General features: G+C 69.4%; 52 protein-coding genes (1 of these 52 cut by a window edge). 26 read left to right on the plus strand and 26 right to left on the minus strand.

The genetic code is table 11. The features are described from left to right. Nucleotides 1-934 (minus strand): hypothetical protein (locus FL344_RS04505; RefSeq protein ID WP_141617648.1); only part of this gene is annotated, 934 nt, incomplete at its 3' end. Nucleotides 935-1,219: 285 nt separating this feature from the next. Here FL344_RS04505 and FL344_RS04510 point away from each other — a divergent pair. Next, entirely contained in the window at nt 1,220-1,831 is a 612-nt protein-coding gene (locus FL344_RS04510) for a hypothetical protein (RefSeq protein WP_141617649.1), read from the plus strand. A 44-nt stretch (nt 1,832-1,875) separates the two neighbouring features. On the opposite strand, the gene FL344_RS04515 is transcribed toward FL344_RS04510, so the two are convergent. The 5 genes from FL344_RS04515 to FL344_RS04535 are packed head-to-tail and all read right to left on the minus strand — an operon-like array spanning nt 1,876 to nt 7,636. Then, nucleotides 1,876-3,234: a phosphoenolpyruvate kinase gene (locus FL344_RS04515; protein WP_194862988.1), complete on the minus strand. Its 1,359-nt coding sequence runs from the start codon at nt 3,232-3,234 to the stop codon at nt 1,876-1,878. Beyond that, nucleotides 3,231-5,783, minus strand: a complete 2,553-nt coding sequence (locus tag FL344_RS04520; protein ID WP_141617651.1) for a M1 family metallopeptidase — start codon at nt 5,781-5,783, stop codon at nt 3,231-3,233. The genes FL344_RS04515 and FL344_RS04520 overlap by 4 nt, the downstream gene beginning before the upstream one ends. Nucleotides 5,784-5,796: 13 nt before the next feature. After that, complete coding sequence (locus tag FL344_RS04525) at nt 5,797-6,375, minus strand: Wss1p-related putative metallopeptidase (protein ID WP_141588102.1); 579 nt, start codon at nt 6,373-6,375, stop codon at nt 5,797-5,799. Between the two features lie 47 nt (nt 6,376-6,422). Next, complete coding sequence (locus FL344_RS04530) at nt 6,423-7,013, minus strand: hypothetical protein (RefSeq protein ID WP_228564779.1); 591 nt, start codon at nt 7,011-7,013, stop codon at nt 6,423-6,425. Next, nucleotides 7,010-7,636: a hypothetical protein gene (locus tag FL344_RS04535; protein WP_228557525.1), complete on the minus strand. Its 627-nt coding sequence runs from the start codon at nt 7,634-7,636 to the stop codon at nt 7,010-7,012. Before FL344_RS04535 ends, FL344_RS04530 begins: the two co-directional genes overlap by 4 nt. Nucleotides 7,637-7,799: 163 nt before the next feature. On the opposite strand from FL344_RS04535, the gene FL344_RS04540 reads away from it, so the two are divergent. Further along, nucleotides 7,800-9,347, plus strand: coding sequence for a DUF2156 domain-containing protein (locus FL344_RS04540; RefSeq protein ID WP_141617652.1), 1,548 nt, complete (start codon nt 7,800-7,802; stop codon nt 9,345-9,347). A gap of 3 nt (nt 9,348-9,350) precedes the next feature. On the opposite strand, the gene FL344_RS04545 is transcribed toward FL344_RS04540, so the two are convergent. Then, nucleotides 9,351-9,599 carry a hypothetical protein gene (locus FL344_RS04545; RefSeq protein WP_020477966.1) on the minus strand — a complete coding sequence of 83 codons (249 nt, stop codon included), beginning with the start codon at nt 9,597-9,599 and terminating at the stop codon, nt 9,351-9,353. 207 nt (nt 9,600-9,806) lie between these two features. On the opposite strand from FL344_RS04545, the gene FL344_RS04550 reads away from it, so the two are divergent. From FL344_RS04550 to FL344_RS38410, 3 genes are read left to right on the plus strand one after another with little or no spacing between them, the layout of a single operon-like run. Then, the gene (locus tag FL344_RS04550) at nt 9,807-11,120 is read left to right on the plus strand and encodes a cytochrome-c peroxidase (protein WP_141617653.1); all 1,314 of its coding nucleotides are present in this window, start codon (nt 9,807-9,809) and stop codon (nt 11,118-11,120) included. Nucleotides 11,121-11,131: 11 nt separating this feature from the next. Further along, entirely contained in the window at nt 11,132-12,250 is a 1,119-nt protein-coding gene (locus tag FL344_RS04555; protein WP_141617654.1) for a metallophosphoesterase, read from the plus strand. A gap of 26 nt (nt 12,251-12,276) precedes the next feature. Beyond that, nucleotides 12,277-13,095: a c-type cytochrome gene (locus FL344_RS38410; protein ID WP_368667416.1), complete on the plus strand. Its 819-nt coding sequence runs from the start codon at nt 12,277-12,279 to the stop codon at nt 13,093-13,095. Between the two features lie 6 nt (nt 13,096-13,101). On the opposite strand, the gene FL344_RS04565 is transcribed toward FL344_RS38410, so the two are convergent. The 3 genes from FL344_RS04565 to FL344_RS04575 form a co-directional block, all read right to left on the minus strand. Then, nucleotides 13,102-14,157: an acyltransferase family protein gene (locus FL344_RS04565; RefSeq protein WP_228564780.1), complete on the minus strand. Its 1,056-nt coding sequence runs from the start codon at nt 14,155-14,157 to the stop codon at nt 13,102-13,104. 129 nt (nt 14,158-14,286) lie between these two features. Further along, nucleotides 14,287-15,018, minus strand: coding sequence for a 2OG-Fe dioxygenase family protein (locus FL344_RS04570; RefSeq protein WP_141617655.1), 732 nt, complete (start codon nt 15,016-15,018; stop codon nt 14,287-14,289). 11 nt (nt 15,019-15,029) lie between these two features. After that, nucleotides 15,030-15,290, minus strand: coding sequence for a hypothetical protein (locus tag FL344_RS04575; protein WP_141617656.1), 261 nt, complete (start codon nt 15,288-15,290; stop codon nt 15,030-15,032). Between the two features lie 236 nt (nt 15,291-15,526). Here FL344_RS04575 and FL344_RS04580 point away from each other — a divergent pair, with 236 nt between their 5' ends. The 5 genes from FL344_RS04580 to FL344_RS04600 all read left to right on the plus strand — a co-directional run bounded on the left by FL344_RS04580 (nt 15,527) and on the right by FL344_RS04600 (nt 22,439). Further along, the gene (locus tag FL344_RS04580; RefSeq protein WP_141617657.1) at nt 15,527-17,614 is read left to right on the plus strand and encodes a prolyl oligopeptidase family protein; all 2,088 of its coding nucleotides are present in this window, start codon (nt 15,527-15,529) and stop codon (nt 17,612-17,614) included. Nucleotides 17,615-17,743: 129 nt separating this feature from the next. Beyond that, nucleotides 17,744-19,144, plus strand: a complete 1,401-nt coding sequence (locus FL344_RS04585; protein WP_141617658.1) for a 3' terminal RNA ribose 2'-O-methyltransferase Hen1 — start codon at nt 17,744-17,746, stop codon at nt 19,142-19,144. Next, on the plus strand, nt 19,141-21,705 hold the full coding sequence (locus FL344_RS04590) for a polynucleotide kinase-phosphatase (protein ID WP_141617659.1): 2,565 nt from the start codon (nt 19,141-19,143) through the stop codon (nt 21,703-21,705). The genes FL344_RS04585 and FL344_RS04590 overlap by 4 nt, the downstream gene beginning before the upstream one ends. A gap of 45 nt (nt 21,706-21,750) precedes the next feature. Further along, complete coding sequence (locus FL344_RS04595) at nt 21,751-22,206, plus strand: hypothetical protein (RefSeq protein WP_228564781.1); 456 nt, start codon at nt 21,751-21,753, stop codon at nt 22,204-22,206. A gap of 44 nt (nt 22,207-22,250) precedes the next feature. Next, on the plus strand, nt 22,251-22,439 hold the full coding sequence (locus tag FL344_RS04600; protein ID WP_228564782.1) for a hypothetical protein: 189 nt from the start codon (nt 22,251-22,253) through the stop codon (nt 22,437-22,439). A gap of 20 nt (nt 22,440-22,459) precedes the next feature. Here FL344_RS04600 and FL344_RS04605 read toward each other — a convergent pair whose 3' ends face one another. Then, nucleotides 22,460-24,130, minus strand: a complete 1,671-nt coding sequence (locus FL344_RS04605) for an alpha/beta hydrolase-fold protein (protein WP_141617661.1) — start codon at nt 24,128-24,130, stop codon at nt 22,460-22,462. 249 nt (nt 24,131-24,379) lie between these two features. Between FL344_RS04605 and FL344_RS04610 the strand changes: the two genes are divergently transcribed. Next, the gene (locus FL344_RS04610; RefSeq protein ID WP_194862990.1) at nt 24,380-25,381 is read left to right on the plus strand and encodes an alpha/beta fold hydrolase; all 1,002 of its coding nucleotides are present in this window, start codon (nt 24,380-24,382) and stop codon (nt 25,379-25,381) included. Between the two features lie 62 nt (nt 25,382-25,443). Here the strand turns inward: FL344_RS04610 and rpsD are convergent, their stop codons facing one another. The 4 genes from rpsD to FL344_RS04630 form a co-directional block, all read right to left on the minus strand. Next, entirely contained in the window at nt 25,444-26,076 is a 633-nt protein-coding gene (gene rpsD, locus FL344_RS04615) for a 30S ribosomal protein S4 (RefSeq protein ID WP_141588088.1), read from the minus strand. A 139-nt stretch (nt 26,077-26,215) separates the two neighbouring features. Further along, complete coding sequence (locus tag FL344_RS04620; RefSeq protein WP_228564783.1) at nt 26,216-27,556, minus strand: MATE family efflux transporter; 1,341 nt, start codon at nt 27,554-27,556, stop codon at nt 26,216-26,218. A gap of 110 nt (nt 27,557-27,666) precedes the next feature. Beyond that, nucleotides 27,667-27,789 (minus strand): short-chain dehydrogenase, encoded by a 123-nt coding sequence (locus tag FL344_RS04625; protein ID WP_228564784.1) that lies wholly within the window; start codon nt 27,787-27,789, stop codon nt 27,667-27,669. A gap of 49 nt (nt 27,790-27,838) precedes the next feature. After that, nucleotides 27,839-28,894, minus strand: a complete 1,056-nt coding sequence (locus FL344_RS04630; protein ID WP_141617664.1) for an NAD(P)-dependent alcohol dehydrogenase — start codon at nt 28,892-28,894, stop codon at nt 27,839-27,841. Between the two features lie 301 nt (nt 28,895-29,195). On the opposite strand from FL344_RS04630, the gene ppsA reads away from it, so the two are divergent. Continuing rightward, nucleotides 29,196-31,535 carry a phosphoenolpyruvate synthase gene (gene ppsA / locus FL344_RS04635; protein WP_141617665.1) on the plus strand — a complete coding sequence of 780 codons (2,340 nt, stop codon included), beginning with the start codon at nt 29,196-29,198 and terminating at the stop codon, nt 31,533-31,535. Here ppsA and FL344_RS04640 read toward each other — a convergent pair. Then, on the minus strand, nt 31,532-32,425 hold the full coding sequence (locus FL344_RS04640; RefSeq protein WP_228564785.1) for a symporter: 894 nt from the start codon (nt 32,423-32,425) through the stop codon (nt 31,532-31,534). The two genes, ppsA and FL344_RS04640, sit on opposite strands and share 4 nt — an antisense overlap. Before the next feature lie 189 nt (nt 32,426-32,614). Here FL344_RS04640 and FL344_RS04645 point away from each other — a divergent pair, with 189 nt between their 5' ends. Continuing rightward, complete coding sequence (locus FL344_RS04645; RefSeq protein ID WP_141617667.1) at nt 32,615-33,907, plus strand: type I restriction enzyme HsdR N-terminal domain-containing protein; 1,293 nt, start codon at nt 32,615-32,617, stop codon at nt 33,905-33,907. Between the two features lie 16 nt (nt 33,908-33,923). Here the strand turns inward: FL344_RS04645 and FL344_RS04650 are convergent, their stop codons facing one another. After that, nucleotides 33,924-34,322 carry a hypothetical protein gene (locus FL344_RS04650; protein ID WP_141617668.1) on the minus strand — a complete coding sequence of 133 codons (399 nt, stop codon included), beginning with the start codon at nt 34,320-34,322 and terminating at the stop codon, nt 33,924-33,926. Between the two features lie 126 nt (nt 34,323-34,448). Here FL344_RS04650 and FL344_RS04655 point away from each other — a divergent pair, with 126 nt between their 5' ends. After that, complete coding sequence (locus FL344_RS04655) at nt 34,449-35,180, plus strand: helix-turn-helix domain-containing protein (protein WP_141617669.1); 732 nt, start codon at nt 34,449-34,451, stop codon at nt 35,178-35,180. Between the two features lie 100 nt (nt 35,181-35,280). Then, a complete protein-coding gene (locus tag FL344_RS04660; RefSeq protein WP_141588079.1) occupies nt 35,281-35,658 on the plus strand; it encodes a VOC family protein in 378 nt (125 codons plus the stop codon). A gap of 96 nt (nt 35,659-35,754) precedes the next feature. Here the strand turns inward: FL344_RS04660 and FL344_RS04665 are convergent, their stop codons facing one another. The 3 genes from FL344_RS04665 to FL344_RS04680 form a co-directional block, all read right to left on the minus strand. Next, on the minus strand, nt 35,755-36,678 hold the full coding sequence (locus tag FL344_RS04665; RefSeq protein ID WP_141617670.1) for a bestrophin family protein: 924 nt from the start codon (nt 36,676-36,678) through the stop codon (nt 35,755-35,757). 459 nt (nt 36,679-37,137) lie between these two features. Then, complete coding sequence (locus FL344_RS04675; RefSeq protein WP_141617671.1) at nt 37,138-37,437, minus strand: DUF378 domain-containing protein; 300 nt, start codon at nt 37,435-37,437, stop codon at nt 37,138-37,140. 134 nt (nt 37,438-37,571) lie between these two features. After that, a complete protein-coding gene (locus FL344_RS04680) occupies nt 37,572-38,489 on the minus strand; it encodes a LysR family transcriptional regulator (RefSeq protein WP_141617672.1) in 918 nt (305 codons plus the stop codon). A 97-nt stretch (nt 38,490-38,586) separates the two neighbouring features. Between FL344_RS04680 and FL344_RS04685 the strand changes: the two genes are divergently transcribed. Then, a complete protein-coding gene (locus FL344_RS04685) occupies nt 38,587-39,621 on the plus strand; it encodes an NAD(P)-dependent alcohol dehydrogenase (RefSeq protein WP_228564786.1) in 1,035 nt (344 codons plus the stop codon). A 208-nt stretch (nt 39,622-39,829) separates the two neighbouring features. Beyond that, complete coding sequence (locus tag FL344_RS04690; RefSeq protein ID WP_194862991.1) at nt 39,830-40,564, plus strand: glutathione S-transferase family protein; 735 nt, start codon at nt 39,830-39,832, stop codon at nt 40,562-40,564. A 94-nt stretch (nt 40,565-40,658) separates the two neighbouring features. Here the strand turns inward: FL344_RS04690 and FL344_RS04695 are convergent, their stop codons facing one another. The 3 genes from FL344_RS04695 to FL344_RS04705 form a co-directional block, all read right to left on the minus strand. Beyond that, a complete protein-coding gene (locus tag FL344_RS04695; RefSeq protein ID WP_011556714.1) occupies nt 40,659-41,693 on the minus strand; it encodes a rod shape-determining protein in 1,035 nt (344 codons plus the stop codon). A gap of 169 nt (nt 41,694-41,862) precedes the next feature. Further along, nucleotides 41,863-42,414, minus strand: a complete 552-nt coding sequence (locus FL344_RS04700; RefSeq protein ID WP_141588073.1) for a hypothetical protein — start codon at nt 42,412-42,414, stop codon at nt 41,863-41,865. Nucleotides 42,415-42,598: 184 nt separating this feature from the next. Then, entirely contained in the window at nt 42,599-44,575 is a 1,977-nt protein-coding gene (locus tag FL344_RS04705) for a hypothetical protein (RefSeq protein WP_141617675.1), read from the minus strand. A gap of 388 nt (nt 44,576-44,963) precedes the next feature. Between FL344_RS04705 and FL344_RS04710 the strand changes: the two genes are divergently transcribed. Further along, nucleotides 44,964-45,413 (plus strand): hypothetical protein, encoded by a 450-nt coding sequence (locus tag FL344_RS04710; RefSeq protein ID WP_228564787.1) that lies wholly within the window; start codon nt 44,964-44,966, stop codon nt 45,411-45,413. 139 nt (nt 45,414-45,552) lie between these two features. Next, entirely contained in the window at nt 45,553-47,652 is a 2,100-nt protein-coding gene (locus FL344_RS04715) for a cation:proton antiporter (RefSeq protein ID WP_141588070.1), read from the plus strand. Between the two features lie 41 nt (nt 47,653-47,693). On the opposite strand, the gene FL344_RS04720 is transcribed toward FL344_RS04715, so the two are convergent. Next, a complete protein-coding gene (locus tag FL344_RS04720) occupies nt 47,694-48,413 on the minus strand; it encodes a glycosyltransferase family 2 protein (RefSeq protein ID WP_141617732.1) in 720 nt (239 codons plus the stop codon). Between the two features lie 81 nt (nt 48,414-48,494). Further along, nucleotides 48,495-49,937, minus strand: coding sequence for an aminotransferase class I/II-fold pyridoxal phosphate-dependent enzyme (locus FL344_RS04725; protein WP_141617677.1), 1,443 nt, complete (start codon nt 49,935-49,937; stop codon nt 48,495-48,497). Between the two features lie 188 nt (nt 49,938-50,125). Between FL344_RS04725 and FL344_RS38415 the strand changes: the two genes are divergently transcribed. The 7 genes from FL344_RS38415 (at nt 50,126) to FL344_RS04755 (ending at nt 54,790) form a co-directional block, all read left to right on the plus strand. Next, nucleotides 50,126-50,362 (plus strand): SelT/SelW/SelH family protein, encoded by a 237-nt coding sequence (locus FL344_RS38415; RefSeq protein ID WP_225888260.1) that lies wholly within the window; start codon nt 50,126-50,128, stop codon nt 50,360-50,362. A 118-nt stretch (nt 50,363-50,480) separates the two neighbouring features. Continuing rightward, on the plus strand, nt 50,481-51,017 hold the full coding sequence (locus FL344_RS04730) for a hypothetical protein (protein WP_228564788.1): 537 nt from the start codon (nt 50,481-50,483) through the stop codon (nt 51,015-51,017). Between the two features lie 203 nt (nt 51,018-51,220). Then, entirely contained in the window at nt 51,221-51,538 is a 318-nt protein-coding gene (locus FL344_RS04735; RefSeq protein ID WP_228557518.1) for a hypothetical protein, read from the plus strand. Between the two features lie 53 nt (nt 51,539-51,591). Beyond that, nucleotides 51,592-52,416: a 2,3,4,5-tetrahydropyridine-2,6-dicarboxylate N-succinyltransferase gene (locus FL344_RS04740; RefSeq protein ID WP_141617678.1), complete on the plus strand. Its 825-nt coding sequence runs from the start codon at nt 51,592-51,594 to the stop codon at nt 52,414-52,416. A gap of 40 nt (nt 52,417-52,456) precedes the next feature. Further along, a complete protein-coding gene (locus FL344_RS04745) occupies nt 52,457-53,107 on the plus strand; it encodes a dimethylsulfonioproprionate lyase family protein (protein WP_141617679.1) in 651 nt (216 codons plus the stop codon). A 25-nt stretch (nt 53,108-53,132) separates the two neighbouring features. Then, entirely contained in the window at nt 53,133-54,221 is a 1,089-nt protein-coding gene (gene dapE, locus FL344_RS04750) for a succinyl-diaminopimelate desuccinylase (RefSeq protein WP_011556702.1), read from the plus strand. Between the two features lie 167 nt (nt 54,222-54,388). After that, complete coding sequence (locus FL344_RS04755; protein WP_141617680.1) at nt 54,389-54,790, plus strand: cell envelope biogenesis protein TolA; 402 nt, start codon at nt 54,389-54,391, stop codon at nt 54,788-54,790. Nucleotides 54,791-54,863: 73 nt separating this feature from the next. Here FL344_RS04755 and FL344_RS04760 read toward each other — a convergent pair whose 3' ends face one another. Beyond that, nucleotides 54,864-56,272 carry the 3' portion of a hypothetical protein gene (locus tag FL344_RS04760; protein WP_228564789.1) on the minus strand. The gene runs 97 nt beyond the window's last position, so only the last 1,409 of its 1,506 coding nucleotides appear in the window; its start codon lies off the right edge, out of view; it ends in the stop codon at nt 54,864-54,866.

Below are 56,272 nucleotides of genomic sequence, written 5' to 3' on the forward strand. Positions count from 1 at the left end.
CTCCAGGGCGGGTTCTGGGGCGGCCGTGCTGGCCCTGGGTGAGCCGGTGGAGCACGCCCGCGCGCATCCACACGACGCCGCAGCTCGCGCAGGCGGAGACGGCCGCGCCCCGGAAGAGCATCGTGGACGCGCTTTCGCCACAGGAGGCGCACTTCACGTGCCGCCCCGTCGTCTCCATCGCCGCGGATTCTCCCGGCGGGGGCTGGAGGAGTCGCCTCTCCGTGGGAGAGAGCAGATCGCCTTCGCAGCGACCGCAGTGATGGCCGGGCTGGCCCGCGTCCCGTCGCAGCGGCGCGGGCGCGGGGCACTCTGGACAGTCGAGTCCCGTGTCGGGAGCCGGGGGCGCCTGCTGGAGTGGTGCGGCCGTGTCGTGGCCCTGCGCCACCTCCGGGGGATGGGCCGTGCGCGCAAGCAGCGCCCGAGCGACGGTGCGCAGCGTCAGCCACTGCGCCAGCAGCAGCGCGCCATCCGCGCAGAGCACCACGAGTCCCCAGTCGGGTGTGTCCCTCCGGGCTTCCACCACGAGCGCGAAGGCCACCAGGACGTGGAGCCCGACGATGCCGCGAGCGCCCGCCTTGAAGCCGGCCGCCAGCGGGCCCAGGACGGCCGCCATCAGGGCCATGAGCCGCGGCAGGCCCACGACGGCGTATCCCGGCACGAGCGCCACGGCGATGGCCTGCATCCGGGTGAACACGCGCTGGCCACTGGCTCTCCTCAACACCTCCAGCCAGAGCACGAGCACGGCGGCCCATAGGAGCCAGGGAATCAAGGCCGTGAATGGCGAAACCCGGCGCGGGTCCAGGGGGATGTCCCAGAGCGTGGGCCACAGCACCCAGGCCTGGAGGACGCGAGGAACCTGCAAAGGAAACACGATTTGCAGCAACCGCGCGCCGACGAATGCCGCCTCGACCCCGAGCAGCAACTTCAGCAGCATGGCTGTTTGCTTGAATCGAGGGGTTGAGGGATTGGAAGGTGTGTCTTGAATTGCTTGAATTGGGTCGGGCCCTGACAACATTTCCCCCTCGGGTGGAGCACGCGGACTGTAACCGAAAAGCTTGTCAGGACATGAACCACCTTCAGTCAGGGGGTGTCTCGTTGCCCTCCGAAGTCGTGACATTGACTCGGCAACGCGGGCTACGTATAGGGCTGCGCTCGTTGGACGGCCTGGGGTGGCTGGGGTCAATACGACCCGACTTCAGGGACGAGGGGGAATTCAGGTATGCCATTGCAACTCAATCCCGGTGCTCGGTTGCTCGCACTGAGTGCGCTGCTCCTGGTGAGCCCGGCAGTCAATGCTCAGTCCTATTCGAACGCCCGTCCTCGCGCGGTCGTCCCGTACAAGCAATTGCCCAATCGGGACGTGCAGGTGGGGGACTCCTCGGGTACTTCACGCTCGGCGCTCCCGGCGCGGGGGGCGTTCTGCAAGTCGGTGAAGGGCTTGTTGGGCGCTGCTTCGAACGGCTTTGTTTCCCTGCGAGGGGCCGCGGAGCGGAACTCGACGGACGAAGTCTCCATCTGGAAGTCGAAGCAGGGGCCCCAGGACTTCCGCTGCTTCGTCTACCGGACCCGGACGTTGGGTGACTACGTCTACTGCGTCCAGTCCAACCTGGAGTGTGGAACGCAGCAGGACAGCTTCCACGTCTACTCCGCGTATCTCATGGATTCGTGCAAGCCGACCTGGAGCTGGAATGACTCGCGGGTTCATTCCTACGACCCGCGCCGCATGGTGACGGGGACCAGCGAAGAGGGCATCCGAATCGTCCTGGAGATGTCTCGCTCCAAGGTTTCGTATTCCACGTGCGACCTGACGCTCTCCATCGAACTGCTCTGAGTCACCGGAGGAAGGGCGAGGCACCCTTCCTCCGGACGCTTCCGTCAGGTGGTCCGGGCGCGGCGTGACGCGACGATGTCGCGGAAGGAGCGGCTGCGCAGCTCCTCCAGCGTGAGGCCCGCGGCCAGCACCTCGTCCTGGGTGAGCGCGCCGCAGCTCAGGCCCCGCAGGAAGAAGTTGAGCAGGCCCTGCCCGGTGGCCGCGTCGTCGAAGACGTCTCCCACCAGCGTGGCCTGCGCGGCCTTCTCCATGAAGGCATTGAGCCTGCGCGAGGCCGCGTCCAGCCCCTCCAGGAAGAACGCATACACCGCCGCGTAGCGGACGGGGAGCTGGCCCGGGTGCAAGTCCCACCCCTGGTACCAGCCCCGCTCCAACGAGTGCCGGATGTGCCGGTAGGACAACTGCCAGACCCGGTGAACTGCCTCCATGTTCTCCCGGCGCTCGGTGGGTAGCAGCGGCTCGTCCTGCTTCACCCGGTGCGGTGGCACCGGCATGACGTTGGTGGCGCCATCCGCCAGCCGGATGCCCGTGCCCGCCAGCGACACCTGCACCAAATCCCGCAGGAAGTCGCAGGCCGGGTGTCGCATCGTTTGCGCATGCGCGCTGACGCCCAGCGCGGCGGTGTAGTCGTACACGCCCAGGTGGACGCTGGTGCAGCGGCCCGCGCTCGCGGCCACCAGCGTGGGCAGGTGCAGCCGGCCCTGCTGGTCGAAGAGCGCCTGGGGAGTCTCCACCATCAGCTCGATGCCCACCGTGCCCACCGGCAGCCCGTGCCGCGTCTCCAGCACCTCCAGGACGCGAGCGAGCGCCGCCACCTGCTCCGGCAGCGACACCTTGGGCAGCGTGACGACGAAGCCAGGCGGCAGCTTCCCACCCGAGCGCTCCAGCAGCGTGGTGAGGAACAAATCCAACGTGCGCGTGGCGCGGTCGAACAGCTCCTCGGTGAAGGACTTCACCCGGATGCCGATGAAGGGCGGCAGCAGCTCCTGGGCCAGCCCGCGCGCCATCTCCTCCGCGGCGGACACGGCGTGCCCGTCCTCCTCCGCGTCGGAGCGGTGCCCGTAGCCATCCTCGAAGTCGATGCGCAGGTCCTCCACCGGCTCGTGCTCCAGCTTGGCCACCACGCGCGCGTAGACGCGCTGGGCGAAGCGGCCGCGCTGGGGCAGTCCCAGCCCGTGGGCCAGCACGGGCGCATCCGGTGCGTACGACTTGAGCGTGTTCAGCGCGATGCCGCCCAGCTTCCGGGCCGTCTCCGCCCGGAAGAGGTGCGCGCCGCCGTACACCACGTGCACCGGCTGCCGTTGGGTCGAGTCCCCGGGGTAGGCGCGCTCGAACCCCGCGTTGGCCTGCCGCAGGGCCTCCCGCACCCCCGAGAGGCTCGCTTCTGTCAGCGTCGTCTTCACGGCTGGCGCTTCAACCACGCGGAGACCTCGGGCATGCAGCGCTCACGCAGCGCCACATCCTGGGACAGCCGCTCCAGCGTCTGCGCCGTGGCCTGCTGCGCCTCGGGGATGGGCTGGGCCTTGAGCAGGGCCTGCATCTGCTCCAGGTGCTCGCGCGTGCGCAGCATGCCCATGGCCTCGACGATGCGGCGCAGCAGCATGGGGGCACCGCCGGTGCGGGCCACCACGTCCTTCCATTGCGTGCGCATCTGCGCCCACCACGCGTCACGGCCGACGCGGTTGCCCAGCAGCCCCGCCACGAAGCTGGCCACGTCCTGCGTCTTCACCGTGTCCGTGTAGAGCAGTCCGCGCGCGCGCTCGGTGAGCTCCGGGGCCTCGAAGGCGGTGAGCGCCATGAGGTAGCGGCGCTGCGTGGCCGGGTCGGGCTCGGACGGAATCTTCTGGAGGAAGGTGTCGAAGAGCGCCGCGTCGCCCGCGCGCGCCACCATGCCCACCGCGGCGTCCAGCAGGTTGGGCTCCAGCGCGTCCCGCTGTCCCTGGAGCATGCGCTCCACGCGGGGCCGGGCCTCGGCGAGCGCGTCCTGGCTGCGCGCCAGGCCACCCACCGCGCGCACCAGCGACGCGCGCCGCAGTTTCACCCGGTCCGCCTCGTTCGGCGCGGACTGCCAGCCCAGCTTCTTCAGCCCCGGCCCCAGCAGCTTCTCCACCCACGCGCGGAAGCGGACCTGGTCCTCGCCGTCCGTCAGCCGGCCTTCGATGTAGGCCAGCCGGCCCACCAGCTCGTCCAGGACGGAGTCGTCCTCCTCGTCACCGAAGCGGCCCGTCAGGTCCAGCAGGTCCGCCACCGATGCCTGTCCCGCGCGCACCAGCGCCCACTGGTCCGCCAGCAGGGCGGTGCGCTCGGCGGGGGCCAGCGACTTCAGGTTCGTCGCCAGCTTCTCCAGGCCCGGCTTGTCGTAGGCGACCCGGTAGAAGCCGGTGGAGCCCGCGTTGGCCGTCAGCCACTTCACCGCGCCTTCGCCCTCCAGCTTCACCGTGGCCTGGGCGTCCCGCAGCAGCACGCGCTGCTCGCGCACGCCGGTGCTGTCCTCGTAGCGCAGCACCACCGGCACCGGCCACACCTCAGCGCTCTGCACACCGGGCTCGCTGTAGTAGCGCCGCTGCGACAGCGACAGCCCGCGCCCGTCCAGCGTCGCCGTCACCAACGGGAATCCGCTCTGGCCCACCCAGGCGGTGGCCAGCTCCTCCACCGGCTGCTTCGCGGCGTCGCCCAGCGCGTTCCACAAGTCTTCCTTCACCGCGTTGGCGCGCGCGTGCTTGCGCATGTACTGGCGGATGCCCTCGCGGAAGGGGCCTTCCCCGAGGAAGCCCTCAATCATCCGCAGCACCGCGCCGCCCTTCTCGTACGTAATCGCGTCGAAGCTCTCACCGGCCTCGCCCGCGTTGCGCACCTCGCCGTGGATGGGGTGCGTGGACTTGAGCGCGTCCAGGTGCAGCGCGCTGGCGCGGTGCGCGTCGAAGTCCAGCCACATGCGCCACTCGGGGCGCCACTGGTCCACAATCTTGAAGGCCATCCACGTGGCGAACGCCTCGTTGAGCCACAGGTCGTCCCACCACACCATGGTGACCCAGTTGCCGAACCACTGGTGCGCCAGTTCGTGCGTCACCACCTCCGCCACGCGCTTCTTCACCGACAGCGGCGCGGTGGCCGGGTCCAGCAGCAGCGCCACCTCGCGGTAGGTAATCAGGCCGGCGTTCTCCATGGCGCCGGCCTCGAAGTCGGGGATGCCCACCTGGTCCAGCTTGGTGAAGGCATACGGCAGCCCGAAGTAGTCCTGGAGCCTGGGCAGCACCGCCAGCGCCACGTCCTGGCCAAAGCGCGTCAGGTGCGCCTTCTCCGGCAGCGCCCAGGTCCGCACCGGCACGCCCTGCACGTCCTGCGCGTCCGTGCCCACCAGCGGGCCCACCACCAGGGCGATGAGGTAGCTGCTGAGCACCTCCGTCTCCTGGAACGTCACCGCGCGCAGGTTGCCCTCCTGCGTGTCCTTCACCACCGGGCCGTTGCCCAGCACGGTGAGCCCCGTCGGGACGCGGACGGTGAGGGCCCAGCGCGCCTTGAAGGCGGGCTCGTCGAAGCAGGGGAAGAGTCGGCGCGCGTCGGCGGCCTCGAACTGGGTGGCCGCCACCTTGCCCGCCTGGTACAGGCCGCGCAGCCCCTCCGTGAAGCGCCCCGTCCACGCGACGTCCAGCGACGCGGCGCCCGTGGGCAGCGCTTCATCGAAGCGGAGCACCACCGTCTCGCTCGCCTGCGCGGGCTGGATGGAGGCCGGCTTGCGCTGCTGGCCACCGGCGCGGAACGTCACGTCGCTCAGCTCCAGGGCGATGCCGTGCAGGATGATTTCGTTCGACGGCGCCGCCACGTCCAGGTCGATGGTCTGCTGGCCGGAGAAGGACTTCGCGTCCAGGTCCAGGGTCAGCGTGGCCGCGTAGCGGCGGGGACGGATGGAGGTCGGCAGGCGGAAGTTCTTGTCTTCGGTCGGATGCGCCATAGGGATGCGGAATCTAGCCTCCGCGCCGCCGCCTGCCTGGACTTATGTCAGGGGTGTCCGCAGTCACACCCTTCCTGGCCCCGGAACGCCGGGGCCGGGTTGGGCGGGGCACCAGTTGGTGGAAGAGGCTGGATTCCCGCTGGAAGAAGCCTTCCGTGTGGAAGGAAGCGGGCAGCTCCAGCAGAAGAAAGTCCAGGTGGTGACACAGCTCGTGCAGCAGGGTGCGCAAGTAGGTGCGGAAGGCCACCACCCGCGCGTGCTTCGCGGTCCGCATCCACAGTTGGATGCGAGGGCGACGGCCCCGCTCCAGGGTGTACATGCCGTGCAGCTCGCCGGTGGTGGAGGAGGGGCGGACCTCCAGCACCTCCACCCGCGGCGCGAACAGGTCCAGCCGCTCGCAGAGGGCGTCGCTCAGCCGGGCGGTGGCGTGCTCGGTCTCCGGTTGCCGGCCCGTGGCCAGGGCTTCCCGCAGCGCGGCCACCAGGGGCTCCAGCGTGCGGGGCTCGCGGAGCCGGAGCGCGCTCACCGAATCACTCATCCGGTAGACGCGCTGCTGGGCGGGCGTAAGGTTGTCGTAGTAGGCGAAGGGCACGGGCGAGTCGGTCCAGCCGGAAGCTTCCCACCCGCGCCCTCCACTGGCTACAGGCCGCCGGCCTCCAGTGCGCCGCCCAGCCCGGGGAAGGGCTTGGTGAGCAGGGCCTGGAAGACGATGTCCTCCAGGCGAATCTGCGCCGGGAGCTGGGGCAGGGTGAGGCCGGAGCGGACCACCGTGTTGCTGACGATGACCCAGACGCGCCGCCGGCCGATGGCGTTCTTGAGCGCCGGCGCGTCGATGCGCAGGGGCGTGCGCGAGTCCGGCTGGAAGGTCCGCTCCGCGAGGATTTCCGCCGCCGTGTCGTAGTAGGCCGGCCGGTTGAAGTTCGTGTAGAGCCGCGGGTTGTCCGGCGTGGCGGTCCCCGTGAGTGACAGGCGCGCGGACGTGCGCAGGGTGAGCGTGGGGGAGGGGTTGACCACCACGAGGGTGGCGGAGACTTCGTTGACGATGATGTCCAGGTCCTGCGTGTTGACGGACTCCTCCGGCAGGTCGAGCGCCACCTCCGCGTAGACGGGCTCCAGCAGCGAGGTGACGGGCACCACCTGGTCGAAGGGCTCGGTCTGGATGGCAATCTCCGCCGAGCACGCGGACAGCAGCAGCACGCAGGGAAGCAGCAAGGCGCGCATCATCATCATCGGAAGCTCCAGGACAGGTCGACGACGGGGAGGACGGGCAGGCTCTCTCCCGGCAGGGCCGGGTCGCTCATGTCCACGTAGGTGGCGCCCACGCCCAGGCCAAAGTGCTCGCCGCCGTAGCGGATGCCCGCCGCGGCGCGCAGGGTGGAGCCGCCCTTCACGCGCACGCCCGCCTCGCCCACCACGGACCAGTGGCCCGCGAAGTTGAAGGCCAGCGCGCCGGTGAAGGACAGATAGTCGGACGTGTAGAGGCCGTAGCGCGCCTCGCCCTGCACCAGCACGGGGCCCAGCGAAAGGCCGTAGACGCCATAGAAGGACGGGCCGGACAGCTCGGGCTCGAAGCGCTGGAGCGCCGGTGTGTCCGCCCCCGACGTCACGACGTCCGAATAGACGGAGGCGCCCACGAAGTGCGTGTAGCGCGCGCCCAGCACGACGCGGTGGGGACCGGCGGCCATCGCCCAGCGCAGGCCCACGTTGGGCGCCAGCAAGGCGTTGGCATACATCGACGTGTCCACGGCCAGCCCGGCGAACAGCGGCAGCGCCGTGCGCTGGAGGCCCAGCACCGGCGCGTCGATGACCTCCGCCGCGTCGGTCGTCAGCAGGCGCGCGGTGTTGGTTCGCACACCGCCGTCATCGTGTTCATTGGCGGAAGCCAGACAGGGGGACAACAGGACCGCGAGCGCACAGGCCGCGAGCGAAGGAGGTTTCAATCCACGGGCTCCGGAAGGAGGGAGTGCTCCGCACGTTAGGCTGACTTTCCTCCGGGCCGATTGCCTGCCTGGTCTGATGTGCTGCAACAGCCGTCTGGCGCGTGCTTGTGGTCGGCGAGAAGACCTCGCTCTCATCACGCCTGCTCATGCGAGCCGTGTGAGGGAGTGCGGCGCAGGTCCGGACAGACGGTGTTCTCGTTTGCGGTCCACAGGGTGGGGCACATACCCTCTGTCTCACGTGGAAGGACGTTCCCCAGAGCAGGCCCCGGCCGGCCCGGAGCCACGCGAGCAGGTGCTGGCGTTGCTGCGCCGGTATGGCTGGAACGCCACCTCGTTCCAGGTGCTCCAGCCCGGCTTCCAGTACTGGTTCGACCCGGCGGGCGACGCGTGCGTGGCGTACGTGGACACGGGCGGTGCCTGGGTGGCGGCCGGAGTGCCCATTGCCGCGCCGGAGCGGCTGGCGTCGGTGGCGGAGGGCTTCCGCGTGGCCGCGCGAGCAGTGGACCGGCGCGTGTGCTTCTTCGCCACCGAGCCGCGCTTCATGGAGCTGGCCCCCATGGCGTCGCTGCCCATCGGCGAGCAGCCCGTCTGGGACCCGGTCCACTGGGACGACGTGGTGCGGGGCAGCCGCAGCCTGCGCGAGCAGCTGCGCCGTGCCCGCGCGCGAGGCGTGAAGGTCCGCGAGGTGCCCGTCACGGAGCTGGGGGACCCGTTGCACCCCACGCGGCGAGCGGTGGAGCTGCTGAAGGCACGCTGGCTGGCGTCCCGTCGCATGGCGCCCATGGGCTTCCTGGTCCAGCTTCGTCCGCATGCCTTCGCGAGCGAGCGGTACGCCTTCGTCGCGGAGGTGGAGGGCGAGGTGGTGGGCTTCCTGTCGGTGTCGCCCGTGTATGCCCGCGAAGGCTGGTTCCTCCAGGACCTGCTCCGGGACCCGGAGGCGCCCAATGGCACCGCGGAGGCGCTGGTGGACGCGGCCATGCGCGCGGCGGCCGCCACCGGGCGGCGCTACGTGACGCTGGGACTGGCGCCGCTCGCGGGGCCGGTGCGGCCATGGCTGCGACTGGCGCGGGCGTGCGGCCGGCCGCTCTTCGATTTCGAGGGGCTGCGCACCTTCAAGGGGAAGTTCCGCCCCGACGCCTGGGTGCCCATCCATCTGTCCTATCCCGAGCCCCGGGGCGGGCTGGCGGCGGTGTACGACGCGCTGCGGGCCTTCGCGCAGGGCGGCCTGTTGCGCTTCGGCATCGCCACGCTGCTTCGGCGCCCGCGCCTGCTGGTGCACGCGCTCGCCGTGCTGCTCGTTCCGTGGACCGCGCTGCTGGCGCTGCCCTCCACGGCGCGCTGGTTCCCGTCCGTCCAGGTGCAGTGGGCGTGGGTGGTGTTCGACGTGGGCCTGACGGTGGGACTCTTCTCGTTGGTGCGGCGTTGGCGGGATGCCCTGGCCACGGTGCTGGGCGGGCTGACGGCGGCGGACGCGTGTCTGACGTTCGTCCAGGCCGTCACCTACAACGTGCCGCTCGCCCGGAGCCCGCTGGACGGGGCCCTCATCGCCCTGGCCGTGCTCGCGCCAGCGACGGCGTCCGGGTTGCTCTTCAGCTCCCGCGACCTGCGCCTGCCCGGACGCTAGCCGTCAGATGTACGCGCCGCTGTCGGGCATCTCGTCCTCCGTGGGGACGGTGGCGCCATGGCCGGGGTGGAGGAACACCTCACCATGGTCCACCCGCGCCACCAGGTGGAAGCTCACCATGAAGTCGCGGCTGGGCGGCCAGCCCTGCTCCAGCTCGAAGTGCGTGTCTCCGATATGCACCACCGTGCCGAGCCTCCGCCCGTGCTCGTCCCTCACGGCCATGCCCTCGCGCAACTCACCCGGGTCCCACATGACGCCCTCCTTGGGCGAAAGATGCGCGCGGCCGGGATGTTCGGCAGCCCACGCGAGGCGTCTGCCTTTGCTCCATTGATGGACAGTCTTGCGAACACACCCTGGACCGCGGGGCAGGGGTAATGCTGTTTCCCAGAAAGAGCTGACCCCGGCCGGACGCCGCGACTTCCTCGCGGTGTGGAACGTGGCTGGTGGGGAGGGGAGACCATGCGCCCGCCGTGTGGCGTTGCACTGTCGCTCGCCGTCCTGCTGTTCGCCCAGTCCGGGCAGGCCCAGCCAGCCGAGAGGAAAGCGGTGTCCCTGCCCGCCGACCTGCCGCCGGGCGTGTCCAAGGTCCTGTGGAAGCTGTCCGTCCCAGCCAACCTCGCGCCCACGCCGGAGCGGGTGCTGCTGGGCGAGAAGCTCTTCAACGACCAGCGCCTGTCGGTGGACAACACCGTGTCCTGCGCCACCTGCCACGATGCCCGCTTCGGCTTCACGGACGCGAAGCCGGTGTCGGAGGGCGTGAAGGGGCAGAAGGTGACGCGCAACAGCCCCACCCTCCTCAACGCGCTCTTCAGCGCCTCCCAGTTCTGGGACGGCCGCGCGTCCACGCTGGAGGACCAGGCGAAGCTGCCCATCCTCAACCCGCGGGAGATGGGCATGCCCGACGAGGCGGCGGTGGTGGCCAAGGTGAAGGCCATTCCGGAGTACGTGAGGGACTTCCAGAAGGTCTTCGGCCGCGAGGTGAACTTCGACGACCTGGCGACGGCCATCGCCGCTTTCGAGCGCACGCTGTACTCCGGCAACGCCCGGTTCGACCGCTTCATCACCGGCGACGCGAAGGCGCTCACCGCCGCGGAGCGCCGGGGCTGGGCGCTCTTCAACGGCAAGGCCCGCTGCAATGCCTGCCACGCGGGCAACGTGGTGTCGCCGCTGTTCAGCGACCAGAAGTTCCACAACATCGGCATCGCGGCGCACAAGCAGGACTTCGTGAAGCTCGCTCGCGAGGCCCTGAAGGTGGTCCGCACCGGCGACGAGCAGCAGATTGACGAGCTGGCGCTGGAGACGCGCTTCTCCGAGCTGGGGCGCTTCCTGGTGACGAAGCAGGAGAACGACGTGGGCGCCTTCAAGACGCCCACGCTGCGCAACATCGCCATCACCGGTCCGTACATGCACGACGGCTCCCTGGCGACGCTGTGGGACGTCATGGACCACTACAACAAGGGCGGTGTGCCCAACCCCTACCTGGATGGCGGCATGCAGCGGCTGGGGCTGACGGAGGGGGAGATCGACGACGTGGTGGCCTTCCTGAACACCCTCACCGACGAGCAGTTCGCGAAGTACGCCACCAGGGAGCAGGCCCGGCAGCGCGGACTGAAGAACAAGCGCCCGGAGCGAGACACCGCGGTGGCGATGGGGAAGAAGGGGAATCTGGGAGACCTGGCCCCCAACCCGGACCTGTCGGTGAAGAACCCGGCGGACATCGGTGTGTACGGCACCGAGACGCTCGTGAAGCCCGCCTCGACGTCCAGGCCCTAGGAGACGCCGCCATGGGGAACAAGTTCCGCAGCATCGAGACGAAGCACCACGCAGAGCGCGACGCCTTCTTCGACGACCTCAAGAAGCTGGACCGCCGCGCCTTCCTGCGCGTGGCGGGCATCTCCGCCGGCATCGCCGCGGGCATGGGCCTGCGCACGCCGCACAGCTTCCAGTGGGTCAACGTGGCGGAGGCGCAGGAGACGAAGCCGCGCTTCTCCTTCGCGTATATCTCCGACACGCACCTGTACGAGAAGAAGCTCAACGACCGCTTCGTGCGCGCCATCCTCAAGGCCGTGGATGATGTGAACGGGTTGGATCCGCAGCCGGACTTCGTCCTCTTCGGAGGCGACCTGGCGCAGCTGGGCAAGCCGGGCGAGCTGAAGCTGGGCGCGGAGATTCTGAAGGCCGTGAAGGCGCCCGTGCGGCTGATGGTGGGCGAACACGACTGGTTCCTCGACATGGGCGAGCTGTGGACGGACCTGTTCGGCCCGCCGAACTATTCGTTCGACCACAAGGGCGTGCACTTCGTGGTGCTCAACTCCATCCTGGAGAAGGACTTCTGGACGGAGCGCAAGCTCACGCCCGAGGAGCGGATGCAGATTGTCGCTGGCCTGGACAACGGCATCCAATCCCGTTTCGAGGTCGGCGCGCCGCAGCGCGAGTGGCTGCGTCAGGACCTGGCGAAGGTGAACAAGGCGACGCCCATCATCGTCTTCAGCCACTCGCCGCTCTACAAGTACTACCGGCCCTGGAACTTCTGGACGGACGACGCGGACGAGGTGCAGGCGCTGTTCAAGCCATTCCAGACGGTGACCGTCATTCACGGCCACACGCACCAGCTCCTCAGCAACCGCATTGGCAACATGAGCTTCCACGGCATGTTGTCCACCGCGTGGCCCTGGCCCTACGCGCCGGAGGGCCTGCCGCGGCTGACGGTGCAGATGAACCGCTCCGACCCCTTCAGCCAGTTCGACGGCTGCGGTGACGGGCGGATGGATGTGCTGGAGGCGGGGATGGTGGACAAGCTGTACAACCTCTGGGAGCGCAACCCCATCACCGTGCGCGCGAGCTATCTCGCGTCGGGTGGGAAGCAGGATGTGCCGCCCCGGACCAAGCTGCCGAGCTACTGAGCGCGAGGGACACCATGACCTTCCGGATGAAGCTGCTTGTGGGAACGGGCGCCGTGCTGTCGTTCGTGGGAGGCGCGGCGCTGGCCACCGGCCCCGTGCCGCCGCCGCCGCCGAAAGCGGCCGCCCAGGGCTCCGAGGTGAAGAAGCACGAGTTGCCGGTGCCGAAGGATGGCAACCTCGTGGTGGGCTTGTGTGACGGCGAGACGTCCATGGAGGTGAAGGGCGTCAAGGCCGGCCAGTCCCTGACGCGCGCGCAGGCGCAGCATGTATCGGGCGCGCTGATGGAGGAGTGGCTGCGCAAGAACCCGAACGCCAACTGGGACCCGGCGCCCATGATGGCGCAGGCGCCCGCGCCGGGCTCCACCACGCCGCGCACGCAGCAGCCGCGCACGCCCGCGCCTTCGGCCGGTGAGTCGGTGCGTCCGGGCGGCGTGACATCGGAGAGCGGCGGCTCGCAGGTGAAGAAGCAGATTGCCACGCCCATCCAGGACGGCCACACCTATGGCGCGTTCTCCGACCGGGACGAGGCCATCTGGGCCGCCTCCACGGAGCAGTTCGTGGACGAAGGCCACCGCGTCTTCCATGACGCGCAGGCCATTGGCGGCACGGTGGGCATCTCCTGTGACATGTGCCACCCGGACGCGTCCAACACGCATCCGGAGACGTATCCGAAGTACCAGGTGCAACTGGGCCGCGTGGCGCTGCTGCGCGACATGATCAACTGGTGCATCGAGAACCCGGCGCGCGGCAAGCCGCTGGCGGATGGTGACCCGCGGATGCGCGCCATGGAGGCGTACATCTATGCCAAGCGCAAGGGTGTGAAGCTGGACTACGGGAAGAAGTAGGCCCGCTCAGCGCCCCAGGCCCGGCACGGCGTCACGCTTCCGCTGGAAGAGCCACCGAGGCTCCCACAGCGGGCGCGTGGCCTGGACGACGGAAGGCTGGCTCAGCAGCACCGTGAGCAGCGCCCCCGCTCCCAGCGCGAGGGCGACGCCCACGGGCCCCTGGAGGAACGCGTACGCGCCCACGTGCTCGGCGGCGCGCACGACGAAGCCGTGCAGGAGGAAGGGCGCCAGGCTCCGTCCACCCAGCCGCGTGAGCGCGCTTTCCTGACGCGGGCTGAGCGTGAAGAGTGCCCATGTCAGCGCCAGTGCACCGCAGAAGAGCGCCGCGCGCGCCGCCATGCCCGTGAGCGCTGTGGCACCGAGCACCGCGTAGCCGCTGCTCCCGTAGAGCCACTGCGGCGCGGGCGCGGGCAGTGCTCCCATGGCCACCGCCCCGACGCATGCGCCCAGGCCCACGGCCAGGGACGCCGCGAGCACGAGGCGCCAGCCCCGTGTGTTTCGAGGGGCCAGCAGCCACTCCCTTCGCGTCAGGTGACCGGCGACGAAGCAGGGGAGGAACACGAACGTCCGCGACAGGCCGAACAGGTAGCCCACCCAGGGCAGCAGGCCCGCGACGAGCGCCAGCGCCACGGCCCACATCAGCGGCTTGGGCAGGCGGAGGAGCAGGGGCAGCATCAGCCGCCAGCACCCGAGGCTCAGCAGGAACCACAGCAGCCAGTACGGCTGCACCAGCCAGTGGGAGCTCCAGCCCCGGCCGAGCACCCACGCGTCGAAGGCGACGTACAGCACCTGGAACACGGCCAGCGGCGCGAGCTGCCCCCAGGCGACGGCGCTCAGCGCGCGTGGCCCGCTGTCCGCGCGGGACAGGTGCCCGGAGAGGAACGCGAAGGCGGGGATGTGGAACAGGTACAGGCCGGAGTAGAGCGCCTTCGCGAGCGGCTCCCGGCCAAGCAGGGGCTCGAGCGCATGCCCCATCACCACCAGGGTGATGAGGATGCCTCGCACGTTCTCGAACAGCGGGATGCGGCCAGCGGTCGTCACAACCTCAGTAGAGAAGCCCATCTCGAGGCTGAATGGGAGGGGGGCGCTCCGTTTCGGCACACGCACCCCGCTCGCCCGCGCGCGTGTGTCAGGCAAGCACGCGGACCGGAGATGCAAGTGTCCTGGAGCGAGCAGCGGCGCTCCCGGGCGCTACTCGGGGCCCTGGAACCCCCCGGCCCGGAACGTGAGGACCAGCGTGTCCCGGTGGCCGGTGTCTCCCTGCGGTTGGATGGGCGTGCTCTCGTGAATCACGCGCGCATCATCCAGCAGCAGCGCGGACCAGGGCTCCGTCAGCGTGAAGCGCAGGCCGTTGGGACCGTCGGCTTCGAAGACGCGCGTCTCACCGCCCTTGATGCCCTCGCGGCCTACGAGCAGCACCGCCACGAAGTCCACGCCGTCCCGGTGCGCGCCCTCGGGGGTGGGCCGGCCGATGCCGTCGGTGGTGTCGATGCGGAACTGGTGGGCCTCGACGTACCAGGGGCGCTCGCCCTTGAGCTGGGAGCAGCACGCGGCGATGCCTCGAATCAGCCCCGCCCACACCGGCTGGGACACGATGTCGGGCTGCACGGGCTCGAACCAGCGCTCCATGCCGCCGTGAAGCGCGTTGTATTCCACCGGCTGCCAGTGTGCGCGGTGAGGCACCTGTGTCACCGAGTTGCCGTCCACGATGAAGCAGGAGTGCCGTCGTGAGCGGTAGCGGCCACCATCCCGGAGGAAGCCATCCAGCGGCAGCTCATTCCAGGACGGCCGGAGTGCGTCCAGCGCGGGCGAGTCGATGCCCGCGAGCTCGCAGAGGCCGTCGCGGGTGAGCACGGCGTAGCCATGCTCGCTGAGGGCCGTGGGGACTTCGGACGTGGGGGTGACGGGGGGCTGGAAGCTCATGGGCGTCGGACTCAGTGAGACGGGCCCGCGGAGGCGGGGAGGGGCTGGGGGAAGGGAGCCGGAGGCGTGCGTTTCAAGGCCTCGCGGAAGTCGCTGTCCCGGGCGGGGACGCACACGGTGAAGCCATCCACCACGCCGCAGGTGACGCGGTCGCCCAGGCGCTGGAAGCGCAGCAGCGTGGGGCCTCCTCCCGCCGCGAGGAACCACCGCACTTCGCGCGCCGCGCCCACCCAGGGCCAGAGCCGCTCCCCCTTGTCGCTGGGTCCTGTCATCACCACCTGCTTCCACTCCTGAGGTCACCACGCGCGGAGCCGGCCGTTCCGGGGGGCGTATGTGGCGGGACCCATACTCCCTTGCAGGCCATCACCGCCAGTCCCGATGCGATGCACGCGCGACGGGCGCTCGCGGCCCCGCCAGCACGGCCGCCGTGGCACAGGCGTCAAGGTCGGGGGAATGAGCGGCGGCTCGGCCTGTTGGGGGGCCACCTCGGGCATCGGGAGATGAGGACATGAGAAGGGCATACGTGGCGTCGTTGCTGACCGGGCTGTTGACCTCCTCCGTGGCGACGGCCGAGGCCCCACCCCAGGACCCCTTCCTGTGGCTCGAGGAGGTCCAGGGCGAGAAGGCGCTCGAATGGGTTCGCGCGCAGAACGCGCGGACGCTCGCGTTGTTGGAGAAGGACCCGCGCTTCGAGACCTTCCACGCCCAGGCGCTGGAGCTGCTCACCTCCACCGACCGCATTCCCTCGCCCGGCTTTCGGGCTGGTGGTGTGGACAACTTCTGGCAGGACCGCGGCAACCCCCGAGGCATCTGGCGGCACACCTCGCTGGACGGCTACACGCGCGCCCAGACACCGTGGGAGACGGTGCTGGACGTGGACGCGCTGGCGAAGGCCGAGAAGGCCAACTGGATTTGGAAGGGCAGCAACTGCCTGCCTCCCGCGGACCAGCGCTGCCTCGTCTCCCTGTCCAACGGAGGCAAGGACGCCGTCGAACTGCGCGAGTTCGACGCCGCCGCGAAGCACTTCGTGGAAGGCGGTTTCCGGGTCCCGGAGGGCAAGCTGTCCGCGTCCTGGCTGGACTCGGACACGCTGCTGGTGGGGCGCGATTGGGGCGGGGACACGCTCACGGAGTCGGGCTATCCCTTCGTGCTCAAACGTTGGACGCGTGGCACGCCGCTGACGGAGGCGCAGGAAGCCTTCCGGGGTGAGCGCACCGACGTCTCCGCGTCTCCCTTCCTGTTGCGGGACGCGGACGGCGCGTTGCAGGCGGTGCTGGTCAACCGCGCGGTGACCTTCTTCGAGTCGGAGTACTACCTGCTGGGAGACTCGGAGCCCGTGCGGCTCCCGTTTCCCCGGAAGTCCTCCCTCCAGGCCTTCGTGGACGGGCAGGTCGTCTTCACGATTGAAGAGGACTGGGGCCGCTTCAAGCAGGGCGCACTGCTGGCATACCCGTTGGCCGCGCTGAAGGCAGACCCGGCGAAGGCGAAGCCCACGCTGCTCTTCCAGCCGGGAGCGCGTCAGGCCATCGAATCGGTGGCGGCGACGCGGGGCCAGGTGCTGGTGAGCCTCTATGAGGACGTGAAGGGCGCGCTGGATGTCTACACGCCGGGGAAGAACCGTTGGAGCCGCAAGCGGCTGGCGCTGCCGAAGAACGCCTCGGTCGCCATCACCGCGACGTCGTCATCGCATGACCGCTTCTTCGTGAAGTCCCAGGGCTTCCTCGCGCCGACGTCGCTGTGGCTGGCGGATGCGAAGGCGGGCACGGTGAAGAAGGTGAAGTCGCTGCCCGCGCGCTTCGATGCCTCGAAGCTCCAGGTGGACCAGTCCTGGGCGAAGTCGAAGGACGGCACCCGGATTCCGTACTTCCTGGTGCGGCCGAAGGCGCGGAAGCTCGACGGCACGCTGCCGACGCTGGTGTATGGCTATGGCGGCTTCCAGGTGTCCAAGCCGCCCGTCTACCTGCCGGAGGAGGGCAAGTTGTGGATGGAGCGTGGCGGGGCCTACGTCGTCGCCAACATCCGGGGCGGAGGCGAGTTCGGTCCGCGCTGGCACCAGGCGGCCCTGGGGGAGCACCGCCAGCGCGCGTTCGACGACTTCGCGGCGGTGATGGAAGACCTGGTGCGGAGGAAGGTCAGCTCCCCGCGCCACCTGGGCATCTATGGCCGCTCCAACGGCGGTGTCCTCACCAGCGTGGCGATGACGCAGCGCCCGGACCTGTTCAACGCGGCCGTCATCGAAAGCCCGCTCATCGACATGATGCGCTACCACCTGCTGCCAGCGGGCGCGTCGTGGGTGGGGGAGTTCGGCAACCCGGAGGTGCCCGGGGACGCGGCGTTCATCTCGAAGTACTCCGCGTACCAGAACCTCCGCGAGGGCGTGCGCTACCCCGCGCCGTACATCACCACGAACACGAAGGATGACCGCGTCCACCCGGGCCACGCGCGGAAGTTCGCGGCGCGCCTGGAGGCCATGGGGCTGCCGTACCTGTATTACGAGAACACCGACGGCGGGCACTCCAACGACGCGGACCCGTTGCTCAACGCGCGCCGGTGGGCACTGCACCACGTCTACCTGTCGCGGCAGTTGATGGACTGAACGCCCGGGGTCATGCGGCCGGGTAGGCCCATGCTGTCAGGAACGTCCGGAACCCCTGGTCTTCACCGCGCTACATTCCCGCGTCATGGAAAACCTCCCTGACGCCGTGGAACCGAAGCTGGGAAGGCCATGCTGCTGACGCTCTCGACGACGCATCATCCCGCGACCGACCTCGGGTACCTGCTCCACAAGAACCCGCACCGCCCGCAGTCCTTCGAGCTGTCCTTCGGACACGCGCACGTCTTCTATCCCGAGGCGACGGAGGCGCGCACCACGGTGGCGTTGCTGCTGGAGGTCGACCCCGTCGGGCTCGTCAGAGAGCGTCGCGGACCTTCGGGCGAAGGCGGTGTGCTGGAGCAGTACGTGAATGACCGGCCCTACGTGGCCTCGTCGTTCCTGAGCGTCGCGCTCGCACGCACCTTCCGCAACGCGATGTCAGGCAGCAGCAAGGAGCGGCCGGACCTGGCCGGGCAGCCGCTTCCGCTGGTGGCCCGCCTCTCCGTGCTTCCTTGTCGCGGTGGCGAGCCCTTCCTGCGGAAACTCTTCGAGCCTCTGGGCTACACCGTCACCGCCACGCGGCATGCGCTGGACGAGACAGTCCCAGACTGGGGCCACAGCCGCTACTTCACCGTCACGCTGGAGGCCCACACGCGCCTGAGCGACCTGCTCACGCACCTCTACGTGCTGATTCCCGTGCTGGATGACGACAAGCACTACTGGGTGGGCGACGAGGAGGTGGAGAAGCTCCTGCGGCACGGGGAGGGCTGGCTGGCGGCGCACCCGGAGCGGGACATCATCACCCGGCGCTACCTGCGTCACCGCAAGAGCCTCGCGCGCGAAGCGCTGGAGCGGCTCTCCGGTGACGAAGCACCCGAGCCGGAGGAGGGGACGCAGACGCGCAATCAGGAGGAAGCCGCGCTCGAGTCGCGGCTGAGTCTCAACGAGCAGCGACTCCAGGCGGTGGTCGCCGTCCTCAAGGAGAGCGGTGCCACGCGCGTGGTGGACCTGGGCTGCGGCGAGGGCAAGCTGCTCCGGGCCCTGCTCAAGGAGCGGCAGTTCACCGACATCCTCGGCATGGACGTGTCCTTCCGTTCGCTGGAGATTGCCCGGGACCGGCTGGACCTGGACCGGATGCCGGAGCTTCAGCGCCGCCGGATACAGTTGCTTCACGGCTCCCTCATGTACCGGGACGCGCGGCTGGCTGGGTACGAGGCCGCCTCCGTCATCGAGGTCATCGAGCACCTGGACGCGCCGCGCCTCGCGGCCTTCGAGCGCGTCCTCTTCGAGTCCGCCCGGCCCAACGTGGTGGCGCTCACCACGCCCAACGCCGAATACAACGTGCGCTTCGAGTCGCTCCCCGCGGGCACCTTCCGTCACCGCGACCACCGCTTCGAGTGGACCCGGGCCGAGTTCGAATCCTGGGCCCAAGGCATCTGCGAGCGCTTTGGCTACAGCGTTCGTTTCCTCCCCGTGGGTCCCCTGGACCTGGACGTCGGTGCGCCGACCCAGATGGCGGTGTTCGCGCGATGAAGCTCACGATTCCTGAACTCTCCCTGGTCCTGCTCATCGGTCCTTCCGGCGCGGGCAAGTCCACCTTCGCGCGCCGGCACTTCAAGCCGACCGAGGTCCTGTCGTCGGACACCTACCGGGGCATCGTCTCCGACGACGAGAACAGCATGGAGGCCACGAAGGACGCGTTCGAGACGCTGCGCTTCGTCGCGGCCAAGCGGCTGGCGCGGGGGCTGCTCACCGTCATCGACGCGACCAGCGTGCAGCCAGAGGCGCGCAAGCCCCTGGTGGAGCTCGCGCGCGAGTTCCACGTGCTGCCAGTGGCGGTGGTGCTCGACGTCCCCGAGAAGACGTGCCAGGAGCGCAACCGCCAGCGGCCTGACCGGGCCTTCGGTGCTCACGTGGTGCGCAACCAGCTCCAGCAGATGCACCGCTCGCTGCGAGGGCTGGAGCGCGAGGGCTTTCGCCACGTTCACGTGCTGAAGCCGGAGGTGCTGGAGGCCATCGAGTTCGTGCGGCAGCCGCTGTGGAACAACCGCAAGCACGAGCACGGGCCCTTCGACATCATCGGCGACGTCCATGGGTGCCGGGAGGAGCTGGAGGCGCTGCTGGGCAAGCTGGGCTACGAGGTGCGTCCACGCGCGGATGGGACGCCAGGGTTCGACGTGCGTCCGCCCGAGGGCCGCAAGGCCATCTTCGTGGGAGACCTGGTGGACCGGGGGCCGGATACCCCGGGTGTGCTCCGGCTCGTCATGGACATGGTGGCGGCGGGCAGCGCGCTGTGCGTCCCGGGCAATCACGAAGTGAAGCTGATGCGCAAGCTGCGCGGCCGGGATGTGAAGGTGTCCCACGGGCTTGCCCAGTCGCTGGAGCAGCTCGAGCGCGAGCCGCCTGAGTTTCACAAGGCGGTGGTGGATTTCATCGATGGGCTCGTCTCGCACTACGTCCTCGACGAGGGGCGGCTGGTGGTGGCGCACGCGGGCCTCAAGGCGTCCATGCAGGGCCGTGGTTCTGGCCGGGTGCGTGAGTTCGCCCTGTACGGGGAGACGACGGGCGAGACGGACGAGTTCGGTCTGCCCGTGCGCTTCAACTGGGCCGCGGAGTACCGGGGCAAGGCGGCGGTGGTGTACGGGCACACGCCGGTGCTGGAGGCGGACTGGCTCAACAACACGCTCTGCGTGGACACGGGCTGCGTGTATGGCGGCAAGCTGACGGCGCTGCGTTATCCGGAGAGAGAGCTCGTCTCGGTGCCCGCGGCGCGGGCCTACGCGGAGTCCATCCGGCCGCTGGGCGGTGCCGTCACGCCAGGGGGCGGGCTGAGCGCGCAGCAGGTGCATGACGACCTGCTGGACATCGACGATGTGCGGGGCAAGCGCGTGGTGACGACGCGGCTGAGCCAGAACGTGACGGTGCGAGAGGAGAACGCCACGGCGGCGCTGGAGGCGATGAGCCGGTTCGCCATCGACCCGAAGTGGCTCATCTACCTGCCGCCGACGATGTCTCCCTCGGAGACGAGCAAGGCGCCGGGCTATCTCGAGCACCCGGCGGAGGCGTTCGCCTACTACCGCAAGGAGGGGGTGGCGAAGGTCGTGTGCGAGGAGAAGCACATGGGCTCGCGCGCGGTGGTCGTGGTCGCCCGCGATGAGGCCGCGGCGCGGCGACGCTTCGGCGTCACGACGGGCGAGCTGGGCGTCTGCTACACGCGCACAGGACGTCGCTTCTTCTCGGACACAGGGCTCGAAGCAGCGTTCCTCGAACGGGTGCGCGCGGCGCTTACCGCGTCGGGTTTCTGGGAGGCGCACCAGACGGACTGGGCGTGCCTCGACGGGGAGCTGATGCCCTGGTCCTTCAAGGCCCAGGAGTTGCTGCGCGACCAATACGCGTCGGTGGGGGCGGCTTCACGCGCGGCGCTCACGGACGTGGTGTCGGTGCTGGAGCAGGCGGTGGGGCGCGGGCTGGAAGTAGGGGCGCTGGCCGCACGCTTCGGCGAGAAGGCGCGCAGCGTGGAGCGGTACGTGGAGGCATACCGGCGCTACTGCTGGCCCGTGCATTCGCTGGAGGACGTGCGGTTCGCCCCGTTCCACCTTCTGGCGACGGAAGGGGTGGCGCACATGGACAAGGACCATGTGTGGCACATGGAGACGCTCGCCCGGGTGTGCCAGGTGGATGCGACATTGCTGGTGGCGACGCCGTTCCGGGTGGTGGCGCTGGAGGATGAAGCCGCGGTGGCGGAGGGCGTGCGCTGGTGGGAGGAGCTCACGGCGCGAGGAGGCGAGGGCATGGTGGTCAAGCCGCTCGACTTCGCGGTGCGTGGGCGCAAGGGGCTGCTCCAGCCGGCCATCAAGTCACGAGGTCCGGAGTACCTGCGCATCATCTACGGCCCGGAGTACACCGCTCCCGCGAACCTGGAGCGGCTGCGGCAGCGGGGCCTGTCCACGAAGCGCTCCCTGTCGCTGCGTGAGTTCGCGCTCGGGGTCGAAGGCCTGGAGCGGTTCGCGCGAGGCGAGCCGCTGCGCCGCGTACACGAGTGTGTCTTTGGCGTCCTCGCCTTGGAGAGTGAGCCGGTGGACCCTCGGCTTTGATGTAGGCTCGGGGCGGGAGCGACAGTCGCCACTGGAGGGATGTGGATGAACTTCTATGACGAGCCATCCCCGTTCCTCTGGTGGGAGTCCAACCTGTGGTGGGTGCTCGCGCTGGCGATGTCCGCCGGGCTGGGCGTGTGGTGCTGGCTGCTGTGGGGGCCGCGCCAGGCGGGAGATGTCCTGCGGGTAGCGCCTGCGTCTGGCGTTGGCCGTCTCCCGCGGGTGTTGGATTCCGTCGCGTGGCTCGTGATGGCGGCTGCTTTCATGGGCCCCATGGCGTTCGTCACATCCTGGCTGGTGGCGACCGACTCGCTCGTTCCTCACTGTGAGGTGATGGAGGGGCAGCCATCGTTCTCATTCTTCATCCGGTGGCCTTGGTTCGGATTGGCCCTGGTGGCGCTCGTGGGCGGCATTGCCTATGCGCGCTGGTCTCAGTCGCCCAGGGATGCGCGGGACGTGCTCCTGGCCCGGCTCCCGCCAGATGTCTGCAAGGAAGTCTGAGCGGTGCTGACCCGCGTGCGGGACAAGCCTGCGAGGACTCGAGCGTGACGGCTTCGCGTCGCGCACCGTCACGCCGACCGTGCCGCCGCGCGTTGACGGCGCTGGGCCAGGAACGGATGGAGCCCATCGACATGCTGGCGGCCTGGGCACTGCGCCGCCGGGAGGCGGTGACGCAGGCCCGCGCCGCGTATGACGCTCGCGAGGAGCCTCCTACGCCGCGCGAGCCGCGCTGAAGTCCGTGGCGGTGCGCCCCTCAGGGGCGCTGCTGGGCCAGCATCCAGGCGAACACCTTGGGCTCTTTGTAGACCCGGTCCCAGATGTAGTGATTGCCATCATGGAAGAGGGTGAAGAGCACCGGATTCACCGGCCCGGCGTTTGTGGTGTCGGTGTTCGTCTGTCCATCAATCCATTCCCACTGCCCGCTCCCGGGCCGGAAGAACGCCGTCGCTGTACGCGCCGGGGAGGGATAGGTATCCATGACGCCACCTGTGCCGCCCATGGCGTGTCCCAGGTGCGTGAACCAGCCGGCGGTCGCGGTGTAGAAGATGTCGTTGTCGAGCAGGCCGTGTGAGCCCCAGATGGGGAGGTTCGCCTGGACCATCTTCAGGGCATCCGCGGCGCTCGAACCGTAGCCTCCGTTGCAGACGGGGATGGCGGCGGCGAGCTTCGAGGGGAAGAGCGATGCGTAGTTGAACGTCCCCGCGCCGCCCATGCTGAGGCCCGTCAGGTAGACGCGCTTCCTGTCTGTCTTGAACGTCGCCAGGATGTGCTCGAAGAAGGGGTCCAGGTTGTATTGGGCTTCGTAGGCGCTCCAGAATCCCGACGTGCTCGTCTGCGGAGAGACCAGGATGAAGGGATAGTCCTTCCCCTCCTGATCGATGTACGCCTGAGGCCCGTGCGCACGGACCTTCTTGAGCTGGTTGACGCCTCCATCTCCCTGCTCGCCCATCCCGTGGAGGAAGAAGACGACGGGCCAGTTCGAGCCTTCGTCGTAACCGGGCGGCAGGTACACGACATAGCCGTAGCCGCCCGGCGTCGAGGGTGACTTGTAGACCTCCTGCGTGGTGCCACGGCCCGTGGGCGCAGGTGTCACCTGGACCTTCATTCTGTCGCTGGCGGTAGCGCCGTCGTCGTCGGTTACCGTCAGCTCGAACTCGTAGAGCCCCTGCACCAGCCCGGACGCCGTCGCGGAGAGCGTCGTGGCGCCCGTCAGGGTCGCGGTATTGGGACCGGACACCTGGGTCCATTGCCGCGTCACGACCGTTCCGTCGCTGTCCGTCGCGGTGCCCGTGAGGGTCGCGGCATTCGTGGGCAGCATCACCGTCTGGTCCGCTCCGGCGGAGACCGTGGGCGGAAGGTTGGCGGGCGGCTCACCCGTCACGGGGGCGCCGTAGATGACGACTTCATTCATGCCCGCATAGCGGGTCCTCGAAAGGTGGAGGTACCGCGTTCGCTGGGTGACGGGCACGACCCACCAGGCTTGCCACCGGGTCAGGGTGATGTTCGTCACGGGCGTCCAGGCACCCGGCTCGCCGGCCGCGAAGGAGACGCTGCCGCTGTCGAAGGTGTCGAAGACGCCAATCTCCGTGATGTCATACAGCGCGCCCAGGTCGATGATGAGACCCATGGGGTACGCGGAGTCGTCGAAGATGACGTCACCCCAGGTCGTGACGGGCGCGGCGCCCGTTCCCGCGCGAGGGTCTCCAATGAGCGCCTGCTCATCGAAGAGGTTCTGGTACGGACCCGCGACGGGACGAACGCCGTCGGGCTGCACCATGGACGCGGTGAGGGTCAGCTTGCTGCTCGTGAGGAGCGGCGCCGTCGCGGTGGCGTCGCCGGAAGGGTCCACGGCTTCGGGACTGCCACACCCGGCAATCATTGCGAGCGCGAAGAGTGCCTTTTTGATGCGGTCATGAATATGCATGAAAAATCCAATGGCGGCTGTGAGTGGGAACCGGTGGCCGGAGCAATGGTAGTTCCATCATGGAAATCTTGGAATAACCGTATATCCATGTTTTTGATGCGTGGGCTTGGCTTCGCACCTTGAGGGGGCTCATCCCCGCAGGGCCAGGAGGCATGGCGGCACCATCACCCGCCCCATGCGGGCAAGGGGAGAGGCAGCCCCGGCGTGCGCTGGTGCTTGGCGAAGGTGCTCGCCAGTATTCCCAAGCGCATGCGAACGAACCTCGTGGGTGCCGCGTTTCTCTTGTGGATGGGTTGTGATTCCTCTCCGTTGCCCCCTGGGCCCGATGACACGCCGCCCCTGCACCAGGTGACGCGTGTGGAGGCCGTCCGGGGTGTCGAGCTGGAGGTGCTCGACTATGGCGGCAAGGGCCCGGCGCTCATGTTCCTCGCGGGCATGGGCAGCACGGCCCACATCTTCGACGAACTGGCGCTCGAGTTCCGGGACACGCATCACGTCTACGCGCTCACCCGCCGTGGCTATGGCGCCTCGGATTGGCCCGACACCGGCTATGACACCGCCACGCTGGCCACGGACGTCCTGGGGGCGCTGGACACGCTGGGGCTGTCGAAGGCGTCGTTCGCGGGCCACTCCCTGGCGGGGGACGAGCTGACGTGGCTGGCGCTTCACCACCCCGAGCGCGTGGAGGCACTCGTCTACCTGGACGCCACTGACAGCCGGGGCGAGATTGCCGCGTTCCTGGAGGGCGAGCTGCTGCCGCCGCTGCCGTTCTCCGTGCTCGACGGCCTTCCTTCACGGCAGGCTGTGGCGGAGCGGCTGGCGCAAGATTTGGGCGGAGGGCTTCCCGCACACGAAGTCGAACAGGCGTATGAGTTCGACGCCGCGACAGGGGCCTACCTGCGCGAGCGCCGCCATCCTGGTGCCACGGAGCAGTCCGTCCGGGGCGCGGCCATCATGGACCTCGGGCGCGTGCAGGGGCCCGTGTTGTCCCTGTCGGATGGGCAGGGCTTCGCTGGTTGGGTAGAGGCCCTGGTGGCGGCCGAGTCGCTGCCGCTGGAGTTCCGGGAGAAAGCCCGCGACTTCCTGCCCGACATCCAGCAGCACGAGACAGACGTGGAGGACGCGCTGCGGCGTCATCCCGGCTGGAGGCACCTGCAACTGGAAGGCGCGGGGCACTACATCTGGCTGACGAACCGGGCGGAGGTGGTGACGCGGATGCGCGACTTCTTCGCCGCCACCGCCGCGCCGTAGCAGGCCCCGCCAGCGTTGTCTGTCCGAGCCATGTGCCCGGACAGACAGCCGCGGAGAACGGCTCAGCTCCGCTGCGCGTAGTACTCCACGATGAAGGGCTCGTTCACGTCCACGGGGATTTCCTCCCGCTCCGGCAGGCGCACGTAGCGCAGCCCTTCGCCCTCACCCAGCACCTGGACGTAGGCGGGCACGGACCGCGACTTCATCCGGCTGAAGGACTCCTGCACCACGGCGAGCTTCTGGTGCGCCGCGTGGAAGCGGACTTCGCTGCCAGGCTTGACGCGGAAGCTCGGGATGTCCGCTCGCTTGCCGTCCACATGAAGGTAGCCGTGGCGCACGAACTGCCGTGCCTGGCGGATGCTGGTCGCCAGACCGGCGCGAAGCACCAGTGCGTCCAACCGGCTCTCCAGCAGTTGCAGCAGCACCGTGCCGGTATTGCCCGGCGCCCGGCTCGCTTCCTGGAAGACCGCGCGGCACTGCTTCTCCATCAGGCCGTAGTACAGCTTCAGCTTCTGCTTCTCTCGCAGGCGGCGCGCGAAGTCGCTCACGCTGGTGCGCGCGGTGGCACCGTGCTGGCCAGGGGGATAGGGCCGGCGCAGCACCGGGTCCTTGTCCGGGTCCTTCGCGGTGATGCGCGAAAGCGGAATCCCCAGCCGACGACACATCTTTCCCCGCGGTCCCAAGTCGCGTGCCACGTGTTCCTCCGACCATCTCCCGGTGCCCGAAGTGGAGATGAAGTTGATAATCAGTATCAATTTCAATATCTCCAGGTCGGGCCGGCGGTCAAGTCCGGAATTCAAAGTGGGAACGCGGGCGCGGGCTGGACAGCGCTGCTCAGGTGCCGCGCGGCGCCGCCTCGCGTCGGAAGATGGCGCCTGCGAGCACCGCCACGACGGTGACGCCGGCATAGGCCACCAATCCCGCGGCCACCATGGCGAACAACGCGGAGAGCCCCGCATCGAGCCGCGCGGCGACGAACCACCCGACGCCCGCGCTGATGACCAGTCGCGAGGTGCCCGCCAGGAAGGGCCACAGCACGTGGCCCGCGCCCTGTGCGGCGAACGCGAGCACGAAGCCCAGGCCCAGCAGTCCGTAGAACGGCGCCACGATGCGCAGGTAGTCCAGGCCCGGCGCCACGACGGCTGGCTCGCGGCTGAAGGCATGGAGCCAGACTTCGGGCGCCAGCGCCGCGGCCAGTCCAATGGCTCCCGCGGCCACGAAGCCCAGCCCGCCGCCCAACCAGGCGATGCGCCGGGCGCGCTCGTGCTGTCCCGCACCCACGTTGGTGCCCACCAGCGTCAGCACGGCCGTGCCCAGGCCAAAGAGAATCGGGATGATGAGGTAGTCCAGGCGCGACGCCATGCCATAGCCGGCCAGCGCCTCCACGCCGAACAGGCCCACGGCGGCGGTGATGACCATCACCATCAGGTTGGGCTGCAGCGAGCTCAACGCCGTCATCAGACCCACGCGCAGGATGTCGCGAAGCAGCCGCGGCTCCAGCGCCCCCTTCGTGAGGCGGACCGCGGCCCGTCCGGACGCCATGTAGCGCAGCAGCCAGAGCGCCGCGCCCACGTAGAACAACGTCATCGCGAGCCCAGCGCCCGCCAGCCCCATCGCGGGCACCGGGCCGAAGCCGAAGATGACCCCTGGCGTCACGACGAGGAAGACAGCGGCGCCCACCAGGGTCACCAGCGCCGGGACGCGCACTTCGCCCGCGCCGCGCAGCGCCGCCGCGAGCAGGTTCACCAGCCAGAAGGGAATCGAGCCCGCGAACACGTAGTTCGAATACTGGAGCGCGGCGTCCAACGCGCCCGCCCGTCCACCCAGCGCCGTGTACAGCGCTGGGCCGGTCATCCAGGCGAGGACGCTGAAGACAAGGCCAATGGCCAACGCCAGCACCACGGCATGCCAGACCAGGGCATTCGCATCGTCCCGCCGGTTCGCGCCCAGGGCTCGCGCCACCGCGGAGGCCACGCCGCTGCCAATGCCTCCGTTGGACATCATCGTCATCAACATCACGACGGGAAAGACGAGGGAGACGCCCGCCAGCGCCTCCGTGCCCAGGAAGCTCGCGTACCAGTTCTCCGCCACGCCCACCAACGACTGGGCAATCAGGACCAGCGTGGTGGGCACGGCGAGCTGGAGCAGGGGCTTCAGCAGAGGGCCCCGCAGCATCGCGTCTTGAAGTGATGCGCGTCCGGGGAGCGCGGAAGGTGTGGACCCGGGCGCTGCATCCTGCACCGGGGTTGCGTCGCTGCTGGCTGCGTCACCCATGGGACGTCACCTCACATGCGCAGCGCACCAAGATCGCCACCGGAGGACAAGCCTTGTTTGACCATGCGGCTCACGGCATTGGCGAGCACTTCCTCCTTGCCGGCTTCCAGCGCAGCCAACGTGAGACTCACCACGTCTGTAGGATTCACCTTCGCGCGGCTGCCCCACGGGGTGGGGCGGGGCTCACGGTTGGATGGCCACCTTGAAGACGCCGTCACGGCGCTCGCCGAAGAGGGCGTAGGCCTCCTGGATGTCCGCGAGCTTGAAGCGATGGGTGATGAGCGGCGACAGGTCGACGCGCTTGTGGTGCACCAGGTCCATGAGGCGGCGCATGCGCTCCTTGCCTCCTGGGCACAGGGTGGTGACGATGCGGTAGTCCCCCAGGCCGGCGGAGAACGCGTCGTAGGGCAACTGGAGCTTGCCTGAGTACACCCCCAGGCTGGACAGCGTGCCCGCGGGCCGCAGGCAGCGCAGCGCGCTCTCGAAAGTCTGCTGAGTGCCCAGCGCCTCGATGGCCACGTCGGCGCCGCCGCCCGTGAGCCGTTTCACCTCGGCGACGACGTCCTGCTGACGGTGGTCGAGCACCACGTCCACGCCCATCCTCCGCGCCATCTTCATCCGCGCTTCATCGCCGTCCACGCCGATTACGAGCGAGGCGCCCATCAACCGCGCGCCAATGGAGGCGCACAGGCCGATGGGGCCCTGCGCGAAGACGACCACCGCATCGCCGATGCGCACGCCGCCTGCCTCCGCGCCGCTGAAGCCCGTGGAGGCGATGTCCGACAGGAGGACGACCTGCTCGTCGGTGAGCCCATCTGGAATGGGCGCGAGGTTGGCCTGCGCGGAGGGAATGCGGATGTACTCGGCCTGGGCGCCATCCTGGGTGTTGCCCATGCGCCAGCCTCCCAGGGCCTCATAGCCCGCGCCGTGGCCGCACTGCGAGAGGTGACCGGACAGGCAGGCCCTGCATTGTCCACACGGGGTGATTGCGCCCACGAGAACACGCTGCCCTGGGCGGTAGTCCGTCACGCCGGGACCAAGCTCCTCGATGACGCCCACGGGCTCGTGACCGATGACGAGCCCCGGGCGCACCGGGTACTCGCCACGGACGATGTGCAGGTCCGTGCCGCAGACAGTGGTCATCGTCATCCGGATGACCGCCTCGCCGGCTCCCGCGCGTGGACGCTCCACCTCTTCGATGCCGAAGCGGTTCACAGCCTGAAAGACATTGGCTCGCATGCTCCCTCCCGGTGGTTCGTGGGTGTCCACTCGGGAAGTCTCGGCACGGTGTCGGAGGGCGTCATCCGCGCGGGCGTGGAGATGCGGCGGTGGAGTTCATGCCGAGCGCATGCTCGGGCGCATGTGGCCGTAACGGCGGCTCGGGCCTGCGCGCTCCGGGCCCGGATGGATGTCATCCCCTGGCACCGGCCGCATCGTCCTCGGTGAGTCGCGCCCGCTTCACGCGGGGATGAGGACCTCGTGCGCGAGCGCCGGTGCGCAGCGTCCGCGCAGTCAGGCGTTTGCTTCAGGGGGCGGTGCCATGAACGTCTCACCGGACACGGAGAAGCCACGGGAAGCCGAGCATCCGGAGGTGGCCGCAGCGCCTCGTCTGCTCTGGTTCAGCGAGCTGTCCCGCGAGGACGTCGCGCTGGCGGGGGGCAAGGGCGCGAACCTGGGCGAGATGACGCGCGCGGGGCTGCCGGTTCCGCCGGGCTTCGTCATCACCGCCGCCGCCTTCCAGGATGCCATGGCGCCGGTACGTGCCCAGTTGAGCCGCCTCTGGGCACAGGTGGACCCGGATGACCCTTCGTCGCTGACCCAGGTCACGCAGCAGCTCCGGGAGCACGTGCGGAGCGCGCCCGTCCCGGAGCGGCTGCGCGCCGCCATCGTGGAGGCGTATCAGCAGTTGGGCGCGGACCGGGCCGTGGCGGTGCGTTCCTCGGCGACCTCGGAGGACTCGGCGGCCACGTCCTTCGCGGGCATGCACGAGTCCTTCACCCACGTGTTGGGCGAGGACGCTTTGATGGACGCGCTCCGGGCATGTTGGGCTTCGGCCTACGGCGAGCGTGTGGTGGCCTACCGCAAAGCGGAAGGGCTCACCGAGGAACCCGCCATCGCCGTGGTGGTTCAGGCCATGGTGGATGCGGCTCGCGCGGGCGTCATGTTCACCGCGGACCCGTCTTCGGGAGACACCGGCCGCATCGTCATCGAGGCGGCCTGGGGGCTGGGAGAAGTCGTGGTGGGCGGGCAGGTGGAGCCGGATACGTACAGTGTCTCCAAGAAGGAGCCTCGCGTGTGCGAGGTCCGGGTGGGCGACAAGAGTGTCCGCCTGGTGCGCGATGCCGAAGGACACACGCAGCGCGAGACGCTGAGTCCGGAACAGGCCCACGAGCGCGTGCTGAGCGACGTGGCGGTGCTGGAGCTGGCGCGGTTGGGATTGCGGGTGGAGCAGCACTACGGTGCGCCGCAGGACATCGAGTGGGCGGAGGAGCGCGGACGTTTGTTCCTGGTGCAGACGCGCCCGATTACCACGCTGGGAAAGTCCGCCGTGCCACCGTCGGAGGAAGGCCACGCGGGCAAGGCGCTGGTGCAGGGATTGGGGGCATCGCCCGGTGTGGCGGCCGGCCGCGTGCGGGTGCTGGCGTCACCGGCGGAGGGACGGCAGCTCCAGCCGGGCGAGGTGCTGGTGGCTGAGATGACGTCGCCGGACTGGGTCCCCACCATGCGGCGGGCCTCCGCCATTGTCACGGACCGGGGCGGCATGACGTGCCACGCCGCCATCGTCAGCCGGGAGCTGCGCAAGCCCTGCGTGGTGGGCACACGCACCGCCACACGCACGCTGCGAGACGGCGAGGCGGTGACGGTGGATGGCTCGACGGGAGAAGTCCGGGAGGGACAGGAGGCGCCACGTCCACGGGCGGTGGAGGCCACGGCCACCGCATCCACGGTGGGAACGACCCCGGTGCTGGCCACGCGCCTCTACGTCAACCTGGCCCTGCCCGCGCAGGCTCGCGAGGCCGCGGCGCTTCCGGTGGATGGCGTGGGCCTGCTGCGCGCCGAGTTCATGCTCACGGAGGCCCTGGGCGGTGTGCATCCACGCGAGCTGATTGCGGAGGGCCGGAGGGGTGAGTTCGTGGAGCGCATGGCGGGGGCCCTGCTCCAGACGACGCGAGCCTTTCATCCACGCCCCGTGGTGTACCGGACGACGGACTTCCGGACGAACGAGTTCCGCGGACTGGAAGGCGGCGCTGAGTTCGAGCCCGAGGAGTCCAACCCGATGATTGGCTTCCGGGGCGCCTACCGGTACTTGCGTGAGCCCGACGTGTTCAACCTGGAGCTGGAAGTGCTCGCGCGGGTCCGCGAGCAGACGCCCAATCTCCAGGTGATGCTGCCCTTCGTGCGCACGCTCTGGGAGCTGGAGGCGTGTCTGGAGCTCATCGCCCGCAGCCCGCTGGGGCGGCAGCGGGGGTTGAAGACGTGGGTGATGGCGGAGGTGCCTTCCATCGTCTACCGCCTCCACGATTATGCGAAGTGTGGGATTGATGGCGTGTCCATCGGCTCGAATGATTTGACGCAGCTCATGCTGGGCGTGGACCGGGACTCCGAGTCGTGCGCCGAGCTGTTCGACGAAGCGGACGCCGCGGTGCTGGCCGCCATTGGCGATATCATTCGCGGGTGCGAGGAAGCGGGCCTGACGTCCTCGCTGTGTGGACAGGCGCCGTCGAACCGGCCGGACTTCGCGGAGCACCTGGTGCGCGCGGGGATTACGTCCATCTCCGTGGACCCGGCGGCGGTGCTCGCGACGCAGCGGGTGATTGCGGCCGCGGAGCAGCGGCTGCTGCTGGCCGCCTCGAAGCGGGCGACGCTCCAGGGCTGTTAGGTCCGGCCAGGGTGGGGCACTCCGTGCCGGAGGTGGTGCTTGTTCCAGAGCAGGTAGGGGAGCAGCGCCAGCGTGCGCAGCACCAGATAGACCGCCAGGAAGGGCGTCAGCCGCAAGTCCTGGTAGCTGGCCGTCGCGACGGCCAGCGCGATGGAGGGATTGCCGAAGACCGCCGCGAGCGCGAGCGCGGTCCTGTCTTCAGGCCGGGGCCCTCCCGCCACGTGGCCCAGTATCGCGGAGCTCAGGGTCATCACCAGCATGCCCAGCACCATCCATCCGTCCACGTCGCGCAGCCTCGGGCCGCTGATGAACAGCAGGAGCAGGATGGCGACGACGAACACGGCCTTGAAGAGCGACAGCATGGGATGCAGCAGTCGCCTGGCCAGCATTGGCCGCCAGGCGCGCAGTGCCCAGCCCGCCGCGAGCGGCACGAGGAAGGGCAGCATGACCCGCTCAAGGAGCTGGACGGTGGTGGGGGCCTTGAACACGGCGGGGAAGAAATCGCTGAGCCACCGGAGTGAGAGCGGCAGGCACACGATGGCTGCCAGGGACAGGGTGAGGGACAGCGCCACCGTGAGGCTCAAGTCGCCGCGCTGCCGGTAGGCCGCGACCGCGACGCTGGGCACGCCAGGGCTGACAGCCATCAACAGCAGGATGCCGGCGGCGATGGGGGGCAGGGGTAGGAGGTTCACTACGAGCAGGGCGAGCAGCGGGACTCCCAACAGGATGAGGGGAAGACCTCGCGCATAGGCAGGCAGCCGCATGGCGTGCTTCACGGCGCTCACGTCGACGGCGAGCCCGAGGACGAACCCCATGAGCACGACGAGGTGCCGGACCGCGAACTCGACTCCGTCCCGCACGCTCAGCGCGGCGGTCACCTCGACGTCCATGGATGGAGGATGCGCACGGAGCGCCTCGTCGGGCACGTTGGGGCGGCCAGCCGTGCGCGCGTTCCTCGAAGCGGCCGCGGAGTCAAGAGGCCGGGCCTCACCCCTGGGAGGGATGGCCGCCAAGGCTCCCGCGCCTTGAAATCACCTTCGCGCCCGGACGCCTCGCATGTCCGGGCAGGGGGACGTGCCATGGACGCGAACCATCTGCTGGAGTTGGTCAAACGCTATCAGGACAACAAGGCGTTCATCTCCAACGAGGAGACCGCGAAGATCGCGCTGGTCGTCCCGTTCATCCGGAGCCTCGGCTACGACCCGAGCGTTCCTCGGGAGGTCCGCCTGGAATACACAGCGGACTTCGTCCAGGGGGACGGCAAGAAGCTGCCGGACCGCATGGACTTCGCCATCTTCGACCAGACGGGCACCAAGCCGCTCATCGTCATCGAAACCAAGCCCTTGGGCACCGACCTCAAGTCCCGCGCGCAGCAACTGGCGCGCTACCTGGCGCAGTTGCCGGAGCTCCACTTCGGCATCATCACCGACGGGTGCCACTACCTCTTCTTCGGGGACTTGGAGAACCCCAACGTCATGGACCCGGAGCCCTTCTTCACGTTCTCCCTGGAGGACACGAAGTCGGACTGGGTGAAGGTGGCCAAGTTCCTGTCCAAGTTCAGCCGTGAATCCTTCAACGCGACGACGCTGATTACGGACGCGGAGAACAGTCGCTACCGGCAGGGGATGATCGACAAGCTCGCGTCCGCCCTGAAAGCGCCCGGTGAGCACGAAGCCTTCCTCAAGTGGCTCACGGAGGACATCTACAAGGGAAAGCGGACCACCGCGGTGATGGAGCGGCTCGCGGACGTCGCGAAGGAAGCCATCGAGCCGACGCTGCTGCGGGTCATGGGCGATGACTTCCTGAACAAGCTCAAGGAGCGCATCCAGCGGCTCAACGAGGGCGCGGAGCCCGCGGTGGCGCAGGAGGGCGCCAATGGGGTGAAGCCGGATTCGGCCAGGCCCTTCGAGGCGGATGGCCGTGCCGCGCCCGATGAGAAGGGCCGCGCCGCAGCGGAGACCACCGAGACGGAGTTGGAGTTCTTCGGCGTGGTGCGGGACATCTGCGTCAAGAACGGCGCCGCCGCCGAGGACATCCTCTACCGGGACACGGCGTCCTACTTCAACGTGTCCTTCAAGCGGCCCACGAAGTGGTTCGCCCGGTTCTTCAGCAATGGCAAGCGCAAGAGCATCGTCACCTGGGTGCCGGTGGACGAAGCCCGCGCCATTGCCGCGGGCTTCGAGGTGGAGGCGGCGCCCGCGGGTTTGGGCACCAGCCGCGTCTTCATCGAATCGGTGCCCCAGGTCTGGGCGCTGAAGGCGCTGGTGACCCGGAGCCTGGAGTTGTCCAAGACGGTGCGTGACGAGTCACCGTCTTCAGACGCCGCCACACACGAGGACGGGAAGCCCGCCCTCAAGGTCATCACGGGCTGACGCTCCGCCGCGGTGCTCACGCCGCCGTGCGAAGCGACGTGAGACCCACGGCCTTGAGCGCCAGCACGCCCGCCACGGCGAAGGCTTGCCCGGCGAGCAGCGCGGTCCCCAAGGGCGTGAGCTCCTGGGCGTGCATGACGACGAGCAGCACGCTGCCCACCACCCATGCGGCGTCCACCAGGACATGCACCAGGGCCGCTCCCAGGACGGGCTGCTTGAGCCCGACCCAGAGGTTGAAGGCCGCCCACGGCAGCAGGAAGAGGCCCACGCCGAACAGGAAGGTGGACGGCAGGGCCCAGCCCGCGAGCTGGGTGAGGGTGGGGGCAAGGAGCAACAAGGCCATGCCCATGAGGAGTGAGGCGGCGGCGTCGAAGCGGTAGACGAAGCGGGGATTGCGAAGCAGGTGCGTCATCATCTGGGCTCTCCGGGTGGTTGGGAACGGGAGCACAGTGTTCCTGGCAGGGAATGTTCTCAATTACCTCGAAGGTCATCGTCCCGCGTCACGGCCTGGGGCAGTCTGGGCTCGGAAAGGGACACGGCGATGATTGGACCCCTGCTCAAGGAATGGAGAACGCTGCGCGGCAAGAGCCAGCTGGCCCTGTCGCTGGAGGCGCAGGTATCGGCGCGTCACCTGTCATTCCTGGAGTCGGGCCGCTCCGGGGCCAGTCAGGAACTGGTGCTGCGGCTGGCGGAGGCTCTGGGGCTGGGGCTGAGGGACCGCAACGCCCTGCTGGTGGCGGCGGGGTTCGCGCCTCAGTTCGGTGAGCGCGGCTGGCACAGCGCGGAGCTGGCGGAGGTCCGGCGGGCCGCGGGACTCATCCTCGCGTCGCATGAGCCGTATCCCGCCATCGTGGTGGATTCGTCCTCGACAGTGCTCGAGGCGAATGCGGGCGCGCTCGCGATGATGGGGCAGCCGCGTGAGGCGCTTGGACAGGTCAACCTGATGGACCTCGTCTTCGTGCCCGGACCCGTGCGCTCGGCCATTGGCAATTGGGAGGAGATTGCCGGGTATCTGCTCCACCGGCTGCGAGAGGGTGCTCGCATGCGGGGCCCCCGCTCACCCGTGGCATCGGTCCTGGCCCGTGTCCTGGCGCAGCCAGGTGTCGAGGCGTTGACCGCGCTGCGGCCCGCCAACGCGGGCTCGGTGCTGGTGCCCTTGACCTTCACCCGAGATGGCTCGACGACGCACTGGTACACCACGCTCACCAGCTTCGGTGCCCCCCAGGATGCCCTGGTGGAGGAAATCACCATCGAGCAGTTCCATCCGATGTGATGGATTATTCCCCGCGGGCCGCGTCGTTGCGTCGAGCGCGGTCCATGTCCACCTGAAGGAGAGCGCCGGGGACGGCGGCCATCCAGCCAGGGAGGCAATCATGTTCGGAGACACGAAGGCGTTCAGCGGCTTCTCGGTGCGCGATGTGGCGGCGGCCCGGAAGTTCTACAGCGAGACGCTGGGCCTGAAGACGTCCGAGTCGGACGGCATGTTGACGCTGCACATCGCGGGCGGCAGGGACATCCTCGTCTATCCCAAGGACAACCACACCCCTGCGTCGTTCACGATTCTCAACTTCCCCGTGGATGACATCGACAAGGCGGTGGACGCGCTGTCCCAACGCGGCGTGCGTTTCGAGCGGTACGACGGCTTCGACGCGGATGCGAAGGGCATCGTCCGTGGTGACGCGGGGCCGCCCATTGCCTGGTTCAAGGACCCTTCAGGCAACGTGCTGTCCGTCTTGCAGGGCCCGGCCTGAGCAGTGTGCTGTCCTGGGGACTCTGGGGCGAGCAATCGAGGAAGGACTGCGAAAGCCACCCTCCGGAACCGAAGTAGGAAGCGTGACGCGGGCCCGTCATGGGAGGACGAAGTCGCGTGGCTTCAGCGGCTCGGGCTGCGGCTCGCCCAGCGCCTCCATCAGGTTCATCTCCACGCTGCGCGCCATCGCCAGCAAGGAGAGGTCGTTGGGCTCCGTGCCGAAGGGCTCCTCCAACTCGTCGCTCAGCCGGTCGAGCCCGAAGAAGGTGTAGGCAATCATCGCCGCGAGCCAGGGCGTGAACCAGCCCAGCGCCTCCGCGAGACCAAAGGGCAGCAGCAGGCAGAACAGGTAGGCGGTGCGGTGCAGCAGCACCGTGTACGTGAAGGGCAGGGGCGTGAAGCGGATGCGCTCACACGCGGAGAGCACGTTCATCAAGCCATGGACGCGCGTCCGCAGCTCGCTCCAGGTGATGTCGGTGAGATGCTTCTCCCGGAGGAGCGAGGCCAGCTCCCGGTCGTGCTCCCGAAGCAGGGCGTTGGGGCGGTTCTGGCTGGCCAGTACGCGCGAGGACTCCGACTCCGGCAGCAGGCGGCTGATGTCCTCCCGGGCGTCGTGCCCGCGCAGGTGCGCGACCATCGCGTGGGCGAAGGCGATGTTCCGCCTCGTCAACCTGCGCGCCGCCTGCTTCGCTCCGCTGCTGTCATCCCCAATGAGCGCGATGGCCTCATGGGAGAATGAACGCAGCTCAATGATGAGCGCGCCCCAGTGCTTCCGGGCCTCCCACCACCGGTCGTAGCAGGCGTTGTTCCGGAACCCGAGGAAGATGGAGAGCGCGATGCCCAGCAGGGACAACGGCGCCGGCGAGGAGATCTGCAGGTCCAGATAGCCTTGCCGGTACGCCCAGACGACGAGCGCTGAGAGCGCCGCGATGCCCAGGACGTGGGGCAGGACGCGTGGGAGGATGGTCCCGCGCACGACGAAGAGGAGCCGAAGCGAGCTGAGGCGAGGACGAACAATCACGGGCAGGGACCTTCCTGCGCCAAATGCCTCCGGGTCGCAAGCGCTCCTCTTGGGGGCCTGTTCAGGTGATTAGGGGGAGCGGGGCCCGCTGGTAAGCGAGTGCCTCTGTCCGTCGTGACCTCCGCCCGATGGTGTGGTCCGCGAACGACCAGACGCCGTCGCAGGCTCCTCGCCGTACGGTGAACTGCAACGGCGCTTCTTTTGGAAGTGCCAGGGGGCGCAGCGTCTGCCCGGACGCATGGTCGATGCCAGCCAGATGCGCGCAGTGCCAGTCTCTGCCTGGATGAAGGCGGCCTGAAGGAACCCGGCATCGGGGATTCCAGACCTGGCGACGACTTCCTCGTGCGGCGGCCTCGGCCCGGGATGGACGGACCGAGGCGGAACCGCCGCGTTGTGGGTCGCCGAACGTATCACCCGAGGTGGACTCAGGGGTCCGTGAGAACCACGGGCCCGCCTGAGTCAGGGACGCACTTCGGTTCTGCGGTGAACCCCCATGTCCGTTCTCGGCGTGGTGGTGGCTCCCAGGCTCTTCTTCCAGGGGAAGGTGAGCGCCAGCGCGACGCCCGACAGACCCACGATGGAGTAGATGAGGCGGCTGAGCGCGCTCATCGCCGTTCGTGTCTCGCCGCCGAACAGCGCGTTCACGAGGTTCCAATTGAAGAAGCCAACCAGGCCCCAGTTGATGGCGCCGATGATGGCCAGGACGGCCATCACCTTGGCGAGCCCTCCTCTGGTTCGATCCGCGTCCGCTCGTTCCATGGCTCGTATCCTTGGCTAGGTGTGTTCCACCCGTGCAGGTGGGTGATGCCTCCCGCATAAGGTGTTGCCCGGACGCGTCCTGGCTACTCCTCCGGCACCGATTGTCCGGCTTGGTGCTCCGGACGCCATGCGGCTCAGCGGGAGCGGGGCTCCACCAGTCGCTCGGGAATGCGCGCGACGAGGCGGTCGATGGCCGCGCGCACCTTCGAGGTCAGGTGTTTGCTCTGGGGCCACACCGCGTAGATTTCGTTGCCATAGGGGCGCTGCGTTTCCAGTACTTCGACGAGTCTGCCGCTGCTCAGGTGCTCGGCGATGAGCCAGCGAGGAAGCCACGCCAGCCCGGCCCCCTGCACCGCGGCGTCCATGATGGTCTCCACGTCGTCGAAGCGCAGGCGCGCCTGGATGGTGATGCGCTGCTCGCCGCCTTGTCCGTCCGGGAATCGCCAGGGCTTGTTGATGCCGTTGCGGCCGTAGACGACCGCGTCGTGCTCGCCCAGGTCTTCAAGTGTCTTCGGGCGGCCGTGGCGCTTCAGGTAGCCGGGCGCGGCGCAGACGGACATCGTCTGGACGCCCAGCCGGCGCGCCGTCAGTCCCGCGTGGTCCGCCAGTGGCCCGACGCGGAGGGCCAGGTCGTAGCCTTCCTCGACGAGGTCGACCATCCGGTCGCTGAAGGCGATTTCCAGCTCCAGTCCCGGATGCTGGAGGACCAGCTCGCGCAGCAGCGGCGCGGCGCAGTGCCGGCCGAACATCACGGGCGCGCTGACGCGCAGGCGCCCCGTGGGCGCGCGCCGTCCGGAGTCCAGCGCCGTCTCCGCCGCCTCGAGCTCCGCCAATGCGCGCACGCAGCGCTCGTAGAAGGCCTGGCCGTCCTCGGTGAGGCTCTGCCGGCGCGTGGTGCGCTGGAACAGCCGGGTCTCCAGACGCTCCTCCAGCCGCGCGATGCTCTTTCCCACGGCCGAGCGTGAGAGCCCCATGCGCTCAGCGGCGAGCGCGAAGCTCCCTGCCTCCACGGCCTGGACGAAGGCGAAGACGCCCCCAAGACGGTCCCTCATGATGCTGCTCCCATTGGTGCCTGCACGTCTCCAGTGACTCGACAAAGTGTCGCCACTGGCGACGCTGCTTCGTCCGTATAGCTCCCGCATCACTTTCATGCAGGACGCGGAGCAGACGATGGGCGCAACGATGAAGCGTTGGCAGGCGAAGCAGGCGGGACGGGCGCACCTGGAACTGGCGGAGGTGGCGATTCCCTCTCCGGGGGCCGGTGAGGTGTTGATTCGCGTGTCGGCGGTCTCCCTCAACTACCGCGAGAAGCTGATGCTCGATGGGGGGGGCTCCCTGACGGCGCACCAGCCCTTCACGCCGGCTTCGGACATGGCGGGCGTGGTGGTCGCGGTGGGCGCGGGCGTGCAGCGCTTCAAGGAAGGGGCGCGCGTCATCGCCAACTTCCAGACGGACTGGGTGGACGGGCCCGTGCCGCGTGGGACGGTGCGCAGCCTGGGCGGAAACGCGCCGGGCGTGCTGGCCGAGTACGTCGTCATGCCGGAGCAGTGGCTGGTGGCGTCTCCCGAAACACTCGATGACGTGCAGGCGAGCACGTTGCCGTGCGCCGGCCTCACCGCGTGGACGTCCCTGGTGGAGCTGGGAGGGCTGCGTCCGGGGCACACGGTGGTGACGCAGGGCACGGGCGGCGTGTCCCTGTTCGCGGTGCAGCTTGCCGCCGCCATGGGCGCGGAGGTCATCGTGCTCTCGGGGGACGAGGACAAGCTGGCCCGCGTGAAGGCCCTGGGCGCCGCGCACGGCATCCATCGTCGCCACACCCCGGAGTGGCATACGGCGGTGCTCGAGCTGACGCGAGGCGCGGGGGCCGACCACATCTTGGAGTTGGTGGGTGGGGACAACCTGGGCCGGTCGGTGAAGGCGCTCGCGTCGGGTGGGCGCGTCTCGCTCATCGGCGTGTTCGAGGGCTTCGAGAGCCGCTTCCCGGTGCAGCCCTTGTTCCTGAGCTCCGGCGTCATCCAGGGCATCTTCGTCGGACACCGGCGCGGGCTGGAGAACCTGGTGCGCGCGGTGGACCGGCTGGCATTGAAGCCCGTGGTCGACACTGTCTATTCGCTCGATGCGCTGCCCACGGCGCTCGAACACCTGGACCGCGGGCCGTTTGGCAAACTGGTCATCACGGCCTGACCTGGGCCCGTGGCGAATCGTGCGCCGCGACGCGCTCGGGGGACCCGGTGGTGGTGCTCCAGGACGAAAGACAGACGCGTGCGAGGGTGAAGGACCGCGACATGCGTTGGCGGAAGACATAACGATGGGCTCGGGCGGCGCTGCGAGGGTTTGAAGCGTCAGCGGGCCTGGAGTGGCGCAGGCGCCCGGGCGTACTGTCCCGGGCGGCATGCGCACACTCTATGGACTCAGTTACTCGCCCTGGACGGAGAAGACCCGTTGGGCGTTGGACCACCACCGTGTGGCCTATCGCTACCGCGAACACCTGCCGCTCATCGGCGAGCCGCTGCTGCGCTGGCGTACGCCGCGTGGTGTGCGGCCCGCCGTGCCATTGCTCATCGAGGAGGGCGAGGCCTTTCCCGGCTCGTTCGTCATCGCGCGGCGCGCGGAGGAGCTGGGGCAGGGGGAGCCACTCTTTCCCGCCGCGAACCTCGCGGTGATTCAGCGCTGGGAGGACGACAGCGAGCAGGTGCTCTCCGTGGCGCGCGCCAAGGTGGTAGCGGCCTTGCTGGAGAGTCGTCAGGCCCAGGTGGAGAGCCTGCCCGCCTTCCTGCCCGCGGGGCTCCGGTCGGTCCTGGCACCGTCCGCGAGGCTGGGCGCGCGCTTCGTGGCCCGCAAGCACCAGGCCCCCGTGAACATCGCCGCCGCCGTCCATGAGAAGGTCATCCCCACGCTGGAGCGCCTGCGTGAAGCCCTGGGCGGCCGGGACTACCTGCTGTCGCGCTTCAGCTACGCCGACATCACGGCCGCGCTGATGCTCCAGTTCGTGAGGGCGGTGGACGACGGCTACCTTCCCCTGGGGCCGGGGACGCGAGCGGTGTGGAGCGACGCGGCGCTCGCCTCCCGCTTCCCGGACCTGCTCGAGTGGCGGGACGGCCTCTACGCGAAGCACCGCCGTCCCTGAACCACTCGCGCGCGGGCCTGCCAGACAGCGCCCTGAAAAGCGAAACGGCGCCAGCCTCGTGAGAGGTGGCGCCGTGGAGCCGAGGCCCGGAGGCTCAGCCCGGCTGGCAGACCTGCCGGAGGATGTCGAGCGACTCCAGCGCCTTGCCCGCGCCAATCACGACGGCGGAGAGCGGGTCCTCGGCGAGGAACACGGGCAGGCCCGTCTCCTCGCGCAGCAGCGTGTCCAGGTTCTTCAGCAGCGCGCCGCCACCGGCCAGGACGATGCCGCGGTCGGCGATGTCGCCGGCGAGCTCGGGCGGGGTGCGCTCCAGCGTGAGCTTCACCGCCTCGACGATGCCGTTGACGGGCTCCGCCAGCGCGTCACGCACTTCGTCGCTGGACACCGTCAGCGTGCGCGGCACGCCGGCCACCAGGTCGCGACCCTTGATCTCCATGGTCATGACCTCGTCCGTCGGGTACGCGGTGCCGATGCCCATCTTGATGAGCTCCGCCGTGCGCTCACCGATGAGCAGGTTGTACTTGCGCTTGACGTACTGGATGATGGCCTCGTCCAGCTTGTCGCCGCCGATGCGCACGCTCTTGGCGAACACGATGCCGGCGAGGCTGATGACCGCGACGTCGGACGTGCCACCGCCGATGTCCACTATCATGTTGCCGCTGGGCTCCGTCACCGGAAGGCCCGCGCCAATGGCCGCCGCCATGGGCTGCTCGATGAGGTAGACCTCGCGGGCGCCCGCGTTGGCCGCCGCCTCGCGCACCGCGCGGCGCTCCACCTCGGTGATGCCGGAGGGGATGCCGATGATGATGCGCGGATTGACGAGCGTCTTGCGGTTGTGCGCGCTCTGGATGAAGTAGCGCAGCATCGCGGCCGTGATTTCGAAGTCCGCGATGACGCCGTCCTTCATCGGACGGATGGCCACGATGTTACCCGGGGTGCGCCCGAGCATTTCCTTGGCTTCCTTGCCCACCGCGAGGACCTTCTTGCCCCCGCGCGCGTCCTGCTGGACGGCCACCACCGAGGGCTCGTTGGAGACGATGCCCTGGCCGCGGATGTAGATGAGCGTGTTTGCCGTGCCGAGGTCGATGGCGAGGTCACGCGAGAAGAGGGTGTGAAGCCAGTCAAACATACGGGGGCGGGAACTTTCGGGGGGTCGGCGGAATTTCCCCGTCATAGCGGGGGCAGACGCGGGCCAAGGTACTACGCGACGCAGCACGGAGGAAGAAAAGCCGGTAGCGGCGTTCACATCCGCCTGGGGGGCAGTCGGCCAGCGGACGCAGGCGCGGCGCTTCCGGCTCTCAGGGAGTGGGCGTGGGCTCGGCCTGCGCCGACTCGAAGCGCGCCGCCACCAGCCCCGCCTCCAGCGGCTTCTCCTCGGGGAGCGCCGTGGGCGGCAGCGTCCCCTGGGCCTCGGCGTCGCGGTACTCCGGCGTCTGGCGCAGGGCCTCGCTGGTGACGTGGAGCAGCGTGTCACGCACGGGCTCGAACAGCAGGGCGGTAAGGTACCAGGCCGGGGCGTAATCCAACCGGATGAGGCCGTGTACGCTCCACCTGTGCGGCGCGTAGTCCCACGGGCAGCGGCCGAGCAGGCGCTTGAGCAACCAGCCCGTGCCGTACTCCGCGCCGAAGATGAGCCCTGTGTAGACCAGGGCCCGCAGCGGCCGGGGCAGGGGCTTGAGCCGGGCGGAGACCTCTTCCAGCGCCAGCGCCGTGCCTCCGTAGATGGGGTGCATCCACAGGTAGGTGCGCGCCGTGGCGTTCCGGTCCTTCTTCAGCGCGGCCCCCGTGCCGGTGAACATCACCTCGAGCACCCAGCCCACGCACCCATAGACGAGGAATCTTGAAAGCACTTCGGAAAGCTAAGGCTGCCCCGCAGAAGGGGCACTCCCGCCCCCTGGGGTCGGTGCTGGCCGCCTGCCTCGGCTGTGCCATGGCGGACGGTGTGCCTGTCCCCAGGGGGATTCCAACTCGGACGACACGGGCCCACACGCGCAGGAGCCCGCCCAGGGCGGGCGGGCCCCCGACAGCGCCGGCTCAGCCCGGGATGCCGGCCGACCAGCGCTGCGTGAGGTACAGCTCGGCGAGTTGGGCCGGGCTGAGGTCCTTCTCCTCGCCCACGTAGGTGCGCTCGGTGGACAGACCCACCTCGCCGCCGCCCACGCCCGCGTGGACGCCCACGCCAAAGTCGCCGGTGACCTTGTGCTTGTCCTGGACGGTGGCCTTGATTTCGACCTTGTCCTTGAGCTGGTTCAGCGCCTGGCCCACGTCGCCCTGGGCGATGCTGCCGAAGGCGCCGCTGGTGGCGATGTCGTTGATGTTGCCGCTGATTTCCGCCTTCACCTCGCGGCCCGTCGCGCCGCCCAGGCCCAGCGCGGACGCGTTGGCCTGACGCGAGTCGGTCAGCGTCAGCTTGGCCTCATGGGTGTCACGCACGCTGGCGCCAATCTCGCGAGCGGTGCCCTTCGGGTCCTTGATGAAGTCGGTGGGGTTGAAGCCCTCGGGCAGCTCCACGCTCTGCTCCAGCTCCACCCCGAGCGAACCGGACACCCCCGCGGACGCGTTGGTGGGCAGCGACACGGAGTCCCCGCCACCGGTGGGGATGCCCACGCCCGCGGACGCGCTGGCGTTGGCGTTGATTTCGAGGCTCTGCTTGAGGGTCAGCTTCTGGGGCTTGCCGCCCTCCATCTCGATGCGGGCCGTGGTGCTCTGGTTGACTCCGGCACTCGCGCCGGCGCCCGCGCTGATGGCCTCCGGCAGCCCCTTCATGCCCAGCTCGGCGTTGACGCTGGCCTCGGCGCCCAGCTTGAACTCCACGGCGCTCATGTTCTTCGTCAGGCCCGCCAGGTCCGACAGCGGATCCCCGAGGACATGATTCACGCCAGCGCCCAGCACGGGGTTGCTCGCGGCGGCGCCCGCGGTGGCGGTGGAGGCCGCGATGATGCGGGTGGCGTTCTTGGCCTCCTCGGCCGTGTCGAACTTGAACTCCACCGTGGCCCCGGCGGTGCCGAAGGCCTCCGCGCCCGCGTCCGCCGCGCCCTTGGCGCCCAGCTTGGCCGCGACGCCCGCGCCCACCTCGCCGGTGACGGACACCGTGTAGCCGCCGCCCTCTTCCTCACTGCGGCTGACGCCCAGGGTGCCCTTCACCTTGCCGGCCACCGTGGCGCCGTTGGCCTCGGCGTAGAGGCTGATGGAGGTGCTCTCACCCGGCTTGAGCTGGTCCACCTGCCGGTTGAGGTTGACCGCGTCGCCAATGGCCCGGGCCGTGTCCACCGGGTCCCGCACCACGTCCGCGGTGCCCTGGAGCGCCCCGCCGATGATGTCGTTGGTGATGCCCTGCAGGGGGTTGAGCGTGGGCGCGTCCTGGATGGCCCGGCCCGCCACGTCCAGGCCGTCCGCGGCGATGTCGGTCGCCTTGTCGAGCACCGGGCCCGCCCGCTGCGCCGCATCCTTGAGGACATTGCCCAGGCCATTCGCGGTGACGGCGGCCGCGGTGCCCGTGGCGCTCAGCGTGCGCTGGGTCGCGGTGCGGCCCGCCTCGAACACGTCACCGGCGGCGTTGCGCACGTTGCCCGCCGCGTCCTGCACCCGGTCCTTGGTTCCTTCGACGACGTTCTGCGTCGCGTTGGCCACGCCGCCCACGACGTTCTTGGTGGCGTTGGCCACGCCGCCCACGGCGTCACCGGCCTTGTCCTTGGCATCCTCGACGACGTTCTGCGTCGCGTTGGCCACGCCGCCCACGACGTTCTTGGTGGCGTTGGCCACGCCGCCCACGGCGTCACTGGCCTTGTCCTTGGCGCCCTCGAAGACGTCCCGGGCCCGCTCCTGGGCCGCGTTGGAGACCTTCTCCTTGGCCTCCTGCGCCTTGGCCGCCGCCTGCTCCGCGGCTTCCGCGGCCTTGCGGGCCGCCGCCTCCGCCGCGCGCCGGGCCGCTTCCGCCGCACGCTTCGCCGCGGCCTCGGCGGCCCGCTTCGCCGCGTCCGCCGCTCCGCCAATCAGTTTTCCGATTCCCATGGGGGCTTCCTTCTCCAGGCTGTCACGGCCGTGGGTCGTCTCGCGGGGGCGGGACGCGGCGCGTGCGCGCTTCAGGGGTGTGGTGCCGGCTGGGGCCTTGTGGCGGGCCAGCCGAAGCCCTCAGCAGTGTCGAGTCTTGAAAGCAGGCATGGACGACTCCTGCCCTTTAGAAAGAGCGGGTACGCTGTGAGGGCTGCGGGGATTCTCAGGAAATGAGGCGGAAGAGTTTCGTCGGCGCGGCAGAAACCTGGCCGCCGAGCGCTGGATTGGCGTTTTCCCGCCGTGGGGGAGCGCTTTACTGGGTGGCACCCGCGTAATACAGGAGAAGCGGATGTGCTCAGCCGGCCCGACAGCCCCGCTATCCCCACCCGGGCGACGCGCGCGCGGGATGCTGCTGGCCATTGTCCTGGGCACGGCGCTTGCCTCCGTGCCGGGGATCACCGCGTTGGAACAGGTGATGGCCGCCGAGGTCCACGCCGCGTACGGGTCCTCTGAGAGAAACGGCGCGCGGGTGGACCGGGGCGGCGTGGCCTTCGTGGGCAAGCGCACCCGCCAGTTGCGCTGTGGGCGCCTGGCCGGGGTGGGGAGTGACACCTGGGCCGCGGTGATGAGCGCCCCGGCCGGGGTGAAGACGAAACCGACCCTGGGCCGGGAACGCGAGTGCTTCCAGCCGGGCTTCCATGAAGCCCACCGTCAGGCTCGAGAACGGCAGCGGGCCGTTGCCACCGACACCGTCCGGCTGCTGCGCTCCGCGGCCCGGATGGTGCGAGGCGGCAACGCCGGTGACCGGCCGACGCTCGTCACCCAGTCGTTGCGCGGGCCTCCCGGGCGCGGCTGAAGACGGCGCTCGGAATCGGGCCGGCCGGTAACGCGCCTGCCTTCTTCGTTTCCTCCCGCATGATGCGCGGTCCGACGCACAGCGCCGGGCCGGTCCGAACCTCAATCTTCCGCTAGGTTGTTTTTTTCGAGGTGTACCGATGCATGGAGCCCACGAGGTCCTCCAAGCCATTGCCGTCGTCCTGTGCGTCGCGGCCGTGACGACGGTCCTCTTCCAGAAGCTTCGCCAGCCCGTGGTGCTGGGCTACATCCTGGCCGGCCTCGTCGTCGGCCCGTACCTGCCGATTCCGCTCGTCGCCAACCCGGAGGTGGTGACGACGCTCTCGGAGCTGGGCGTCATCCTCCTGATGTTCTCGTTGGGGTTGGAGTTCAGCCTCCGCAAGCTGTTCGCCGTGGGCCCCACGGCGGGTGTCACCGCCGTCATCCAGTGCAGCATCATGATTTGGCTGGGCTTCGTGGTGGGGCGCGCCTTCGGGTGGACCACCCTGGAGAGCCTCTTCACGGGCGCGCTCATCTCCGTGTCCAGCACCACCATCATCGCCAAGGCCTTCGACGAGCAGAACATCCGGGGCCGGCTGCGGGAGCTGGTGGTGGGCGTCCTCATCGTCGAGGACCTCATCGCCGTCCTCCTGATGGCGACGCTGACGGCCATCTCCTCCGGCACGGGCCTGTCGGTGGGGGAGCTGTCGTTGACGACGGGCCGCCTGGTGGCGTTCCTCGTCGGGCTGGTGGTGGTGGGGCTGTTCATCATCCCCCGCGCGGTGCGCTACGTGGTGAAGCTCAACAAGCCGGAGACCACGCTGGTGGCCAGCGTGGGCATCTGCTTCGCGGTGGCGCTGCTGGCGCAGGCCTTCGGGTATTCGGTGGCGCTGGGGGCCTTCCTGGCGGGCTCGCTGGTGGCGGAGTCCGGCGAGGAGAAGGTGGTGGAGCACCTGGTGCAGCCGGTGAAGGACATCTTCGCGGCCATCTTCTTCGTGTCCGTGGGCATGCTCATCAACCCGGCGCTCATCGCGGAGCACTGGGCGGCCATCCTGGTGCTCACGGTCGTGGTCATCGTGGGCAAGCTCTTCAGCGTGACGCTGGGCGCGTTCCTCACGGGGCACAGCACCCGGACCTCCGTGCAGGCGGGCATGAGCCTGGCGCAGATTGGCGAGTTCTCCTTCATCATCGCGGGCCTGGGCCTGTCGCTGAAGGCCACGGGCAACTTCATCTACCCGGTGGCGGTGGCCGTCTCCGCGATTACGACGCTCACGACGCCCCTGCTGATTCGCGTGTCGGGGCCGGTGGCCAGCTATGTGGACCGCAAGCTGCCCAAGCCGCTGCAGACGTTCGTGACGTTGTACGGCACCTGGGTTGAGCGGCTGCGCGACGCGCCCCGGCGCCAGACGTTCGGGGCCTCGGTGCGGCGGCTGGCGCGGTTGATGGTGCTGGACGCCGTGCTGCTGATTGTCCTGGTGATTGGCACGTCGCTGACGGCGGGCAAGCTGGGCTCCTTCATCGAGCAGCGGCTGGGCATCGATGAGAACCTGTCCCGCTACATCATCCTGGGCGGCGCGGTGCTGCTCTCCATCCCGTTCCTGGTGGGCGTGGTGCAGGTGGCGCGCCGGTTGGGCGAGGAGCTGGCGGAGGCGGCGCTGCCCGGGCGGAAGGACGGGCGGGTGGACCTGGCGGCGGCGCCCCGGCGCGTGCTGCTGGTGACGCTGCAACTGGGCATCATCCTGCTGGTGAGCGTGCCCGTGGTGGCGATTACCCAGCCCTTCGTCCGGGGCGCCATGGGCCCCCTCATCGTGCTGGCCCTGATTGGCGCGCTGGGCGTGACGTTCTGGCGAGGCGCCACCAACCTGCACGGCCACGTTCGCGCGGGCGCGCAGGTCATCGTGGAGGCGCTGGCGGCGCAGTCCCACTCGCGAGAGCCGGGCGCGGATGAGCACGCGCTGGACCACGTCTCCAAGGTGCTCCCGGGCCTGGGCGAGCCCGTGCCCGTGCGGCTGGAGGCCTCCAGTCCCGCGGCGGGGAAGACGCTGGCCGAGGTGAACCTCCGCGGCCTCACGGGGGCCACGGTGCTGGCCATCCGGCGCGGGGACTCGAGCGTGTCCGTGCCGTCCGCGCAGGAGGTGCTGCTGCCGGGTGACGTGCTGGCGCTGACGGGCACGCAGGACGCGGTGGAGGCGGCCAAGAGCCTGCTCACCGGTGCACCGGCGCCCGCCTCGGAGCCGGAGCCGACGGGCGCCCAGGTGTAGGGATACGGGCCTGGGGGCGGCGTTCGTTCCGCCCCCGGGGCCTACCGCTTCACGCTGTACTTGGCGATGGCGTAGAGGGCGCGTACGCCGTCCTTCCAGCCAATCTTCTTGCCCTCTTCATAGGTGCGCCCGTGGTAGCTGATGGGCACCTCGAAGACGCGCCAGCGGCCACGGGCCACCTTGGCGGTGATTTCGGGCTCGAAGCCGAAGCGGTCCTCCTCCACCTGCACGGAGCGCAGCACCTCGGCGCGGAAGGCCTTGTAGCAGGTCTCCATGTCGGTGAGGTTCAGGCCGCTGGTCATGTTGGACAGCGTGGTGAGCACGTTGTTCAGCACGGTGTGCCAGTAATAGAGGACGCGCCGGGGCGTGCCGGTGAAGCGGCTGCCGAAGACGACGTCCGCAACCCCGTCGATGATGGGCTGGATGACGTTGGGGATGTCGCGCGGGTCGTATTCCAGGTCCGCGTCCTGGACGATGATGATGTCACCCGTGGCTTCGGTGAAGCCTCGCCGCAGCGCCGCGCCCTTGCCCTGGTTCTTCTCCTGGAAGAGGACGCGCACCTCGTTGCGGTTGCGCGCTGTACCGCCCAACAGGCCCACTCCCTGCTCCTGAAGCTGGCGTAGGAATTCGCGGCTGCCGTCCTTGGAGCAGTCGTCGATGAGGACGAGCTCCTTCGGGAAGTCGACGGCGACGCAGCGGCGCAGCAGTTCGGCGAGGGTGGGAATCTCGTTGTAGACGGGGATGACGAGTGAGACGAGCATGGCGTTTTGCGGCTGTACCGCATTTTGCGTCATGGGGCGACCTTCTGGCACGGAAGGTGTGGGCCGGGTGGGGCGCGGCGTTCAGCGGAGCGCCGCGGCCCGGAGCGCGTCCATGAGGGCGTCCAGGTCCGTGTCGGTGGTGAGCGGGTTGATGAGGGTGACACGGAGATAGACGCCACGGGGCAGCTTTGTCTGCACCAGGTAGAAATCTCCGCGAGTCACCAGGCGCTCGCGCAGCTTCGTCTGGAGGGTGTCCCACTGCTCGGCGGGGATGTGCGCGGGCGTGTGGCGGAAGCAGAGGATGTTGCACTCGGGCGGCACGGCGACCTCGAAGTCGCTGGCGGCGGCGAGGCGCTGGGCGAAGCGGTGGGCCTGCTCGTAGGACGCCGTCACCGCGTCGGAGAAGAGCCGGGTGCCCAGCACGGCGAGGCAGGCGTACACCTTGAGGGCCATCATCTCCTTGGTGCACTCCAGGGTGCGCAGGCCGATGTCACTCCAGGGGCGCTCCGCGTCGCCGTGGAAGATGTAGCTGGCCTCCTGTGAGAAGGACTCGAAGGAGCGGGCGCCGTCGCGGAAGAGGACGGCCGTCACCAGCGCGGGCATCAGCAGGCCCTTGTGGGCGTCCCAGATGACGGAGTCCGCGCGGTCGATGCCGCGCACCAGGTGCCGGTGGGCGGGGCTGAGCACGGCGGAGGCGCCGTGCGCGCCGTCGACGTGGAACCAGAGGCCATGGCGCTCACAGAAGTCGGCCACGGGTTCCAGTGGGTCGAAGGCACCGGTGGCGGTGGAGCCGGCGCTGGCCACCACGGCGATGGGCTTGCGTCCAGCGCGCGTGGCGGACTCGAGCGCGGCGTCGAGTGCCTCGGGGCGCAGGCGGAAGTGTTCGTCCACGGGGACGGGCGTCACGCCGCCTTCGCCAAAGCCCATGACGCGGGTGGCGCGGGCGAGACTGTAGTGCGTCGTCTGGGCGGCCAGCACGGTGAGGGGCGGGCCGGCGTGGGCGCCGCCGTTCCATGCGTCGTAGCCGGCCTTGGCCTGCCGCGCGGCGAGCAGGGCGGTGAGGTTGCCCAGGGAGCCGCCGGAGGTGAGGACGCCGTCGGTTGTTTCGGGCAGGCCGAGCCGCGCGGCCATCCAGCGCAGGACGTTGCGCTCCATGGCGGTGGAGACGGGGCCCATCTCGTACACGGCCATGCCGTTGTTGAGCAGGGAGGACACCGCGTCGCACAGGGCGGCCAGCGGCACGGGGGCCGTCACCTGGTGTCCCACGTAGCGTGGGTGGTGCAGGTGGTTGGAGCCGGAGAGCACGCGGGCGATGAGGTCTGCGAAGTCGCCCGTGGGCGCTTCGGGGAAGGCCGCGGCGAAGCGGTCCACGTTCACCGCGGGGGCGGCCCAGGGGAGCACGGGACCTTCGGCGCGGGTGGTGCGCGCGAGGTAGTCGGAGAGCGTGTCCATCAGCCGGTGGGATTCACGGCGGAAGGCGTCAGCGTCGTAGGCGGCGGCGATTCGCGCTCGAAAGTCCGTCATGGTGCGGCGGAACGTAACCGTGCCGGTGCGAGGGCGGAATGGTCCCTTCGTCCGTTACCGGGTGTGCGGAGAACCCTTGGTAAGAAGGGGCGAGTGAGCAGGCGGGGTGGCGTGTGGTGGCGGCGCGCACTAAGTCTGGCTCATGGGGCGCGCATGCCGTGTGCCCTGCTCACGTGAGGAGGATGGCCATGGCCGACCCGAAGGTGACGATTACCTACTGTACCGCTTGAGGCTACAGGCCTCGGGCCGCCCGTGCGGCGGCCGCATTGAAGGATGAGCTGGATGTAGAGGCGGAGTTGTTGCCGGGCCCTTCGGGTAGCTACGAGGTCGCCGTGGATGGCAAGGTCGTCATCCGGAAGGCGTCGCTCGCATTCCCCACGGACCACGAGGTGGTGGACGCGGTGGCGAAGGTGCTGGGGCGGTAGCGGGCAGGTTGCCTTGGCCGCTTCGTGCAATGCTGGGCGCGAGTGAGGTGCGGGCCGGCCTCGCGACGCGCCCACTTCGCGCGGACGAGACTCGCCATGGTTGAGCAGGGGAGCTTCAATGTCTGCACTGCGCTGTGCCACGAGAGTCCTGGGCGTTGCTGCTCTTCTTTGGGTCACGACCCTGGCGGCGGCGGAGAAGTCTGTCTTTGCGAAACTGCATCCTGCAATGACTCGCGCCGAGGTCGAGAAGCTCGGGAAAAAGGTCTCCCTGGGGGCCTACCAGGGACATCTCATATCCTCGTTCACGAGCGAAGGTGCGCTTCATCGCGTCGATGCGATGGCCACGCTCCGGCAGGGGAGTTGTCCGGAGGCGCTGGAGAGCGTGCGCCGGTACCTGGAGCAGGATTTCGGCGCGCCACGCAGTCTGAAACCGCATATCCCACTGCGGCATGGTGGGCTGAATCAGCGCTGCCATGACTGGAGGCTCGGTGCCGCGTGGCTGCAGGTCTGCTGCGCTCGGCATGAGCTCAAGAAGGGCCGCCCCCCGTTGATGCACGTATCGGTCACCTATGGAGTCAAAGGCAGGGACCCGCACGTTGCGCATGGAGGCCACGGGGGGGACTCGCTCATCATCCCCTTCGACGGTTTTCACTGACATGCCTCTCACAAGAACGTGAACGGCACCGCTCACGTTCCGAGTCCCTCGCCGTGCGTCCACTCAGCAATCCAAGAAAGGAAGGAAAAATCGAGTGCTACGCGGGGCAGGCGGCCGGGCAACCGGGCGGGAATCAGGCCCCGGTGGACCGCTCCCGGACATGGCCTGGGGCACCCAGCTTTAGGGCACAGGAGGTGACACTCATGGCGTGGCCGACAGTCGCGTCGCCCTACGAGCGGCGCTCCCTCACCAGTGGACTGCGGGTTCGGGACGAAAGCGGGGCGATGCTGGGCTACGTGGCCCTCATTGGCCGCGAGCACCTCTACGCGCGGCGCTGGCCCTTCAGCCGGCAGTGGACGGAGTTCCCGCTGGCCCGCGTGCGGCATGTCTCCCGGGGCTCGGTGTTCCTGGAGGGGCAGATGCCGGGCCGGGTGGTGGCGGCCGACAAGGGCGCACACGCGGAGATTCCCACGCAGACCCTGCCGCTGGCCGAACTGGACGAGGCGTCCACTCCCACCTGAGCCCTTCATCCAGGTGCGGCGCGGCGCGGGGTTTTGTGCTTCAAGGAGGCGCCATGGCCCCTATCGAAGAGCTGTCCCAGAGGGTGTCCGCCGCGTTCGCGGATCGGACGTTGTTGAAGGATGCGGCCCACGTGGCCGCCGTGCGCGAGACGCTGGCGCGGCTGGACTCGGGTGAGCTCCGCGTGGCGGAGAAGGGCGTGGACGGCTGGAAGGTGAACGCCTGGGTGAAGGAGGCCATCCTCCTCTTCTTCGCGGTGTCGGAGATGAAGGTGATGGAGGTGGGGCCCTTCGAATTCTACGACAAGGTGCCGCTGAAGAAGGGCCTGGAGGCGGCGGGCGTGCGCGTGGTGCCCCCGGGCACGGTGCGCTACGGCGCCTTCGTGGAGAAGGGCGCGGTGGTGATGCCGGGCTATGTGAACATCGGCGCGCGCGTGGGCGCGGGCACCATGGTGGACACGTGGGCCACCGTGGGCAGCTGCGCCCAGGTGGGCAAGCACGTCCACCTGTCCGGCGGCGTGGGGCTGGGCGGGGTGCTGGAGCCGCCCTCCGCGACGCCCGTCATCATCGAGGACGGTGCCTTCCTGGGCAGCCGCTCCATCGTCGTGGAGGGCGTGGTGGTGGAGGAGGAGGCGGTGCTGGGCGCCAACGTGGTGCTCACCGCGTCCACGCCCATCATCGACGTCACCGGCCCCGAGGAGCGTGTCTTCAAGGGCCGCGTCCCTGCGCGCAGCGTGGTGATTCCCGGCATGCGGGAGAAGCAGTTCCCGGCCGGCAAGTACATGGTGCCGTGCGCGCTCATCATCGGTCAGCGGACGAAGTCCACCGACCAGAAGACCAGCCTCAATGCGGCGCTGCGCGACTTCGCGGTGGCGGTGTAAAGGCTGAAATCCAGCAGCCCGCGCGCGCCGTAGAAGGCGTGTGACGGCACGGAACGTGACGATGGCGCACCATCTGGACGACATCCTGCCCGAATGGGCACTGGGGATGCTGGAGGCCCCAGTCCGGGCGTCCGTCGAGCAGCACCTCGCGGAGTGCGCGAGGTGCCGCGAGGTGGCGGACCGGCTGGTGTCCACGCACGCGGCGCTGGCGTCGCTGGTGGTGCCGCCGCCCGCGGTGCTGGCGCGGTTGATGGACCAGATGGAAGGTCCGGGGCGGCTTGCCCGCTTCGCGGACCGGGTGGCGGCCTTCTTCGACCTGCCGCGCGAGCGAGCGCTGGCGCTGCTGGACGCCGTGAGCGACCCGGCGGAGTGGATGCCCGGACCGGTGGAGGGCTCGGAGCTGATGCCGGTGGAGACGGGCCCCGCGCGCGAAGGGATGATGGCCGCCATCCTCCGGCTCCACCCGGGGGTGCGCTACCCCCGGCACACGCACCACGGCCGGGAGTGGAACCTGGTGCTGGAGGGCGGCTTCCGCGAGGATGAAGGGCACGAGGTCTGGCCCGGCGAGGAGCTGGAGATGACGGACGGCAGCGCGCATGGCTTCACGGCGCTGACGGAAGGGCCGGCGTGTCTGTGCGCCTCCGTCCTGGAGGGCGTGACGCGCTTCGAGGAAGCGTTCGCGGACGGCTGACGCCCGGCGCTATGGTGGAAGGCGTATGGCTTCCATCGACCTCGCCACGCGGCTGGCTCGCACCACGCTCGAGCTGTGCCGCATCCCCAGTCCCATCACCCAGGAGGGGCCCATCGCCGACCATGTGGAGCGCTGGGCGCTCCAGCACTTCCCGCGGGAAGAGGTGTTCCGGGTCGGCCACACGCTGCTGCTCGGCAAGCTGGAGGATGCGCGCCCCACGGTGGCCCTCATCGGTCACCTGGACACGGTGCCCGCGCACCCCAGCGACGCGGGCCGCGAGGCGCGCATCGAGGGCGAGCGCGTCTTCGGGCTGGGCGCCTCGGACATGAAGGGCGGGCTCGCGGTGATGATGGCGCTCGCGGAGGATTTGCGCCGCGACACGCTGCCCGTGAATCTGGCCTTCCTCTTCTACGAGCGCGAAGAGGGTGCCTACGCCGAAAGCGGCCTCATCCCGCTGTACGAGAAGCGGCCGGACCTGGCGAAGGTGCGGTTCGGCATCGCCATGGAGCCCACCGACAGCGTGGTGCAGGTGGGCTGCGTCGGCTCCATGCAGGTCACCGTGCGCTTCACCGGGCGCAGCGCGCACTCCGCTCGGCCGTGGCAGGGGGAGAACGCCATCCACAAGGCGGGGCCGTTCCTCGCGGAGCTGCTCGGGCGTCAGCGCGTGGAGGTCAACGTCGCCGGCTTCCCGTTCTACGAGGTCATCAACGCCACGCTCGCCAAGGGGGGCCGCGCGCGCAACGTCATCCCCGAGGCCTTCGAGCTGAACCTCAACTACCGCTTCGCGCCGGGCAAGAGCATCGAACAGGCGAAGGCGGACGTGCACGCGCTCGTCGCCGGGCGGGCCGAGGTGGAGTTCACCGATGCGTCGCCCAGCGGCCCGGTGGTGGCGGGCAACCCGCTGTTCCAGAAGTTGATGGCCCTCACCGGCCTGCCCGCGGCCTCCAAGCAGGCTTGGACGGACGTGGCGCGCTTCGGCGAGTGGGGCGTGGATGCCATCAACTTCGGGCCCGGTGAGACGGCCCAGGCGCATCAGGCCAACGAGAGCGCGCCCATCGCGCCGCTCGCGGACGCGTACGAGAAGCTCGCGGCCTTCCTCAAGGGCGCGAGCTGACGAGGACTCGTCGCGGGACATGCCCTCCGGGGCATGACGCCCGCGCGCGGTGCACGTCATTCGTCCGCTGTCGTTCATCTGCGTGCCTTCACCGCACACGCCCTGGCGTGCATGGGCGTACCCTGTCCATGCATCGCCTGCAGTCTTCCCCAACCGGAGCCGACTGAATGACGAACGAGTCCGTCAATCCGCAGCTGACCGACGATGTCTCTCCCTCCCCGGCGGAGGCGGGCATTGCGCCCACGCCGCGGCGCCGCACCGCCACGAAGCGCAAGAGCGCTTCACGGACGGGCAGCACGCGGAAGTCCGTGCGCAAGGCCACCACCAAGCGGGGGACTCCGCGCGCGAAGAAGACGGCGGCACGCGGGAAGACGGCCACCCGCAAGTCCGCTACGCGCAAGTCCGCCACGCGAGCCACCGGCCGCGGCGCGCGCAAGGCCACCACGCGGAAGACGGGGACGGCGGGACGGACCGCCCGCAAGACGGGGACGCGCGTCACCGCGACGAAGCGGACCACCACGCGTGGCGGCGCCCGGAAGTCACCGGCCCGGCGCACGACGCGCCGCTGAGGCGTTCCGCGGTCAATCACTTCAGGGCCATGGGGGCTGGACTCCCATGGCCCTGGGTGTTTTCAGGCGCCGCTCAGCGCTTCAGTCGCAGCAGGAAGACATCGCCGCGCGCGGGGCTCTGGCGTCCGGTGCCGAAGTCAGTCTCGCGGTCCGTGTGGCCGAAGAGGAAGACATCCCCGTCGGGCAGCACGCCCATGGAGGAAATGGCTTCCATGCCATACAGCTCGCCTCTCGGCCGGGGCGGGTCCGACAGGAACATCGTCGTGAGAAGCGACGTGCCCGCCGCGTCGTAGCGCAGGGCCACGGGCTGCGCCGAGCCCATGCCGTCCTTGCCCGCAACGCCGTTCTCGATGCGGTTGTAGGTGAAGCCCGCCACCATCAGCTCTCCGGAGGGCGCCAGAGCGACTGCGTCCACCTGGAGCCCGTCCCCCAGACCCTTGGCCCAGGTCTCCTGGCCTTCCGCCTTGGCGGAGACGATGAAGGGGGTGTCCCGGAACGCATGCCCCGGCACCTGCATGTCACCCCAGCGCACGGTGCCCAGGAAGGGGCCCGCGGCCACCACGGTGCCCTCGCCGTCAATTGCCACGTCGCGCAGGGTGCCGCGTGCCTGGCTCATGGCCTTGGTCCACGTCAGCGAGCCCTGCTGGTAGAGCGCGACGAAGGGACTGCCGCCTTCGGCGGCGCTCACCTGCTGACTGCCGAAGCGCACCGCGCCCTCGTACTGGCCGCCCACCGCCATGCGCCCGGCGCCATCCACCGCCAGCGTCGTGAGCGCCACGCGCCCGCCCCCCTGGGGCTGGCCCACGGACACGGCGGATTCGGCCAGCCCGCCGTGGGCGTATGTCACCACCACCGCGCCAGCGCCAGTGACGCCGTTGCCAAAGTCCGTGCTGCCCGGCGCGTTGAAGGCCACCAGCGTCCGCCCCTGGGTGTCTACCGCCAGGTCCGCCACCGCGAGGCCGGTGCCCACGGGCGTGTTCGTCCACAGGACGTTGCCGTCCGCGTCCATCCGGACCACGAAGGTGCCATCCCCCAGCTTGTGGCTGAGGAGGTCCAGGACGCCCTCCGTGCTGCCGGCGATGACGATGCCGCCCGCCGGGTCCGCGGCGATGCGGCCCCGGACGAACGCGCGCACCTCCAGCGGCGCCTCCGGGGCCCTCACGTCGAAGGCCTTCTGCCAGCGCGGCTCGCCCGTGGGCGCGCGGCGCGTCAGCACCAGCTTCGCCCGGTTATCCGTGGGCTGAAGGCTGTCCAGGTCATCGATGTCATGCAGCGACAACGTGAGGAGGTCGCCGCTGGCATCCACCGCCGCGCCCAGCGCCAGGTCGTCCTGGGGCGTGCCCTCGCGCTGCATCCACAGCGTGCTGCCCGGCCCCGGTGGTGGCAGTGGCGGACGCGGTGGTGGCGGTGGCACGCCGGGTGGCCTCTCTTCCGGAGGTGTCTCCGGAACTTCTTCGGGAGGCGCGACGCAGTCCCCCGTGG

It is taken from the genome of Myxococcus sp. AB036A, from assembly GCF_006547355.1.
In the GTDB taxonomy this organism is placed as follows: Bacteria; Myxococcota; Myxococcia; order Myxococcales; family Myxococcaceae; genus Myxococcus; species Myxococcus virescens.

Bases quoted from the DNA above. Each gene is read 5' to 3' on its own strand.
- FL344_RS04510 (WP_141617649.1), top strand. From the start codon at position 1,220: ATGCCATTGCAACTCAATCCCGGTGCTCGGTTGCTCGCACTGAGTGCG.
- FL344_RS04520 (WP_141617651.1), bottom strand. From the start codon at position 5,783: ATGGCGCATCCGACCGAAGACAAGAACTTCCGCCTGCCGACCTCCATC.
- FL344_RS04530 (WP_228564779.1), bottom strand. From the start codon at position 7,013: ATGATGATGATGCGCGCCTTGCTGCTTCCCTGCGTGCTGCTGCTGTCC.
- FL344_RS04540 (WP_141617652.1), top strand. From the start codon at position 7,800: ATGTGCTGCAACAGCCGTCTGGCGCGTGCTTGTGGTCGGCGAGAAGAC.
- FL344_RS04545 (WP_020477966.1), bottom strand. From the start codon at position 9,599: ATGTGGGACCCGGGTGAGTTGCGCGAGGGCATGGCCGTGAGGGACGAG.
- FL344_RS04550 (WP_141617653.1), top strand. From the start codon at position 9,807: ATGCGCCCGCCGTGTGGCGTTGCACTGTCGCTCGCCGTCCTGCTGTTC.
- FL344_RS04555 (WP_141617654.1), top strand. From the start codon at position 11,132: ATGGGGAACAAGTTCCGCAGCATCGAGACGAAGCACCACGCAGAGCGC.
- FL344_RS38410 (WP_368667416.1), top strand. From the start codon at position 12,277: ATGAAGCTGCTTGTGGGAACGGGCGCCGTGCTGTCGTTCGTGGGAGGC.
- FL344_RS04565 (WP_228564780.1), bottom strand. From the start codon at position 14,157: ATGGGCTTCTCTACTGAGGTTGTGACGACCGCTGGCCGCATCCCGCTG.
- FL344_RS04570 (WP_141617655.1), bottom strand. From the start codon at position 15,018: ATGAGCTTCCAGCCCCCCGTCACCCCCACGTCCGAAGTCCCCACGGCC.
- FL344_RS04575 (WP_141617656.1), bottom strand. From the start codon at position 15,290: ATGACAGGACCCAGCGACAAGGGGGAGCGGCTCTGGCCCTGGGTGGGC.
- FL344_RS04580 (WP_141617657.1), top strand. From the start codon at position 15,527: ATGAGAAGGGCATACGTGGCGTCGTTGCTGACCGGGCTGTTGACCTCC.
- FL344_RS04585 (WP_141617658.1), top strand. From the start codon at position 17,744: ATGCTGCTGACGCTCTCGACGACGCATCATCCCGCGACCGACCTCGGG.
- FL344_RS04590 (WP_141617659.1), top strand. From the start codon at position 19,141: ATGAAGCTCACGATTCCTGAACTCTCCCTGGTCCTGCTCATCGGTCCT.
- FL344_RS04595 (WP_228564781.1), top strand. From the start codon at position 21,751: ATGAACTTCTATGACGAGCCATCCCCGTTCCTCTGGTGGGAGTCCAAC.
- FL344_RS04605 (WP_141617661.1), bottom strand. From the start codon at position 24,130: ATGCATATTCATGACCGCATCAAAAAGGCACTCTTCGCGCTCGCAATG.
- FL344_RS04610 (WP_194862990.1), top strand. From the start codon at position 24,380: ATGCGAACGAACCTCGTGGGTGCCGCGTTTCTCTTGTGGATGGGTTGT.
- FL344_RS04620 (WP_228564783.1), bottom strand. From the start codon at position 27,556: ATGCTGCGGGGCCCTCTGCTGAAGCCCCTGCTCCAGCTCGCCGTGCCC.
- FL344_RS04630 (WP_141617664.1), bottom strand. From the start codon at position 28,894: ATGCGAGCCAATGTCTTTCAGGCTGTGAACCGCTTCGGCATCGAAGAG.
- ppsA (WP_141617665.1), top strand. From the start codon at position 29,196: ATGAACGTCTCACCGGACACGGAGAAGCCACGGGAAGCCGAGCATCCG.
- FL344_RS04640 (WP_228564785.1), bottom strand. From the start codon at position 32,425: ATGGACGTCGAGGTGACCGCCGCGCTGAGCGTGCGGGACGGAGTCGAG.
- FL344_RS04645 (WP_141617667.1), top strand. From the start codon at position 32,615: ATGGACGCGAACCATCTGCTGGAGTTGGTCAAACGCTATCAGGACAAC.
- FL344_RS04650 (WP_141617668.1), bottom strand. From the start codon at position 34,322: ATGATGACGCACCTGCTTCGCAATCCCCGCTTCGTCTACCGCTTCGAC.
- FL344_RS04655 (WP_141617669.1), top strand. From the start codon at position 34,449: ATGATTGGACCCCTGCTCAAGGAATGGAGAACGCTGCGCGGCAAGAGC.
- FL344_RS04660 (WP_141588079.1), top strand. From the start codon at position 35,281: ATGTTCGGAGACACGAAGGCGTTCAGCGGCTTCTCGGTGCGCGATGTG.
- FL344_RS04675 (WP_141617671.1), bottom strand. From the start codon at position 37,437: ATGGAACGAGCGGACGCGGATCGAACCAGAGGAGGGCTCGCCAAGGTG.
- FL344_RS04680 (WP_141617672.1), bottom strand. From the start codon at position 38,489: ATGAGGGACCGTCTTGGGGGCGTCTTCGCCTTCGTCCAGGCCGTGGAG.
- FL344_RS04685 (WP_228564786.1), top strand. From the start codon at position 38,587: ATGCAGGACGCGGAGCAGACGATGGGCGCAACGATGAAGCGTTGGCAG.
- FL344_RS04690 (WP_194862991.1), top strand. From the start codon at position 39,830: ATGCGCACACTCTATGGACTCAGTTACTCGCCCTGGACGGAGAAGACC.
- FL344_RS04695 (WP_011556714.1), bottom strand. From the start codon at position 41,693: ATGTTTGACTGGCTTCACACCCTCTTCTCGCGTGACCTCGCCATCGAC.
- FL344_RS04705 (WP_141617675.1), bottom strand. From the start codon at position 44,575: ATGGGAATCGGAAAACTGATTGGCGGAGCGGCGGACGCGGCGAAGCGG.
- FL344_RS04710 (WP_228564787.1), top strand. From the start codon at position 44,964: ATGCTGCTGGCCATTGTCCTGGGCACGGCGCTTGCCTCCGTGCCGGGG.
- FL344_RS04715 (WP_141588070.1), top strand. From the start codon at position 45,553: ATGCATGGAGCCCACGAGGTCCTCCAAGCCATTGCCGTCGTCCTGTGC.
- FL344_RS04720 (WP_141617732.1), bottom strand. From the start codon at position 48,413: ATGCTCGTCTCACTCGTCATCCCCGTCTACAACGAGATTCCCACCCTC.
- FL344_RS04725 (WP_141617677.1), bottom strand. From the start codon at position 49,937: ATGACGGACTTTCGAGCGCGAATCGCCGCCGCCTACGACGCTGACGCC.
- FL344_RS04730 (WP_228564788.1), top strand. From the start codon at position 50,481: ATGTCTGCACTGCGCTGTGCCACGAGAGTCCTGGGCGTTGCTGCTCTT.
- FL344_RS04735 (WP_228557518.1), top strand. From the start codon at position 51,221: ATGGCGTGGCCGACAGTCGCGTCGCCCTACGAGCGGCGCTCCCTCACC.
- FL344_RS04740 (WP_141617678.1), top strand. From the start codon at position 51,592: ATGGCCCCTATCGAAGAGCTGTCCCAGAGGGTGTCCGCCGCGTTCGCG.
- dapE (WP_011556702.1), top strand. From the start codon at position 53,133: ATGGCTTCCATCGACCTCGCCACGCGGCTGGCTCGCACCACGCTCGAG.
- FL344_RS04755 (WP_141617680.1), top strand. From the start codon at position 54,389: ATGACGAACGAGTCCGTCAATCCGCAGCTGACCGACGATGTCTCTCCC.